The 55707-nt window shown below is 72.2% G+C and carries 57 protein-coding genes and 1 riboswitch (1 of these 58 only partly in view); of the genes, 19 read left to right on the top strand and 38 right to left on the bottom strand.

Translation table 11 applies throughout. The annotated features are described in order from the left end of the window. The 3 genes from IH80_RS0112345 to IH80_RS0112335 all read right to left on the bottom strand — a co-directional run. Positions 1-1230, bottom strand: partial view of a glycoside hydrolase family 3 protein gene (locus IH80_RS0112345; RefSeq protein ID WP_030960053.1) — the beginning only. It extends 1308 nt beyond the left edge of the window; the window shows 1230 of its 2538 coding nt (coding positions 1-1230); it begins with the start codon at positions 1228-1230; the stop codon falls past the left edge of the window. Between the two features lie 116 nt (positions 1231-1346). After that, a complete protein-coding gene (locus IH80_RS0112340; protein ID WP_030960052.1) occupies positions 1347-1547 on the bottom strand; it encodes a type II toxin-antitoxin system VapB family antitoxin in 201 nt (66 codons plus the stop codon). Between the two features lie 169 nt (positions 1548-1716). Continuing rightward, a complete protein-coding gene (locus IH80_RS0112335; protein WP_184791899.1) occupies positions 1717-2169 on the bottom strand; it encodes a DUF4442 domain-containing protein in 453 nt (150 codons plus the stop codon). 96 nt (positions 2170-2265) lie between these two features. On the opposite strand from IH80_RS0112335, the gene IH80_RS0112330 reads away from it, so the two are divergent. Next, the gene (locus IH80_RS0112330) at positions 2266-3303 is read left to right on the top strand and encodes a hypothetical protein (RefSeq protein ID WP_030960047.1); all 1038 of its coding nucleotides are present in this window, start codon (positions 2266-2268) and stop codon (positions 3301-3303) included. A 70-nt stretch (positions 3304-3373) separates the two neighbouring features. Next, entirely contained in the window at positions 3374-4714 is a 1341-nt protein-coding gene (locus IH80_RS0112325) for an MFS transporter (protein ID WP_030960046.1), read from the top strand. On the opposite strand, the gene IH80_RS0112320 is transcribed toward IH80_RS0112325, so the two are convergent. The 4 genes from IH80_RS0112320 to IH80_RS0112300 form a co-directional block, all read right to left on the bottom strand. Beyond that, positions 4701-5492, bottom strand: coding sequence for a spermidine synthase (locus IH80_RS0112320; protein ID WP_199819250.1), 792 nt, complete (start codon positions 5490-5492; stop codon positions 4701-4703). The genes IH80_RS0112325 and IH80_RS0112320 overlap by 14 nt on opposite strands. Positions 5493-5592: 100 nt before the next feature. Then, positions 5593-6447, bottom strand: a complete 855-nt coding sequence (locus IH80_RS0112315; protein WP_030960043.1) for a patatin-like phospholipase family protein — start codon at positions 6445-6447, stop codon at positions 5593-5595. A 99-nt stretch (positions 6448-6546) separates the two neighbouring features. Beyond that, entirely contained in the window at positions 6547-7728 is a 1182-nt protein-coding gene (tuf, locus tag IH80_RS0112310) for an elongation factor Tu (protein WP_030960041.1), read from the bottom strand. Between the two features lie 264 nt (positions 7729-7992). Then, the gene (locus IH80_RS0112300; protein ID WP_030960037.1) at positions 7993-8712 is read right to left on the bottom strand and encodes a DNA alkylation repair protein; all 720 of its coding nucleotides are present in this window, start codon (positions 8710-8712) and stop codon (positions 7993-7995) included. Positions 8713-8761: 49 nt separating this feature from the next. On the opposite strand from IH80_RS0112300, the gene IH80_RS0112295 reads away from it, so the two are divergent. The 5 genes from IH80_RS0112295 to lnt all read left to right on the top strand — a co-directional run bounded on the left by IH80_RS0112295 (position 8762) and on the right by lnt (position 12907). Next, positions 8762-9490: a TVP38/TMEM64 family protein gene (locus tag IH80_RS0112295; protein WP_030960035.1), complete on the top strand. Its 729-nt coding sequence runs from the start codon at positions 8762-8764 to the stop codon at positions 9488-9490. Between the two features lie 48 nt (positions 9491-9538). Then, positions 9539-10417, top strand: a complete 879-nt coding sequence (locus tag IH80_RS0112290; protein ID WP_030960034.1) for an undecaprenyl-diphosphate phosphatase — start codon at positions 9539-9541, stop codon at positions 10415-10417. Between the two features lie 112 nt (positions 10418-10529). Then, positions 10530-10706: a hypothetical protein gene (locus tag IH80_RS43680; RefSeq protein ID WP_106967693.1), complete on the top strand. Its 177-nt coding sequence runs from the start codon at positions 10530-10532 to the stop codon at positions 10704-10706. A gap of 69 nt (positions 10707-10775) precedes the next feature. Further along, positions 10776-11243: a nuclear transport factor 2 family protein gene (locus tag IH80_RS0112280; protein WP_030960033.1), complete on the top strand. Its 468-nt coding sequence runs from the start codon at positions 10776-10778 to the stop codon at positions 11241-11243. 80 nt (positions 11244-11323) lie between these two features. Beyond that, positions 11324-12907, top strand: coding sequence for an apolipoprotein N-acyltransferase (gene lnt, locus IH80_RS0112275; protein ID WP_030960032.1), 1584 nt, complete (start codon positions 11324-11326; stop codon positions 12905-12907). Here lnt and IH80_RS0112270 read toward each other — a convergent pair. Then, complete coding sequence (locus IH80_RS0112270) at positions 12843-13757, bottom strand: Gfo/Idh/MocA family protein (protein ID WP_030960030.1); 915 nt, start codon at positions 13755-13757, stop codon at positions 12843-12845. The genes lnt and IH80_RS0112270 overlap by 65 nt on opposite strands. A gap of 84 nt (positions 13758-13841) precedes the next feature. Between IH80_RS0112270 and IH80_RS0112265 the strand changes: the two genes are divergently transcribed. Beyond that, positions 13842-14366 carry a DinB family protein gene (locus tag IH80_RS0112265; RefSeq protein WP_030960028.1) on the top strand — a complete coding sequence of 175 codons (525 nt, stop codon included), beginning with the start codon at positions 13842-13844 and terminating at the stop codon, positions 14364-14366. A 198-nt stretch (positions 14367-14564) separates the two neighbouring features. Next, on the top strand, positions 14565-15026 hold the full coding sequence (locus IH80_RS0112260; protein WP_234432213.1) for a hypothetical protein: 462 nt from the start codon (positions 14565-14567) through the stop codon (positions 15024-15026). 33 nt (positions 15027-15059) lie between these two features. Here IH80_RS0112260 and IH80_RS0112255 read toward each other — a convergent pair whose 3' ends face one another. From IH80_RS0112255 to IH80_RS40775, 9 genes are all read right to left on the bottom strand, one after another. Then, positions 15060-15599 carry a hypothetical protein gene (locus tag IH80_RS0112255; protein WP_051809184.1) on the bottom strand — a complete coding sequence of 180 codons (540 nt, stop codon included), beginning with the start codon at positions 15597-15599 and terminating at the stop codon, positions 15060-15062. A 95-nt stretch (positions 15600-15694) separates the two neighbouring features. Beyond that, a complete protein-coding gene (locus IH80_RS0112250) occupies positions 15695-16363 on the bottom strand; it encodes a uracil-DNA glycosylase (RefSeq protein WP_030960024.1) in 669 nt (222 codons plus the stop codon). Between the two features lie 111 nt (positions 16364-16474). Further along, positions 16475-18058: an ABC transporter substrate-binding protein gene (locus tag IH80_RS0112245; RefSeq protein WP_030960023.1), complete on the bottom strand. Its 1584-nt coding sequence runs from the start codon at positions 18056-18058 to the stop codon at positions 16475-16477. A 152-nt stretch (positions 18059-18210) separates the two neighbouring features. Further along, positions 18211-18972: an SDR family oxidoreductase gene (locus IH80_RS0112240; RefSeq protein ID WP_030960021.1), complete on the bottom strand. Its 762-nt coding sequence runs from the start codon at positions 18970-18972 to the stop codon at positions 18211-18213. Positions 18973-19001: 29 nt separating this feature from the next. After that, entirely contained in the window at positions 19002-19763 is a 762-nt protein-coding gene (fabG, locus tag IH80_RS0112235; protein WP_030960018.1) for a 3-oxoacyl-ACP reductase FabG, read from the bottom strand. Positions 19764-19898: 135 nt separating this feature from the next. Beyond that, positions 19899-20282 carry a DUF3037 domain-containing protein gene (locus IH80_RS0112230; protein ID WP_030960016.1) on the bottom strand — a complete coding sequence of 128 codons (384 nt, stop codon included), beginning with the start codon at positions 20280-20282 and terminating at the stop codon, positions 19899-19901. Next, positions 20279-21127, bottom strand: coding sequence for a HipA family kinase (locus tag IH80_RS0112225; protein ID WP_030960014.1), 849 nt, complete (start codon positions 21125-21127; stop codon positions 20279-20281). Before IH80_RS0112225 ends, IH80_RS0112230 begins: the two co-directional genes overlap by 4 nt. 86 nt (positions 21128-21213) lie before the next feature. After that, entirely contained in the window at positions 21214-22848 is a 1635-nt protein-coding gene (locus IH80_RS0112220) for an MFS transporter (protein WP_030960013.1), read from the bottom strand. A gap of 52 nt (positions 22849-22900) precedes the next feature. After that, the gene (locus IH80_RS40775) at positions 22901-23896 is read right to left on the bottom strand and encodes a hypothetical protein (RefSeq protein WP_051809171.1); all 996 of its coding nucleotides are present in this window, start codon (positions 23894-23896) and stop codon (positions 22901-22903) included. Positions 23897-24277: 381 nt separating this feature from the next. On the opposite strand from IH80_RS40775, the gene IH80_RS0112210 reads away from it, so the two are divergent. Next, positions 24278-24616 carry a carboxymuconolactone decarboxylase family protein gene (locus IH80_RS0112210; protein WP_030842368.1) on the top strand — a complete coding sequence of 113 codons (339 nt, stop codon included), beginning with the start codon at positions 24278-24280 and terminating at the stop codon, positions 24614-24616. A gap of 165 nt (positions 24617-24781) precedes the next feature. Then, positions 24782-26212 carry a DUF2252 domain-containing protein gene (locus tag IH80_RS0112205; protein ID WP_030960011.1) on the top strand — a complete coding sequence of 477 codons (1431 nt, stop codon included), beginning with the start codon at positions 24782-24784 and terminating at the stop codon, positions 26210-26212. A gap of 64 nt (positions 26213-26276) precedes the next feature. Here IH80_RS0112205 and IH80_RS0112200 read toward each other — a convergent pair whose 3' ends face one another. Together IH80_RS0112200 and IH80_RS0112195 are read right to left on the bottom strand one after the other, a co-directional pair. Then, positions 26277-26705, bottom strand: coding sequence for a subtilase-type protease inhibitor (locus tag IH80_RS0112200; protein WP_030960010.1), 429 nt, complete (start codon positions 26703-26705; stop codon positions 26277-26279). A gap of 276 nt (positions 26706-26981) precedes the next feature. Then, positions 26982-27629 carry a cysteine hydrolase gene (locus tag IH80_RS0112195; RefSeq protein WP_030960009.1) on the bottom strand — a complete coding sequence of 216 codons (648 nt, stop codon included), beginning with the start codon at positions 27627-27629 and terminating at the stop codon, positions 26982-26984. 76 nt (positions 27630-27705) lie between these two features. Here IH80_RS0112195 and IH80_RS0112190 point away from each other — a divergent pair, with 76 nt between their 5' ends. Further along, complete coding sequence (locus IH80_RS0112190; RefSeq protein WP_030960007.1) at positions 27706-28164, top strand: pyridoxamine 5'-phosphate oxidase family protein; 459 nt, start codon at positions 27706-27708, stop codon at positions 28162-28164. A 6-nt stretch (positions 28165-28170) separates the two neighbouring features. Here IH80_RS0112190 and IH80_RS0112185 read toward each other — a convergent pair whose 3' ends face one another. Next, positions 28171-29079, bottom strand: coding sequence for a LysR family transcriptional regulator (locus IH80_RS0112185; RefSeq protein ID WP_030960006.1), 909 nt, complete (start codon positions 29077-29079; stop codon positions 28171-28173). A 74-nt stretch (positions 29080-29153) separates the two neighbouring features. On the opposite strand from IH80_RS0112185, the gene IH80_RS0112180 reads away from it, so the two are divergent. Then, on the top strand, positions 29154-30173 hold the full coding sequence (locus tag IH80_RS0112180) for a DMT family transporter (RefSeq protein ID WP_199819248.1): 1020 nt from the start codon (positions 29154-29156) through the stop codon (positions 30171-30173). Positions 30174-30256: 83 nt separating this feature from the next. Here IH80_RS0112180 and IH80_RS0112175 read toward each other — a convergent pair whose 3' ends face one another. Then, positions 30257-31591, bottom strand: a complete 1335-nt coding sequence (locus IH80_RS0112175; protein ID WP_030960003.1) for an aminotransferase class I/II-fold pyridoxal phosphate-dependent enzyme — start codon at positions 31589-31591, stop codon at positions 30257-30259. 37 nt (positions 31592-31628) lie between these two features. Between IH80_RS0112175 and IH80_RS0112170 the strand changes: the two genes are divergently transcribed. Next, positions 31629-32327, top strand: a complete 699-nt coding sequence (locus IH80_RS0112170) for a pyridoxamine 5'-phosphate oxidase family protein (protein WP_030960002.1) — start codon at positions 31629-31631, stop codon at positions 32325-32327. On the opposite strand, the gene IH80_RS0112165 is transcribed toward IH80_RS0112170, so the two are convergent. Next, positions 32309-33319 carry a DMT family transporter gene (locus IH80_RS0112165; protein ID WP_078906474.1) on the bottom strand — a complete coding sequence of 337 codons (1011 nt, stop codon included), beginning with the start codon at positions 33317-33319 and terminating at the stop codon, positions 32309-32311. The two genes, IH80_RS0112170 and IH80_RS0112165, sit on opposite strands and share 19 nt — an antisense overlap. Before the next feature lie 175 nt (positions 33320-33494). Next, positions 33495-34457, bottom strand: a complete 963-nt coding sequence (locus tag IH80_RS0112160; protein WP_037879699.1) for an EamA family transporter — start codon at positions 34455-34457, stop codon at positions 33495-33497. Positions 34458-34628: 171 nt separating this feature from the next. Here IH80_RS0112160 and IH80_RS0112155 point away from each other — a divergent pair, with 171 nt between their 5' ends. Continuing rightward, complete coding sequence (locus tag IH80_RS0112155; RefSeq protein WP_030959997.1) at positions 34629-35057, top strand: SRPBCC family protein; 429 nt, start codon at positions 34629-34631, stop codon at positions 35055-35057. Positions 35058-35173: 116 nt separating this feature from the next. Here the strand turns inward: IH80_RS0112155 and IH80_RS42180 are convergent, their stop codons facing one another. Then, the gene (locus IH80_RS42180) at positions 35174-35800 is read right to left on the bottom strand and encodes a PadR family transcriptional regulator (RefSeq protein ID WP_078906473.1); all 627 of its coding nucleotides are present in this window, start codon (positions 35798-35800) and stop codon (positions 35174-35176) included. A gap of 180 nt (positions 35801-35980) precedes the next feature. On the opposite strand from IH80_RS42180, the gene IH80_RS0112145 reads away from it, so the two are divergent. After that, positions 35981-36802 (top strand): PhzF family phenazine biosynthesis protein, encoded by an 822-nt coding sequence (locus IH80_RS0112145; RefSeq protein WP_030959994.1) that lies wholly within the window; start codon positions 35981-35983, stop codon positions 36800-36802. Between the two features lie 43 nt (positions 36803-36845). Here the strand turns inward: IH80_RS0112145 and IH80_RS0112140 are convergent, their stop codons facing one another. The 3 genes from IH80_RS0112140 to IH80_RS0112130 form a co-directional block, all read right to left on the bottom strand. Next, a complete protein-coding gene (locus tag IH80_RS0112140) occupies positions 36846-37562 on the bottom strand; it encodes a hypothetical protein (protein WP_158943415.1) in 717 nt (238 codons plus the stop codon). An 84-nt stretch (positions 37563-37646) separates the two neighbouring features. Next, the gene (locus IH80_RS0112135) at positions 37647-38447 is read right to left on the bottom strand and encodes a CPBP family intramembrane glutamic endopeptidase (protein WP_078906482.1); all 801 of its coding nucleotides are present in this window, start codon (positions 38445-38447) and stop codon (positions 37647-37649) included. A gap of 136 nt (positions 38448-38583) precedes the next feature. Next, positions 38584-40116, bottom strand: a complete 1533-nt coding sequence (locus IH80_RS0112130) for a glutamate-cysteine ligase family protein (RefSeq protein WP_030959990.1) — start codon at positions 40114-40116, stop codon at positions 38584-38586. A 496-nt stretch (positions 40117-40612) separates the two neighbouring features. Here IH80_RS0112130 and IH80_RS0112125 point away from each other — a divergent pair, with 496 nt between their 5' ends. Beyond that, the gene (locus IH80_RS0112125; RefSeq protein WP_030959989.1) at positions 40613-41233 is read left to right on the top strand and encodes a hypothetical protein; all 621 of its coding nucleotides are present in this window, start codon (positions 40613-40615) and stop codon (positions 41231-41233) included. A gap of 261 nt (positions 41234-41494) precedes the next feature. Next, positions 41495-41683, top strand: coding sequence for a DUF5999 family protein (locus IH80_RS0112120; protein WP_030009772.1), 189 nt, complete (start codon positions 41495-41497; stop codon positions 41681-41683). Positions 41684-41780: 97 nt separating this feature from the next. On the opposite strand, the gene gcvP is transcribed toward IH80_RS0112120, so the two are convergent. Next, the gene (gcvP, locus tag IH80_RS0112115) at positions 41781-44666 is read right to left on the bottom strand and encodes an aminomethyl-transferring glycine dehydrogenase (RefSeq protein ID WP_030959987.1); all 2886 of its coding nucleotides are present in this window, start codon (positions 44664-44666) and stop codon (positions 41781-41783) included. 193 nt (positions 44667-44859) lie between these two features. Continuing rightward, a riboswitch (glycine riboswitch) is annotated at positions 44860-44958 on the bottom strand. A gap of 112 nt (positions 44959-45070) precedes the next feature. Here gcvP and IH80_RS0112110 point away from each other — a divergent pair. Then, positions 45071-45436, top strand: coding sequence for a PRC-barrel domain-containing protein (locus tag IH80_RS0112110; protein WP_030959985.1), 366 nt, complete (start codon positions 45071-45073; stop codon positions 45434-45436). A gap of 18 nt (positions 45437-45454) precedes the next feature. Here IH80_RS0112110 and IH80_RS0112105 read toward each other — a convergent pair whose 3' ends face one another. The 10 genes from IH80_RS0112105 to IH80_RS0112060 all read right to left on the bottom strand — a co-directional run bounded on the left by IH80_RS0112105 (position 45455) and on the right by IH80_RS0112060 (position 55533). Further along, positions 45455-46906 (bottom strand): DNA polymerase IV, encoded by a 1452-nt coding sequence (locus IH80_RS0112105; RefSeq protein WP_078906471.1) that lies wholly within the window; start codon positions 46904-46906, stop codon positions 45455-45457. A 52-nt stretch (positions 46907-46958) separates the two neighbouring features. Then, positions 46959-47597: a MerR family transcriptional regulator gene (locus IH80_RS0112100; protein ID WP_030959981.1), complete on the bottom strand. Its 639-nt coding sequence runs from the start codon at positions 47595-47597 to the stop codon at positions 46959-46961. Positions 47598-47778: 181 nt separating this feature from the next. After that, positions 47779-48252: a bifunctional nuclease family protein gene (locus IH80_RS0112095; protein WP_007262890.1), complete on the bottom strand. Its 474-nt coding sequence runs from the start codon at positions 48250-48252 to the stop codon at positions 47779-47781. A gap of 63 nt (positions 48253-48315) precedes the next feature. Then, complete coding sequence (locus tag IH80_RS0112090) at positions 48316-49086, bottom strand: MerR family transcriptional regulator (protein WP_030959980.1); 771 nt, start codon at positions 49084-49086, stop codon at positions 48316-48318. A 43-nt stretch (positions 49087-49129) separates the two neighbouring features. Beyond that, positions 49130-50062, bottom strand: a complete 933-nt coding sequence (locus IH80_RS42175; protein ID WP_199819249.1) for an FHA domain-containing protein — start codon at positions 50060-50062, stop codon at positions 49130-49132. A gap of 82 nt (positions 50063-50144) precedes the next feature. Continuing rightward, entirely contained in the window at positions 50145-50999 is an 855-nt protein-coding gene (locus IH80_RS0112080) for a DUF881 domain-containing protein (protein ID WP_420708778.1), read from the bottom strand. Next, on the bottom strand, positions 50999-51331 hold the full coding sequence (locus IH80_RS0112075; protein WP_007262894.1) for a small basic family protein: 333 nt from the start codon (positions 51329-51331) through the stop codon (positions 50999-51001). The genes IH80_RS0112080 and IH80_RS0112075 overlap by 1 nt, the downstream gene beginning before the upstream one ends. Then, positions 51328-52236, bottom strand: a complete 909-nt coding sequence (locus tag IH80_RS0112070) for a DUF881 domain-containing protein (protein ID WP_078906469.1) — start codon at positions 52234-52236, stop codon at positions 51328-51330. The genes IH80_RS0112075 and IH80_RS0112070 overlap by 4 nt, the downstream gene beginning before the upstream one ends. 110 nt (positions 52237-52346) lie before the next feature. Next, positions 52347-54842 (bottom strand): mannose-1-phosphate guanyltransferase, encoded by a 2496-nt coding sequence (locus tag IH80_RS0112065; RefSeq protein WP_030959971.1) that lies wholly within the window; start codon positions 54840-54842, stop codon positions 52347-52349. 100 nt (positions 54843-54942) lie between these two features. After that, entirely contained in the window at positions 54943-55533 is a 591-nt protein-coding gene (locus IH80_RS0112060) for a CDP-alcohol phosphatidyltransferase family protein (RefSeq protein WP_030959969.1), read from the bottom strand. Between the last annotated feature and the right edge of the window lie 174 nt (positions 55534-55707).

The following is a 55707-nucleotide window of genomic DNA, read 5'->3' as shown; positions in this document are numbered from 1 at the left end:
GCCCCCGCCGCCGGTGAAGGGCACCTGGGCGGTGGGTCCGATCACCGCGATCGATCGGGCCGCCGCCCCGGTCAGCGGCAGGGTGCCGTGTTCGTTGCGCAGCAGCACCGCTCCGGCGGTGGCCACCTTGCGGGCGACCCGCGCGCCGGCCGCGGCGTCGCGCGGGGGCCGGGCGGGCTGCCGCGCGGCCAGCAGCCCGAAGCGGTCCATGGTGGTCAGGATCCTGTGCACGGCCTGGTCCACGGCGGCCTCCGGTACGGAGCCGCCGCGCACGGCCTCGCGCAGCGGCCCGCCGAAGTGGGTGCCGCCGGGCATCTCCATGTCGAGGCCGGCCCGGACGGCGGCGACGGTGCTGTGGGCGGCACCCCGGTCGGAGACCACCCAGCCGTCGAACCCCCAGCTCCCGCGCAGCAGTTCGTCGAGCAGCGGTCCGCTCTCGCAGGCGTGGACGCCGTTGACCTTGTGGGAGGCGCCCATCACGGCGCCCGCGCCGGCGGTCACGGCGGCCTCGAAGCCCCGTAGCTCGGTCTCGCGCAGGACCTGTTCGCCGACGGTCACGTCGACGGTGTCGCGGCCCTGTTCCTGGTTGTGGAGGGCGAAGTGCTTGACGGTGGCGATGAGTCCCTCGTCCTGGATCCCGCGGACCAGCTCGCCGACCAGGTCCGCGGTCAGGCGCGGGTCCTCGGCGAGGGTCTCGAAGTTCCGGCCGGCGTAGGGGGTGCGGATGAGGTTGGCCATGGGGGCCAGGACGACGTCCTGGCCCAGGGCGCGTCCCTCGCGGCCGATGACGCGTCCGTACTCGCGGGCCAGCGCCGGGTCGAAGGCGGAGGCGAGGAGCACCGGCGCGGGGAGTGCGGTGGCGGGCCGGTCCACCCGCACCCCGGCGGGCCCGTCGGCGAGGCGCAGGGCCGGGATGCCCAGTCGCGGTACGCCGGGCACGTAGCCGGCCTGGCCCAGGGAGGCGGGGTCGGGGGCTCCGTGCAGGAGGGCGGTCTTCTCTTCGAGGGTGAGCCGCTGCACGAGCGCGTCGATCCGGGCGGCTCCTCCCGTACCGGTGCCGGTCCCGCTCCCGGCGGCGGGTGCGCCCGGCGCACCGGTCGCGGGCCCGCGCGGGACGGCGCCGGGCGGCGGCACGGCGGGGACGCAGCCGGCGGCTCCGAGGGCCCCGGCCGCCGTGCCCGCCGCCGCGATCAGCCGCATCGCCGAACGTCTGGACACGTCCTGGCTCATGGGTGCTCCCTGCGACGCGGTCGGCGGGAGCGGCCCGCGCCGGACCGCTCCCCGGGACACTGTGCGCCGCGGGGTGCGCGGGCCCGGCCGGGACGCGCCACCGGGGGCGCCCAGGTTCAGCCCTCCGGCAGGGGCGGCGGGCTGTCGGTGGCGCGCCGCGGCTCGTCCTGGCTCTGGACGCGCGCCTCGGTGCGGTGTCCGCGCGCGATGTAGTCCCGTACGACGGCCTCCACCGCGTCCTGCGGGGAGCCGACCCCGGCGAGCACCATCACCTCCACCACGAGTTCGGCGTCGAGGCTGATGTTGATCTTGGCCACGGATCCCCCTCCATCGTCGTGCGAGGACTCTAGACCGGCGGGGCGGTCTCGCGCCGGTCGGACGGCGCGGCCCGTGCACCCGGACGCGGCAAGGGGCACGCCCCGCGCGCCCCGGAAGCAGGACGCGCCCGCCGCCCCGTGGGGCGGCGGGCACGTTCCGGGCCGGGTGTTACGCGTTGGGGCGCAGCGTCCAGATCACGGTCATTTCGCCCGTCACGGCTTCGTCCTCGCGCTGGATGGCGATGGTGACCGGGAACTCGGGGCGGCCGCCCGCGTCGAGTTCGGCCACGACCTCGGCGGCCGGACGGCCGAGGGTGGCGGTGGCGGTGACGACGCCCTTGGCGAGCTTCTTGTAGCCGATCTCGGCCTTCACGGCGAGGGGCACGGCCCGGGAGAGCTGGTCGCCGAAGGCGGCCAGGACGATGGCCCCGCTCGCGGACTCGGCAAGGGTGAACATGGCGCCGGCGTGCGGGCCGCCGACGTGGTTGTGGTAGTCGGGCTGGTCCGGGAGCCGGACGACCGCACGCTCCGGGGTGGTCTCCAGGAACTGGAGGTTCAGGGTCCGGGCCATGGGCACGGTAGCGGCGAGCAGTTCGCCCACGTTCATCTGATCTGCGCTCATGGACCGCGATGTTACCCACGAGTAGACAGGATTGGCCAGAGCTCATCAGGGGGCGGCCGTGGCTCCCCCGGACCGCTCCCACTATCGTTACCGGCCATGTGGCCAGGACAGCAGCAGCCGCCCGGGGGCGAGCAGAACCCCCAGGACGCGCATCAGAACCCGTACGCGCAGCCGCCGGGACAGCCGGCTCAGCCGAACCCGTACCAGCAGCAGCCGGGGTACGGATACCCGCAGCAGCCCGGCTACCCGCAGCAACCCGGCTACCAGCAGCCGGGCGCCCCGGGCCAGCCCTGGGTCCAGCCCCAGGCACCCCAGCAGCCCCAGCCCTCCGGTGGCAGCCCCTACTCGACCAGGACCGTGGCCATCGTCGCGGCCGCCGCGGTCGTCGTGGCGGCCGCCGCGACCGGCGCGTACGTCCTGACCCGGGACGACAAGAACACCGAGGCCAACGACAAGCCGCCGGCCGCGAGCTCCTCCGCCCCGGTCGAGGCGCCCGCCCCTGCGGGCAGCAGCGCGAACCCGCGGGCCGGCGGCGCCATGCAGCCCGTCATCCCGGGCTGGAAGGTCGTCGTCAACACGAAGTACAACGTGGCCTACGACGTGCCCCCGGAGTGGAACGTCAACGACCCCGGCGTCTCCCTCTTCTACGACGACGAGGTCAAGAACGACGGCAAGCCGGTCATCACGATGTCCGGCACCGCCACCCTCAAGCAGGAGTGGTGCACGGTCGACAAGAACGCCGACGGCAACCTCGAGAAGTTCTCGATCGCGGACACCGGCGTCAAGGGGGCCCAGGGCGCCAAGGACACCGCGCAGGCCGCGACCGACAACACCGGCACGTGGGTGTGGGCGGGCTTCGCGCAGAAGGAGCCCAAGGGAACGGTCAAGGTGACCGAGCCCAAGGAGTTCACGACCTCCTCCGGGATCAAGGGCCACATGGTGGTCGCGACCGCGCCGAACGTGAAGAAGGAGCACAAGTGCTCCACCGACGGCAAGGCGGTCGGCTTCGCCTTCAGAAACGCCGCCGGTGACTTCGCCAGCTTCGCCCTGGTCTCCGCGGCCGGTGTGAAGGAAGAGGTCTCGACGGAGATCTCCGACAAGATGCTCAGCTCGATCCGGCTCGCCACCGGATGATCTCCGGCTGGACCCGCCCCGGACCGGTATCCCGTTTGGATTCTGGGCCCGGGGCGGGGATAGTCCGGGGGTGAGTTCTCCCCCCGGCACACCGCCCCGCACGCCCGCGCCCCGCACCCGCCCCGCCCGGCCGGAGTGGGCCGGCCGCAACTACACCCTGCTCACGGGTGCGGCGGTGGTCACCAACCTCGGAAGTCACGGGGCGCTCATCGCCTCCGCCTTCGCCGTCATGGAAGCCGGCGGTTCGGGCGGCGACGTGGGCCTGGTCGCGGCCGCCCGCACCCTGCCGCTCGTCCTCTTCCTCCTCGTCGGCGGCGCCGTGGCCGACCGGCTGCCGCGCCACCGCGTGATGGTCGCGGCGAACGCCCTGAACTGCGTCTCGCAGGGCGTCTTCGCCCTGCTCGTCCTCACCGGCGACCCGCAGCTGTGGCAGATGATGCTGCTGACGGCCCTGTGCGGCACCGGTACGGCCTTCTTCAACCCGGCGGCCGAGGGCATGCTGCTCTCCACGGTCTCCGGCGAACACGCCAACCGCGCCTTCGCCCTCTTCCGCATGGCGATGAACGGCGCCGGCATCGGCGGAGCGGCCCTCGGCGGAGCGATGATCGCCGCGATGGGTCCGGGCTGGGTGCTGGCCGTGGACGCCGCGGCGTTCGCGATCGCCGGGGCGTTGCGCGCCTTCCTCGACGTCGGCTCGTCGCCCGACCGGGCTCGCGGCGGCGGCCTGCTGGCCGACCTGCGGGAGGGCTGGGTGGAATTCCACACCCGGCCCTGGCTGTGGAGCATCGTGCTGCAGTTCTCCGTCGTCGTCGCCGTCGTCGGCGCCGCGGAGGCGGTCTACGGCCCGCTGGTCGCCCGGGACCGGCTGGGCGGGCCGGCGCCCTGGGGCCTGGCGCTCGGCCTGTTCGGGGTCGGCACCATCGCCGGGGCCGTCCTGATGATGGTGTGGAAGCCCCGGCGGCTGCTGTTGGTCGGCACCCTGTGCGTGTTCCCGCTGGCGCTGCCGTCGGCCGGGCTGGCCGTGCCGCTGCCGGTGTGGGGGTTGTGCGCGGTGATGTTCGTCAGCGGCGCCGCGATCGAGGTCTTCGGCGTGAACTGGATGACGACGATGCACCAGGAGATCCCCGAGGAGAAGTTCTCCCGGGTCTCCGCCTACGACTGGTTCGGCTCGGTCTCGATGCTCCCGCTGGCCACCGCCCTGGCCGGGCCGGCCGAATCGGCCTTCGGCCGCACCGAGGCCCTGTGGGGCTGCGCGAGCCTGGTCGTCCTGGTCACCGCCCTGGTCCTGCTGGTCCCGGACGTGCGGCGCATGACGCGCAGGCCGTCCGTCCACACGACCGGAGGTCCCGTCGCCGAGGCGGACGCCGGCGCCCCCGCCCCCTCCGCCCCCACCAGCCTCACCCCAGGCTGAACGCACCCTCCGGCGGAGCCGGCGAGGGGGCCGCGTCCGCGTCGGTGACGGGCGCCGCGCCCCTGACCAAACGGGCCAGGCCGTCGCCGTACTCCACCCGGGCGGGAAAGGCGTCGGAGGCGCACCGCCGGGCCAGGGCGCCCACCTCCAGGGGTGCGTCGGAGGCGAGCAGCACGGCGTTCCCGAAGCGCCGCCCGCGCAGCACCGCCGGTTCGGCGAGGAGCGCGAGCTCCGCGAAGGCGGTGGCGAAGTTGGCCAGCTGCGTCCGCAGGAAGTCGAAGGGCGCCCCGTCCGCCAGGTTCGCCGCGTACAGCCCGCCGGGCCGCAGCACCCGTGCCGCCTCCTTCGCGTACTCCAGCGAGGTCAGCTGGGCGGGTACCCGCGAACCGCCGAACACGTCGGCCACCACCACGTCGGCGCTCCCCGCCGGCGCCGCCTCCAGCCAGGCCCGGGCGTCGGCGGTGTGCACGGTGATCCCGGACCCGTCCGGCAGCGGCAGGTGCTCGGTCACCAGCTCGACCAGGCCGGCGTCGAACTCCACAACCGACTGCCGGGATCCGGGCCGGGTGGCCGCGGCGTAGCGGGGCAGGGTGAGCGCGCCGCCGCCCAGGTGCAGGAGGTCCAGCGGGAGCCCCGGCTCCGCCGCGCAGTCCAGGACGTGCGCGAGACGGCGTACGTACTCGAACTCCAGGTGCTGCGGGTCGTCCAGGTCCACGTAGGACTGCGGTGCCCCGTCGACGGTCAGCAGCCAGGCCCGTTCCCCGTCGACGTCCGGCATCAGCTTGGCGGTGCCCTGGCCCACGTCCCGTGTCACCGGGATCCGTTCGTCGCTCACCGCTCCATTGTCCGGCAGACCCCGGGACACCGGAGCGGGGGCCTCAGGCCTTCCCGTCCGACCAGACGGCCGCCGCGTCGGCGACGTGCTCCGCGGCCTGTGCCAGTCCGGCCCGGGCCGCCGGGTCCCGCCGGGCCGGGTCCAGGACGTTGCGCCCGAAGGCCTTGCGGGCCGTGGCCGACGGGGTGATGAGCAGCACCTTCGCCCCCGCCTCGCGCAGCCGGGCCGCCTGTGCGGCCGGTGCGGGGACGAGCTCCGAGCCGAGTGCGATCGGGGCGATGATCACCACGCGCGCGTGCCCGGCGGCGAGGTCGGCGTTGGTGGCGGAGCGGACGCCCCCGTCGATGAAACGGCGTTCGCCGACCGTGACCGGGGGCCATACCCCGGGCACGGCGCAGCTCGCCGCCACCGCGTCGACCAGCCCGCTGCCGCTCTCCCGGTCGAATGCCTCGAGCTCACCGGTGAGGGCGTCCACCGCGGTGACCACGAGCCGCCGCTCGGGCCACTCGTGCGAGACGAGCCGGGCCGCCAGTACCTTGCGGCGCTCCGCCTCGCGGCCGGTGTCCGCGGCCAGGGCCATCGCCCCCACCCGCCGGCGGTAGGCGGCCGCGTCGCGGCGCGAGCGCGCCATCGCCAGCGCGTACCGGGCGATGACGCCCGCTCCCAGTTTCGCGACGGCCTCCCCGGCGGCGTCGCCGAGCTGGCGCTCGTACAACGCCTGGGGGCTGAGCCGGCCGGAGGTGAGCTGGGCGCCGACCACCGATCCGGCCGAGGTGCCGACGACCAGGTCCGCGGTGGTGAGGTCCACGCCCGCGCGGGCGAGCCCGTAGAGGATCCCGCACTCCCAGCCGATGCCGGTCAGTCCGCCGCCGCCGAGCACCAGTGCCGTGTCGCCCATCTCCGCCCGCCCCCTCCGTCGTGTCCGCGCGTGCTGGTGGTGACGGCAGTCTGGCGCAGCCTTCCTGCCGTCACCACAGCGGGGTCCCGGTCGGGCGGGTCAGCCCAGGACGGCCGTCACCGTCCCGGCGCCGACGGTCCGTCCGCCCTCACGGATGGCGAAGCCGAGCCCCGCCTCCAGCGGGACGTCCCGTCCGAGCTCGACGGTCATCGTGACCGTCTCGCCGGGCCGGGCGACGCCCGCGGCCCCCAGGTCCACGTCCCCGACCACGTCGGCGGTACGGATGTAGAACTGCGGCCGGTAGCCGCTGGCCACCGGGGTCGTACGGCCGCCCTCGCGTCCGGAGAGCACGTACACCTGCGCGGTGAAGCGCCGCTTGGGCGTCACGCTGCCGGGGGCGGCCACCACGTGCCCGCGGCGCACGCCGTCGCGGGGCACCCCGCGCAGCAGGAGCGCAACGTTGTCCCCGGCCTCGGCGGACTCCATCGGCTTCCCGAAGGTCTCCAGGCCGGTGACGACCGTCTCGAGCGGCTCGCCGTCACCGCCCAGGACGGTGACGCGGTCGCCGAGGCGCACGCCGCCGCGCTCGACGGCGCCGGTCACGACCGTCCCGCGGCCGGTGATCGTCAGCACGTTCTCGACGGGCAGCAGGAACGGCGCCTGCGTGTACCGCACGGGCGTCGGCACGTAGGTGTCCACGGCGTCCAGCAGCGCCTCGATCGCCCCGGTCCACCGCGGGTCGCCCTCGAGTGCCCCGAGCCCGGAGACCCGTACGACGGGTGCGGCGTCACCGCCGTAGCCGTGCGCGGTGAGCAGCTCGCGGACCTCCAGCTCGACCAGGTCGGTCAGCTCGGGGTCCCCGGCGTCGGCCTTGTTGAGCGCGACCACGATGTGGTCGACGCCGACCTGGCGGGCGAGGAGCACGTGCTCGGCGGTCTGGGGCATGACCCCGTCGAGCGCGGAGACGACGAGGATCGCGCCGTCGAGCTGCGCGGCCCCCGTGACCATGTTCTTGATGTAGTCCGCGTGACCGGGCATGTCGACGTGGGCGTAGTGGCGGGTGTCGGTCTCGTACTCGACGTGCGTGAGGTTGATGGTGATGCCGCGGCGGGCCTCCTCGGGGGCCCGGTCGATGCGGTCGAAGGGCACGAAGGAGGCGCCCCCGCGCTCGGCGAGGACCTTGGTGATGGCGGCGGTGAGGGTGGTCTTGCCGTGGTCGACGTGACCCATGGTGCCGATGTTGAGGTGCGGCTTGGTCCGCACGAAGGCCGTCTTGGCCATGATGTCTTCCCGTGTGCTCGAAGCGTGCCGGGACCCCTGAACCGAGCCGACCCTCCCCCTGCGGGGTCCGCCGGACGATCCGGGAAGGGTCAGCTTCGTGCGCCGTCGAATGCGGCGAAGACGGGTGCGTCCGCGAATTCGGCAGCCTTCGGCGCGTCCGCGACTGCGGACGGCGCTGCGGGGAAGGCGTACCGGGACATGCCACTGATCCTGCCGGACCGTCCCGTGCCCGTCGAACGATTTAACGGGCGAACCGGCGGGCGCTCAGAGGTTCTTGAGCGCTTCGCGCACGGACAGCGGGGACAGGGCGTCGCGTTCGGCGTCGACGAAGGCGCGCACCGCGTCGGGGTCCGTCCTGGCGTACTCGCGCAGGGCCCAGCCGATGGCTTTGCGGAGGAAGAAGTCCGGGTCGCCGGCCCGGCGGCGGCAGTGGGCGAAGAGCCGCCCGGTGTCGGTGGAGTCCTTGTGGCGGAGCTGGTGGAGGAGGGCGGTGCGGGCGAGCCACAGGTCCTCGCTCTCGATCCACTCGTCCATCACTGGGCCCAGGCGGTCCGGGTCGGCGGCCACCAGCGGGCCGACCGCGTGCACGGCGAGCAGGTCGACGGTGTCCCACCAGGGGACGGTGGTGATCAGGTGCCGCATGACCGGGAGGGAGCCGGAGGAGCAGCGGGCGACGTGGCGGCGCAGGTAGTCCACGGCGAAGTAGTGGTACTCCCGCTCCGGAAGCCGCCAGCAGCGCAGCGCGAGCGCCACGCAGTCCGTCTCCGACGGCCGGGGGGTGTTCTTGGTCACTGTCTTCGACAGGTCCCGGCGCAGTGGTGCGGGGATGCCGAGGAAGGGTGCGACGTGTTTCATGTACGCGCCCATGGCGTCGGCCCGCACGGGATCGGCCGCGGCCGGGTACGTCCCGGTGAGCCGCTCCAGCAGGGTGTCCGCGAGGTCGCTGCGGGGAACCCCGGGGGGCCGTCCGTCGTTCGACAGCATGAGGCCCAGATTACGGCGCGATGCCGCATACCTCGGCTAGTCTCCCGGGATGTCCCTCCTCCTCGCTCCGTGGACCCGGCTGGCGCTGCTCGTCGTGCTGCTCGCGGCGGCCGGTGCGTGCGTGCTGGTCTACGAACCCCAGCGGATCCTCTCGGAGGGCTGGCCCCCCGGTCTCCCGGTCGGCGCGGCCGTTCTGCTGTTCGCAGCCGTGTACGGCGTGTGCTCGGCCGCGTTCGTGCCGCGTCCCCTGCTCAACCTGGCCGCGGGAGCCGTCTTCGGCACGCAGTTCGGCCTCGTCGCGGCGGTCGGGGGCACCGTGCTGGGTGCGGGCATCGCCTTCGGGCTGGGCCGGGTCATGGGGCAGGAGGCTTTGCGTCCGTTCCTGCGCGGACGTCTGCTGGAGGCGGCCGACGGGCAGCTCAGCCGGCACGGATTCCGCTCGATGCTGGCGGTGCGGCTCTTCCCCGGGGTGCCCTTCGTCGTGGCCAACTACGGCGCCGCGGTGTCCCGCTGCGGCTGGGCGCCCTTCCTGCTCGCGACGGCGCTCGGAGTGGTCCCGAACACCACGGCGTACGTGATCGCGGGGGCCAGCGCGTCCTCCCCCGGGTCCCCCGCCTTCCTCGTCTCGTTCGGCTTCATCGTGCTCTCCGTGGTGGCCGCCGGAGTCGTCGGCTGGCGCAAAAGGCACCGTCTGGCAGCCCCTCGGAACGACGGTCCGGCGTACGAACTGACGCCCCAGCACCCCCCTGTGGTCAGCGGCGCTTCACACGGGCCCTAGCATCGGGGGCGAACTGCCCGACGATCACAAGGACGAGCGCACCCCGACATGAGCTGGTTCGAATCCCTAATCCTCGGTCTCGTCCAGGGGCTTACGGAGTTCCTCCCGATCTCCTCCAGCGCCCACCTGCGGCTGACCGCGGCATTCGCCGGCTGGCACGACCCAGGAGCGGCCTTCACGGCCATCACCCAGATCGGCACCGAGGCCGCCGTGCTGATCTACTTCCGCAAGGACATCGCACGGATCGTCTCCACCTGGTTCCGGTCCCTGTACACGAAGGCCCTGCGCTCCGAACAGGACGCCAAGATGGGCTGGCTGGTGATCGTCGGATCGCTCCCGATCGGCATCCTCGGCCTCGTCTTCAAGGACGCGATCGTCGGTCCGGCCCGCGACCTGCGGCTGACGGCCACGACCCTCATCGTGATGGGCATCGTGCTGGGTGTCGCCGACCGGCTGGCCGCGCGCGACGAGGAGGGCGGCCGGCACCGGGCGATCCGTGAGCGCAAGACGCTCCAGCAGCTGGGCGTCAAGGACGGCCTGATCTTCGGCTTCTGCCAGGCGATGGCGCTGATCCCGGGTGTCTCCCGGTCCGGCGCGACGATCTCCGGCGGTCTGCTGCTGGGCTTCACCCGCGAGGCGGCGGCCCGTTACTCCTTCCTCCTCGCCATCCCGGCCGTGCTGGCCTCGGGTGCCTTCGAGATCAAGGACGTGATGGAGGAACCGGGCCACATCTCCTGGGGTCCCACGATCTTCGCGACGGTCATCGCCTTCTTCGTGGGTTACGCCGTGATCGCGTGGTTCATGAAGTTCATCACCACCAAGAGCTTCATGCCGTTCGTGATCTACCGGATCCTGCTGGGCATCCTGCTGTTCGTGCTGATCGGCACGGACGTGCTGAGCCCGCACGCCGGCGAGTCCGGCTCGTAGCGGGCCCGCACCACCACTTCGCGTGAATCGGAGGCCGCCCGGGAACGTTCCCGGGCGGCCTCCGCGTCGTTGTTGACGAAGAGAGCGCAACGCAAGCAGCAGGGGGTGTCCCATGGGTCGCGTGGTACTGGAGCGTTTTCCGGCCGGAAGTCCGCGGGGAAGCTGGCCCGCCGAGGAGTACGCGGCGCAGCGGATGCGCGAGGGCGTGCCGGCCGAGGTGGTCATGGATCTCGCCAGCGACGCGTTCCTCGTGGTGGTCCGGCAGCGGGAGGCGCGTTCCGGTCACTGACCGGCCGCGGGGAGATCCCGTCGGCGCACACCCCTTGGCCTCGCGCCCGCGCAGCCCCACACTGACCCGATGACGCAGCGTGTGGATCTCGCGACGGTGATGGACCGGCTGGCGATCGACGACGTGGTCACCGGCTACGCGGTGGCCGTCGACGACGGCGACTGGGACGCCTACCGGGCCCTGTTCACCGCCGACGGGCGGGCCGACTACAGCTCGGCGGGCGGGATCGAGGGTCCGGTGGCGCAGGTCGCGGACTGGCTCGCGGAGACGATGAAGCTCTTCCCCGTACGTCAGCACCTGATCGTCAACCGGCTGATCCGGCTGGAGGACGTCGCGGGATCGCCCGGAGACCGTGCCGAGGTCCGGGCCGACTTCCTGAACCCGATGCGCCTGGCGGGACCGGAGGACGACGGCACCGTCACCTCGCCCGATTTCGTGGCCGCCGGGCGCTACACCTTCGCCCTGGCGCGCACCCGGGACGGCTGGCGGCTCACCCGTGTCACCGTGCACGAGAAGTGGCGGCACATGACCGCGTGAGCCGGCGGGAGCCGGGCCCGCCCGCGCGGCCCGGAGGGCGGTTCTGCCCTGCACTGCCACACTGGAAGCGGAGGCGCGCCATGATCGTCACGCACAACGGGTGGTCCGGCCGCTGGCGCGCGCCCGCCGCAGTGGCCGCCGGGGCGCTGCCCGCCCTCGCGTTCCCCGCTCCCGCGCTCTGGTGGTTCGCCTACGTGGCCCTGGTGCCCTGGATGCTGCTGCTGAGATCGGCCTCCGGCGGGCGGCGGGCGGCCCTGGAGGGCTGGCTCGGCGGCGCCGGGTTCATCCTGGCCGTGCACCACTGGCTGCTGCCGAGCCTGCATGTGTTCCTGGTCCCGGTGGCGGCTCTGCTGGGGGTGTTGTGGATCCCCTGGGCGCTGCTCGTGCGGGAGCTGCTCGGCGGCCGTCCCTCGGCGGGCCGGGCGGCCCGGGCGCTGGTCCTCGTACCGGCGGGGTGGCTGCTGTCGGAGCTGGTCCGGTCCTGGCAGGGGCTGGGCGGGCCGTGGGGGCTGCTGGGGGCCAGTCAGTGGCAGGTGCCGCCCGCGCTGCGGCTGGCGTCGGTGGGCGGGGTGTGGCTGATCAGCCTGCTGGTGGTGGCGGTGAACTGCGCCGTGGTGCTGCTGGTCGCCGTGCCGGGGGCGCGGGTCCCGGCCGTGGCCGGGCTCACGGGCTGTGCGCTGCTGACGGGTGCGGTGTGGGTGTGGGCGGTCCGGCCGGCGGATTCGGGCGGGCTGCGGGTGGCCGTCGTACAGCCGGGTCCGGTGCCCGACGGCCCGGACAGCGCGGAGCGGCGGTTCGCCGCCGGTGAGCGGCTGACCCGGCCGCTGGCCGGGCAGCGGGTGGACCTGGTGGTGTGGGGCGAGAGCAGCGTGGGTGAGGACCTGTCGGCCCGCCCGGACCTGACCCGTCGGCTCGCCGCGCTGTCGGCGGAGGTCGGGGCTCCGCTGCTGGTGAACGTGGATGCGCGGCGGGCGGACCGGCCCGGGATCTACAAGAGCGCCGTGCTGGTCGGCCCGGGCGGCCCGACGGGTGACCGGTACGACAAGATGCGGCTGGTCCCGTTCGGGGAGTACGTGCCGGCCCGGTCGCTGCTGGGCTGGGCGACCTCGGTCGGCAGGGCGGCCGGCGAGGACCGCATGCGCGGGGACGCTCCGGTCGTCATGGACCTGCCGGGACGGCGGGACGGGGGCACGGTGGTCCGTCTCGGCCCGCTGGTCTGCTTCGAGTCCGCGTTCCCCGACATGAGCCGGCGCCTGACCCGCGACGGGGCCTCCCTGCTGATAGCCCAGTCGGCCACCTCCACCTTCCAGGAGAGCTGGGCGCCGGCCCAGCACGCCTCGCTGGCGGCCCTGAGGGCGGCCGAGAACGGCCGTCCGGTGGTGCACGCCACCCTGACGGGGGTCAGCGTCGTGCACGGCCCCTCCGGCGAGCGGATCGGGGCCGCCCTGCCGACGTCGGCGCGGACCGCGGAAGTGTACGAGGTGCCGCTCGCCCTGGGCCCGACCCTCTACGTCCGCTTCGGGGACTGGCCGGTGACCGCGGCCCTCGCCGCCCTGGCCCTCTACTGCGGTGCGGCGGGCGCCCGTTGGGTCACGAGGGTCACGAGGCCTTCTGCGCCTGCGCCAGTGCCGAGTCCACCACCAGCTCGCACAGCTCGTGGGTGAGCAGCGCGTCGCGCGCACTGAGCGTCCGGCCCGCCGCGACCGCCTCCAGGAAGTGGTCCACCACCTGCTCGATGCCGCGCTGGCGGGCGACGGACACCCAGTCCCCGCGCCGCCGCACGGTCGGCTGGCCCTTGTGGTCGATGACCTCGGCGAGGTTGACGACCTGCCGCTTGGTGTCCCGGCCCGATACCTCCAGGACCTCCTCGTTGGATCCGGACAGGCGGTTCATGATGCCGAGCGCGCTGAAGCCGGCGCCGGAGAGGTGGAGCACCACCTGGTGCATCAGGCCGTCGCGCACCACGGCGCGGACGTCGGTGTGCTCGGCTTCGCCCGGCAGCAGGAAGCGCAGGGTGTCGACGACGTGGATGAAGTCGTCGAGCACGAGGGTGCGCGGGTCCTCGGGCAGCCCGATCCGGTTCTTCTGCAGGACGATCAGCTCGCGCGGGTGGTCGGCGCACTGCGCGTAGCCGGGCGCGTAGCGGCGGTTGAAGCCGACGGCGAGCGACACCCCGCGCTCCTCGGCCAGTTCGACCAGATGCCGTGACGCCGTCAGCTCGTAGGCGAGCGGCTTGTCCACGTACGTCGGTACGCCGGCCTCCAGCAGCCGGGTGACGATCTCGGGGTGGGAGGCGGTCGGCGCGTGCACGAAGGCCGCGTCCAGCCCCTCGGCGAGCAGGGCGTCGAGGTCGGTGTGCCGGTGCGCCGCCGGGACGCGGTGGATCCCGCCGACCCGTTCCAGGGTCTCGGGGGTGCGGGTCTGCAGGTGCAGTTCGATGTCCGCGCGGGTGGTGAGGACGGGCAGGTACGCCTTCTGCGCGATGTCGCCGAGTCCGATGCAGCCGACCTTCACCGGGGCCTCCAGGTTCGTTCCTTGTGGGATTCCGGCAGCTTAATCCCTGGTGGCCGGGGGCCCGGTTCGCTCAGGATGGGCCACATGACCACCAGTTCAGGATCACACCGCGCCGAACCGTCCACCACCGCCGACGAGCGGGAGATGCTCGACGGCTGGCTCGACTACCACCGCGCCACCCTCCTGTGGAAGTGCGAGGGACTGCAGGACGAGGAGCTGCGCAGGACCCCGCTCGCGCCTTCCGAGTTGAGTCTTCTCGGGCTCGTACGGCACATGGCGGAGGTGGAGCGGTACTGGTTCCGGGAGATCATGCTGGGCGAGGACCTGCCCGAGCTGTACGTCACGGACGAGGACCGGGACGGCGACTTCCACTTCACCGAGGCGGCCACCTGGGCCGAGACCGAGCAGGTGTGGCGGGCGGAGGTCGAACTCGCGCGCCGGGCCGCCGCGGGCCGCTCGCTCGACCTGCGCTCGGACGCCGCGAGCCACCGCCGGGGCGAGGTGTTCAGCCTGCGCTGGGTCTACACCCACATGATCGAGGAGTACGCGCGCCACAACGGGCACGCGGACCTGCTGCGCGAGCACATAGACGGCACCACCGGCGAGTGAGCCGCAGCGCGGCCCGGGGTGGCGGGTGTCCGCCGGTCACCCCGCCGCGCGTCACCCGTGCGGGGTGAATATGGGCTCCCGGTTTTCACAACGGGGTCCTCGCACAGCAGAGTTGCGCGGGTGCATCCAACGCGAACCACGACAAAGCTGCTCCTCGGAGTCGCCTGCGCCGTTTCGGCGGTGTCCGGCTGTGTTCAAGTGAGCCCCGGACCCGTGCAGCCCGCGGCGGCCCCCGCCGCTGGGGTACCGCCCCGGCACGCGCCGCGCAGCGGGCCGGGGGCCGACCCGGTCGCCGTCCGCGCCCCCGCCCTGGAGGCGCTGGAGGCGGTCGAGGCGGCCCCGGAGCAGCCCGCGCGGCCGGCGGCCGCGGCCCCCGCCGTACGGGCCGCCGGACAGCCCGCACGGGGCGCCTCCGGCGGGCCCGTACAGGACGCGCCGCCGGTCCCCGACATCCCGGAGCCACGGCGGGCCGCCGAACCCGCTCAGGGGCGCCCTGACGGCCCCCGGCGCCATGCCCGGCCCGACACCGAGGCGGAGCGTGAGCTCGTGCGGAAGCTTCCCGTGCGGCCCGCCGACGTCTGCGCGCTCGGCCGCCGCCACGGCCGCTGGCATCCCGACAGCCCGGAGGCCCGGATCTGCGCGGGCGTCCACGGGGGCTGACCGAAGGCGGTCGGCCTGATCGCCGACACGACCCTAGGACTGTTCGGGAAAGGGCCGGGGGCCGGGTCCCGGCCCCGTTTCCCCGGCGAGGCGGCGCTCCAGCCGTGCGATTCCCGCCCGTACGCCGTTGCCGTAGCCGTCGTCCGCCAGCGCCGCGGAGGCCGCGCGGGCCCGCGCCAGGTGGACCCGGGCGGCATCCGGCCGCTGCAGCTTCAGGTAGTCGGCGGCCAGGCTGAGGTGCAGGGACGGGTAGAAGACGCGCATCGCGGGGCGCGGTTCCCGCTGCACCGGGCGTCCGTCCCCGCAGCCGGTGCCGGGCCCGTCGCGCGAGGCGTCGGCGGCGGTCAGGGCCCGCAGGTCCCAGGCCAGCTCGTCGGCGGGATCGTCCTGGGCGTCGGCCATGTAGTGGGCGAGGGTGCACCGGTGCAGGCAGTCGCCCTCCTCGCCGATCTCCTGCCAGATCTCGCCGAGCCGGTTGCGGGCCTCCTCGCGGTCCCCTGCGTGCAGCAGGATGACCGCCTGGCCGATCCTCGTCATGACGGCGTCCTCCGACGCCTCCTGCTGCTCGGTCACCGCGGCCTCCGGCTCACTCTGCCAGACCTGCGCCGGTCTGATCATCAAGAAGCTAGCCGGAGGTACCGGCGATGGCGCCGAGGCGCGGTGGGGCGTCAGCCGAGGTCCGGGATCCGCCAGTCGATCGGCTCATGTCCCTGGGCGGCGATGGCCTCGTTGATCTGCGTGAAGGGCCGGGAGCCGAAGAACTTCTTGGCGGACAGCGGCGAGGGGTGGGCGCCCTTGACGATCACGTGCCGCTCCTCGTCGATGAGCGGGATCTTCTTCTGGGCGTAGGCGCCCCACAGGACGAACACGGCCGGGTCGGGGCGGTCGGAGACCGCGCGGATCACGGCGTCGGTGAACTTCTCCCAGCCCTTGCCCTTGTGCGAGTTCGGCTCGGCCTCGCGGACGGTCAGCACCGCGTTGAGCAGCAGGACTCCCTGCTGGGCCCACGGCATCAGGTACCCGTTGTCCGGGACCTCCAGGCCGAGCTCCTCCTTCATCTCCTTGTAGATGTTGCGCAGCGAGGGCGGGGTCTTGACCCCGGGCTGCACGGAGAAGCACAGGCCGTGGCCCTGGCCGGCGCCGTGGTAGGGGTCCTGGCCGAGGACGAGGACCTTCACCTGCTCGAAGGGCGTGGCGTCCAGGGCCGCGAACACCTGCTCGCGGGGCGGGTAGACCGGCCCGTTCGCCCGCTCCTTCTCGACGAACTCGATGAGCTCTTTGAAGTAGGGCTGGTCCAGCTCCCCGCCGAGGACGGGGAGCCAGGACTCGGGCAGCATCTGGGTCACGGCGACAACCTCCGGTACAAGTTCGTGCAACTGCTCCAGAACCTACCGGGGGCCACTGACAACGCGTCGGCCGCCCGGGAGATCACCCGGGCGGCACCGCGGCTACCAGCTGGTCTTGCGGTACAGCTCCCACATCTGCATGGCCGTCTGCGGGTCGAGGGCCCGCTCGGCGCCCGCGATGTCCTCGCGCGCGGCCACGTACAGCTTGCCCTGCCACAGGGGCAGCAGCCGGACGTCCTCGGCGAAGATCTGCTGGGCCTTCTCGAACTCCTGCACCCCGGTGGAGCGGTCTCCGTCGCGACGGGACTTGGGCAGCAGGTCGGTGATGATCTCGTTCTGCTCGTACGGGGTGCCGACCGCGTTCTCCTTGCCGACGAACGGCGCGATGAAGTTGTCCGGGTCCGGGAAGTCGGGGAACCAGCCTCGGCCGAAGACCGGGTACTCCTGGCCCTTGTAGCCCTCCTGGAAGGCCTTCCAGGGCTGGCTGCGCAGGGTGATCCGGAACAGGCCGCTCTCGTCCAGCTGCCTCTTGAGCTCGGTGAACTCCTCGGCAGTGGAGGAGCCGTACCGGTCGGTGGTGTACCAGAAGGTCAGGTCGACCGGCTGGTTGATCCCGGCCTCCTTGAGGATCTTCTTGGCCTTGCCGACGTCCGCGGCGCCGTACTTGTCGTAGAACGGCGTCTTGTGGCCGACGACGCCCTTGGGAACCATCGAGTACAGCGGCTCCGCGGTGCCCTGGTAGACCTTGGAGACGAGGGTGCCGCGGTCGACGATCTGGGCGATCGCCTGGCGGACGGCGAGCTTGTTGACCGCCGGGTCCTTGGGGTTGAAGACCAGGTAGCGGATCTCGGCGCCGACGTTCTCGACGACCTGGACGCCCAGCGCGTGCGCGGCGGGGCTCTGGAGGTCGGTGACCTGCGGGGCCGACAGGCCTCGGTAGGTGGCGTCCAGCTCCTTGGCCTTCAGGTCCGCGACCATCTTCTGGGAGTCCGCGTAGTAGCGGATGGTCACGGCCTTGTTCTGGCGGTTCGCGAAGCCGGCGTAGCCCTTGTTCTCGGACAGGACGGCCTCGCCGCCGTCCTTGTAGGAGTCCAGCAGGTAGGGGCCCGAGCCGGTGATCTTGCCGTCCTCCCGCACCTTGTCGGCGGGGTAGTCCTTGGGCGCGACCAGCGAGGCGGCGGGCGAGCCGAGGACGTACGGGAAGGTGGCGTCCGAGGTCTTCAGGTGGAAGACGACCGTCAGCGCGTCGGGGGTCTCGATCTTGTCGAGGCTGCCGAAGAGGTCCTTCGGGCCGACCTTGGAGCCGATCGTCCGGATCCGGTCGAGGGAGTGCTTGACGGCCTTGGAGTCGAGGGGCTCGCCGTTGGAGAACTTCAGGCCCTTGCGCAGGGTGCACCGGTAGGCCTGGCTCGCACCGTCGGTGAACTCGCAGTTCTGGGCGGCGTCCGGCTGGGGCTTGGTGGAGCCCGTGGGGAACGCCAGAAGGGTCTGGTAGACGTTCCGGTACAGCTCCCAGGAGCCGTCCCACGCCGCGGCGGGATCGAGGGTGCTCGGCGCGCTCGTGGTCCCTACGACGATCCGCTTCGCCTCGTCGCCGTCGTCATCCGACAGCAGGCCGCAACCGGCGAGCAGGGATATGGACGCAAGGGCCGCAGTGATCTGCAGGCATCTGGTCCGGTTGAACACGTGCACGCTCCTCGATCAGCCAGGGGTGCGGCAGACCCTACCGCAGTGCCCCACGAATCCAATGGGTTGGTTTCGTGAGGCACTTGACCGGTTCCGTGCATATTCGATACCTATTTACCTCCCTTTCGGAGGCAAATACGTCCGATTATCGGTCAGTGGACCCCGGCATTGAGGAACATCCCACCGTCGACGACCAGAGTTTGGCCCGTGATCCATTCCGCTTGTGCAGATGTAAGAAACGCCGCGGCCCCGCCGATGTCCTCGGGGAGACCGAGCCGGCCGAGCGGATAGGCCGTCGCGGCCTCCTGCTCCCGGCCCTCATAGAGCGCCTGGGCGAACTTGGTCTTGACCACCGCGGGGGCGATCGCGTTCACGCGGACCCCCGGCGCCATCTCGTGGGCGAGCTGGAGGGTGAGGTTGACCATGGCGGCCTTGCTCATCCCGTACGCGCCGATGAAGGGCGAGGCGGAGACGCCGGCGATCGACGCGATGTTCACGATCGCGCCGCCGTTCTCCTTCTGCCAGGCGTGCCAGGTCCGCTGGGCGAAGCCGAGCGCGGAGATCACATTGGTCTCGAAGACCTTCCGCGCGACCCCGAGGTCGAGGTCCGCGATCGGGCCGAAGACCGGATTGGTGCCGGCGTTGTTCACCAGGAAGTCGACCCGGCCGAAGGCCTCCATCGTGCGCTCGACGGCGTGGGCCTGGTGGGCCTCGTCGTGCGCCTTCCCGGCGACCCCGATCACCCGGTCCGCGCCGAGGCGCTCCACGGCCTCCTTGAGGGCCTCCTCGTTGCGTCCGGTGATGCAGAGCCGGTCGCCCCGGGCGACCAGCGCCTCGGCGATGCCGTAGCCGATGCCCCGGCTCGCCCCGGTGATCAGCGCGACCTTGCCGCTGTCGGTACCGCTGTACGTCATGACGTGCGCCCTGCCTCTCGTTCGGTGCGTCAGTTGAGGGGGCCGCCGGCCACGTACATGACCTGGCCGGAGACGAAGCCGGCGGCGTCACCGGTGAAGAAGGCGATGGCGTTGGCGATGTCGTCCGGGCGGCCGACGCGCTGGACCGGGATCTGGGTGGCCGCGGCCGCCTGGAAGTCCTCGAAGCCCATGCCGACGCGGGCGGCCGTCTGGGCGGTCATCTCGGTGACGATGAAGCCGGGGGCGACGGCGTTGGCGGTGACGCCGAACTTGCCGAGCTCGATGGCCAGGGTCTTGGTGAAACCCTGCAGACCGGCCTTGGCGGCCGAGTAGTTGACCTGGCCGCGGTTGCCGAGGGCCGAGCTGCTGGAGAGGTTCACGATGCGGCCGAACTTCGCCTCCACCATGTACTTCTGACAGGCCTTCGACATCAGGAAGGCACCGCGCAGGTGCACGTTCATGACGGTGTCCCAGTCGGTCTCGCTCATCTTGAACAGCAGGTTGTCGCGCAGCACGCCCGCGTTGTTGACCAGGATGGTGGGAGCGCCGAGTTCGGCGGCGACGCGCTCGACGGCCGCCTCCACCTGGGCGCCGTCCGAGACGTCGCAGCCGACCGCCAGCGCCCGGCCGCCGGCCGCCGTGATGGCCTCGACGGTGTCCTTGCAGGCCGCCTCGTCGAGGTCGAGTACGGCGACGGCGCGGCCCTCGGCGGCCAGGCGCAAGGCGGTGGCCGCGCCGATGCCCCGGGCCGCCCCGGTCACGATGGCGACGCGCTGCTCGGTGGTGGACATGCTGGTTCTCCTCGCCCTTGAGAGACGGCCGCCCAGGGGTGAGCAACCGCTTAGTAGCTTCAGCTGAGGAGACGCTAGGAGCCCTGGCACCCCGTGTCAACGGCCGCCGGTACGACACCGGCCGGGGACACGCCCTCAGCGGACGAGGAGGTCCAGGAGCCGCTCCACCTCCGCCGCGGGGTCGGCCGTCAGGCCGGTGTGCACCGGCCCGGGCTGCACCACCGTGCTGCGCGGGGCGATCAGCCAGCGGAACCGGCGCCCGGCGTCGTCACCCGCCGCCTGCCCCGCCGCCTCGCCGCCGCCGCACACGCCCTCGACCCCGCGCAGGGCGGCCCGTACGCCGGCCACGTCGGCCCCCGGGTCCAGCGCGAGGAGCTTCGCCTCGTCGAGGTGGGTGCGCGCGGCCACGTAGGAATGCGCCCGGCAGTAGACGATCACGCCGGCGTTGAAACATTCGCCGCGTTCCATCCGGGGCACCACGCGCACCAGCGCGTACTCGAACACGTCCCGCTTGGTCACTCGTCGCCGCTCTTCTTCTTGTGGGTCTTGTGGGGCCATTCCGGCAGGTGGTCGGTGAGCCAGCCGGGAGGTCCGGCCGACGCCTTCACCTCGGCCTCCAGCGAGATCCTCTCGTGGATCGTGGCCGCGCGCGGCACCAGCGCCTCCACGTAGGCGCGGCGCAGCGCGTCGGTGGAGTCGAAGCCCGGCTCGTCGACGAGCCACTCGTCCGGGACCTCGGCGGTGACCTCGGTGAGCAGTTCCTCGGTGACCAGCGGGGCGAGTACGGCGGCCGCCGCCTCGATGTCCGGGCCCACGGGGGCCAGTACGTGGTCGGAGGCGTTGTAGGGCTTGGCTGCGGCGGCCTGGGCCGTGGGCCAGTTGTGGTGCCAGATCATGGTGGCGCCGTGGTCGATGAGCCAGAGGTCCCCGTGCCAGACCAGCATGTTCGGGTTGCGCCAGGACCGGTCGACGTTGTTGATGAGGGCGTCGAACCAGACCACGCGCCCGGCCTCGGCGGGGTCCACGCGGTAGGCGAGCGGGTCGAAGCCGATGGAGCCCGGCAGGTAGTCCATGCCGAGGTTGAGGCCGCCGCTGGCCTTGAGCAGCTCCTGGACCTCCTGGTCGGGCTCGGCGAGCCCGATCACGGGGTCGAGCTGCATCTGCACCAGCGTGGGGACCCTGAGTCCCAGCCGCTGGGCCAGGCGGCCGCAGATGACCTCGGCGACCAGGGTCTTGCGGCCCTGGCCGGCTCCGGTGAACTTCATGACGTACGTTCCGCAGTCGTCGGCCTCGACGATCCCGGGGAGCGAGCCGCCCTCACGCAGGGGCGTCACATAGCGGGTCGCGATCACTTCTGTGAGCATTTTCCCAGGCTATCGGGCGGACAAGGTGCACGATCAAAGGATTTTCCTGCTCGGGGGCGAAACGGTGCGAACCAGCCCTCCCGAGCTCACGCCCCAGCGGCGTCCGCGGCCTTGCCGGAGGGCTGCGCCGTCGGGATGCGCTGGGTGAAGAACAGCGCGATGAGCGCGGCGAAGGCCAGGACGGAGAGCGCCGCGCGCAGGCCGTCGACCCTGGCCTCCTCGTTCGCCTCGATCGCGGCGTCGGTCACCTCGGGGCTGACGCCGGCCTCGGCGAGCGCGCTCTCCAGCTGGACGTCCGACAGGAAGGGCGCGCCGCTCGCGAGCTGGACGGTCGCCTGGCTCTTGACCGAGCTCGGGACGGCCGGGTTCTCCGTGACGCTGGTCAGGAAGGAGGACGTGAGCGTCGCGATCATGATGGATCCGGCGAGGGCCGTACCGATGGACGAGCCGAGGTTGGTGACGGCGTTCTGGACGCCTCCGACCTCCGCGGACTGCGTCTGCGGCACCGCGGACACGGTGACCGCACCCAGCTGGGACGCGAGGGCGCCCATGCCGAGCCCGATCAGCAGCAGGGGGACGGTGACCACCTCCGCTCCCGCGTCCACGTCGAGCGCGCCCAGGAGGACCACCGCTCCCGCGAGCAGGGCGAGGGTCCCGAGCCGGACCACGCGACGCGGTGAGACGTCCGGGAGGAAGCGCGGGATCAGGGTCGCGGCCGCCAGCAGCGTGATCGACAGCGGCAGGAGCCGGGCACCGGTCGCCAGGGCTGACAGGCCCAGCGCGACCGACAGGTAGAGCGGGACGACGAAGAAGACGCCCATCATCACCAGGTACTGGAAGAAGAACATGGTCAGCCCGCCGGTGAGCTGCTTGTTCTGCAGCATGGCGGGGTCGACGAGCGGCTCCTGCCGCCGCGCCACCAGCCGGCCCTCCCAGCGGAGGAAGAGCCAGACCAGGAACAGCCCCAGCAGCATCAGCCACACGGTCAGCGACACCCCGAACCACGCGGGCCCGCCCTCCTTCGGCCTGAACCAGCCCCACTCGTCCGACCGCAGCACTCCGTAGACGAACGTCCCGAGCCCGAGCGCCGACAGGACGACGCCGACGAGGTCGATGCGCGGACGTTCCTCGCTCACGGCGTCCGCGATGGGGCGGGCGAGCACGAGGATGCCGGCCACCACCAGCACCTCACCGGCGAAGACCCACCGCCAGGAGAAGTAGGTCGTGGCGATCCCGCCGATGAGGGGCCCCAGCGCGATGGCGATGGCGCCGGCCGCCGCGACCAGGCCGTAGGCGGCGGGACGGCGTTCGGCGGGGAAGTTCCCGGCGACGAGGGCCACGATCGCGGGCAGGATGAGCGCCGCCCCGACCCCTTCCAGGAAGGACCAGCCGATCAGCAGCACGGTGAGGTTCGGTGCGATCGAGGTGACGAGGGAGCCGCAGCCGTAGATCACGCAGCCGATCAGGAAGGCGCGTTTGCGGCCGATCAGCACCCCGACCTTGCCACCGGGGATCATGAGCATGGCCATCACCAGGGTGTAGGCGGTGATGGCGCCCTGGATGCCGGTCACGGTCGTACCGAGGTCTCCGGCGACGGTGGCGATGGAGACGTTCATGACGGAGCTGTCGAGCGCCATCAGGAACTGGCCCGCCGCGAGCGTCATCAGGACGAGTCGCGCCTTCGCGGGGTTGCCGGTCGCCGTCCCTGCCCTGGATGCCATGGCTGCATGCTTCCAGCCGCCCGCGGGAGCGGCCGGACGACCCGCCCGGGAGTCAGCCGGACGGACAGTCGGCGACCGGATCGTCGTGGACCAGGGCACACACCATCTGGGCGCCGCGCCGGTCCTCGGGGTAGACGGCGCGGAGCTCCTCCTCGAAGGCCTTCCACTGCCGGGTGATCTCGGCGGTGGCCCCGGCGGTGGCACGGCGGAAGTTGTCGCCCGTCTGCGCCCGGGCGGACGCGGGCGTGTCCTTGTTCAGGTCCCGGTTGTGGGAGACGCGGCCGTCGCAGTCGGCGGGCTTGACCCCGGTGGAGTCGAAGTCCGGGAAGCAGCCGCTCGCGAGGTCCTCGGGGACCATGGCCCGGACCTCCCGGTTCCAGTCGGCGTCCTTCATCCCGCTGTAGCGGCGGATGTCGAAGAACGGGACGACCCCGGTACGACCCAGCCCCGGCGGGTTGGCGACCCCCGTGGGGCCGGGCGCGGCCTCGTCGGCCCAGTTGGAGTGGGCGTAGAAGTCCTCGAGCTGGTGCCAGCCGCGGCCGAGCTGTTCCAGGACGGCGCACTTGGCCGGTGCGGGCCGCTCGTCCCACGTGCAGTGCGCGGACAGGTCGGTCTGGTCCGCGCGCACCCTGCCGTCGGCGTCGACGAGGCCGTCGGCCGCCCGTACGGCATTGCGCAAGCGCGCGACGGAGGTGCCGACGCAGGCGACGAGCTCGGTGGTGGCCTCGTCCCGGGTGCGGGGGTAGCCGGGGGCGTGGCGCGGTGAGAGGTGGTCGGCGTTGTCGCAGTGCAGTGGGCCCAGATCGAAGTAGGGGCGCCTGTCGTTGGCGTTGATCGCCCCGTTGCGGGCGTCGGCCATCTCGGCGAGCGTGGCGGGCTGCCACGGCAGGGCGCGCCGGGTGATGTCCTCGTGGTGGTCCCCGGTGAAGGCGTGGGCCGGACCGCTCGGCAGCACGACGAGGGCGGCGAGAGTGGTGAGCGCGGTGAGCGCGGCCGCCGGCAGGGCCGCGGCGGCGCGGGCCGGCGGTGCGGGGTTCGGTCTCTTCACGGCAGGCTCCCGGCTCGGTTGCGGCGAAGGTGCTTCCATGCTGCGCACCGCCAGCCGTCCCCCGCATCCGCGGCCCGTACGGCACCACCGGCCGTCCCCCGCATCCGCGGCCCGTACGGCACCACCGGCCGTCCCCCGCATCCGCGGCCCGTACGGCACCACCGGCCGTCCCTGCATCCGCGGCCCGTACGCGACCTGCCCGGCGGCACTGCGGCCGGCGCCCGTGTCCGTCCCGCGCGGTGACGGCCGGGCGCCCTCGCGCGCCCGGCGGGCGCCAGACCTACAGTTGAGGGCGAGGTGGCGTGCCGGGACTCGGGGCGGCCGCTCCCTTGGCCCAGTTTCCCCGCGCCAGGGCGCGACAACCCCAGGAGGGCATGCGACATGTCCACTGCATCTGAAACCCCGGTTCTGGACACCCTCGCCGCCATGACGGTCGATTCGCTCGAGCGGTGCGGGATGGACCCGTCCATGCTGCTCATGACGCGGATCGCGGCGCTCGCCGCCTCGGACGCCCCTCCGATCTCCTACCTCGCCCACATCGACCCCGCGCTCAAGGCCGGCCTGACGGCCGAGCAGTTGCAGGACGTGCTGGTCGCCATCGCGCCCATCGTCGGCACCGCCCGCGTCATGACGGCGGCGGGCAACATCACCAGGGCGCTCGGCGTGGCGATCGCGGTCGCCGAGGCGGAGGCCCAGGCCGAGATGGACGCCATGGGCTGACCCGGAACGACAGCCGGACCGGTCGGGTGGCCGACCGGTCCGGCCCGGTCGGTCGGCCCGTACGGCCGGTCCGTGGGTCGGGACCGCCGTCCGTGGGGCGGGGCGGTCATGTGGGCGGGCAGCAGACAGATCAGTCAGGCCAGGCAGGATTTCAGGAGGGCGTCCATGTCCCGGAGTGCGATCACCGCGATGCGGGCGGTGCCCGGTGCCACGCCCGAGGAGCGCGCGGCCATGGGCAAGGACGCCCGCCGCCGTTGCCCCCGGTCGGGGCACGCCGTGTACCAGCCGTCCCCCGACCGGCCGGATCCCCTGACGATCCTGGAGGCGCAGTCCGCGACACGGGTGCCCGAGCTGGTCCCGATCCGCTACGCCCGGATGACGGAGTCCCCGTTCCGCTTCTACCGGGGAGCCGCCGCGATCATGGCGTCCGACCTGGCCGGCACCCCGGCCTCGGGCATCGCGGCGCAGCTCTGCGGTGATGCGCACCTGCTGAACTTCCGCCTGCTGGCCTCGCCGGAGCGGCGGCTGATGTTCGACATCAACGACTTCGACGAGACGCTGCCCGGCCCCTGGGAGTGGGACGTCAAGCGGCTGTCCGCGAGTCTCGTCATCGCCGCCCGGGCGAACGGCTTCGACGAGGCCGAGCGCGCCCGCATCGTGAACTCCGCGGTGCGCTCGTACCGCGAGGCGATGACCGGCTTCGCAGGGATGGGCAATCTCGACGTCTGGTACGCGAAGACCGACGCGGAGGGTCTGGAGGCCCTCGTCACCGAACAGCTCGACAAGCGCGGCCGCAAGAAGCTGGCCACGGCGATGGCGAAGGCCCGGTCGCGGGACAGCCTGCAGGTCTTCGACAAGCTCACCGAGGTGGTCGACGGCCACCCCAGGATCGCGGCGGACCCCCCGCTGCTGGTGCCGCTCGCCGACCTGCTGCCGGAGGAGGAGCGCGGCGACCTCGTGGAACGGCTCGGCTCACTGGTGCGTCGCTACGGCCACACGCTGGAGAGCAACCGCCGGGCCCTGCTGGAGGACTACCGCCTGGTGGACGTCGCCCGCAAGGTGGTCGGCGTCGGCAGCGTCGGCACCCGCTGCTGGATCCTGCTCCTGCTCGGCAAGGACGGCCGCGACCCGTTGTTCCTCCAGGCCAAGGAGGCCGACACCTCCGTGCTCGCCGACCACGTCGGCGCCAGTGTGTACGCGAACCAGGGCGAACGCGTGGTGTCGGGACAGCGGTTGATGCAGGCGGCCAGCGACATCTTCCTCGGCTGGGAGCGGGTGGACGGCATCGACGGCAGGAAGCGGGACTTCTACATCCGCCAACTGCGCGACTGGAAGGGCATCGCGATGCCGGAGACGATGTCGCCCGCACAGCTGGAGACCTTCGGCAACGCCTGCGGGATGACCCTGGCCCGGGCGCACGCCCGCTCCGGCGACCGGGTGGCGATCGCCTCGTACCTCGGCCGGGGCGACGTCTTCGACCGGGCGCTCGCCGAGTTCGCCGAGGCGTACGCCGACCAGAACGAACGTGACCACCAGGCCCTGGTGGACGCCGTACGGGCCGGCCGCCTGCCCGCGCGGGAACTCCCGGCGGACTGACGGCGGACCCGCAGGGCCGGACGGCGCCATCCCCTCCTGCGGAGCCGGCCGGCGGGGCGCACGATCAGAACGCGAAGACCGCGTTGCCGTTCAGGGTCGCGGCCATGGTGCAGGAGTTGGCGAACGTGTGGTCCCAGGCGACGCGGCGGCCCTCCCACACGCCGACCGCGGACACGGTGACGGGAGCGTAGTGCATCGGGCACGCCCGGTCCGGGTCCGGCTCGGAGAGCAGCCGGTCGAACGTGCCGCCGGTGGCTTTCAGGGCCGCGCACGCGGCCTTGGGGTCGGGGTGCGTCCCCTGGGCACCCGGCGCGCAGCTGACGGTGGTGGCGCGGACGACGGTGGGTGCGGTCACGTCGTCCCCCTGGGCGACGCTGAAGACCATGGCCGACGGGGCGTACAGGCTCTCGGGCTGGGCCTGCGCGATGCCGGCGGCACCGGCCAGACAGAGGAGCGCGGCAGCGGAGACGGCGGCGGAGCGACGGTAACGCACGGGAATACTCGCTTTCGATTCTTTGGTTGAGCGCGATTATTTCTTTCGGTATCGCGCTCCTTCGCACCAAAGCCTCGCGGAGTCGAAGGTGCATTGCACATCGACGACCGATTTACGGACACCTGGTCCGCATAACGGTGATCGAATGACCGTTCGGGCTGCTCAGACGCGGTGCGACGGCGCCGTCACCCTGGGCGACCGCCCGGCGCTCCGGGCGGTGACGTGCGACGTTGCGGACGCCGCACCGCTCCGGGGCGCCCCGGGTTCACCGGACAGCTACCCAGCTTGTCCGGATGTGTGCGCTCCGGGGCGGCCCGCGGGGGCCCACCGGCCCAGCAGCTCCTCGGTCGTGGTGATGGCTGCCACCAGCGCGAGGGAGTTGCGGATGACCTCGGCGGTGCAGGAGGCGGGCACTCCGGCGATGGCGTCGGCGGGGACCACGACCCGGTAGCCCAGGTTCACGGCGTCGAAGACGGTGTTCGGAATGGCGATGTTGGAGGACACCCCGGTGACCACGAGGGTGCGGATCCCGAGGTTGCGCAGGAGCGCGTCCAGGTCGGTGCCGGCCATGGGCGAGAGGCCGTGCAGACGGCGCAGGACGAGGTCCCGCTCGGCGACGGTGACGGGCGCGGCGACCTCCACCGCGCGGCTCCCGGTCAGCTGTCGCACGGGCAGCCTGCCGGCGGCCCGGAACAGCCGCGCATTGGTGTTCGCACCGAGGCCGTCCGGCCGGCGCTCGGCGACCGCGTGCAGCACTTGTACGCCGGCCCCGCGCGCGGCCTCGACCAGTGCGGCGACCCGTCCCAGCATCCCGGAGTCCCGCGCCTCCTTGGCGAGTTCGGGCAGCGCGCTCTCCTCGCCCACGACGCCGTTCTGGCACTCGACGGTCAGCAGTGCGGTCGTGGCGGGATCGAGGTCCGGCATGACTCCCCCTGGCGCGGCGTCGGAAGAGCCCTCATGATTCCTGACACACAGTCAGATGTGAAGGGGCGCGGTACCCATGGACGAGACTCAGCGGCGGGGCCGCCGCATCATGATGAGCGCGGAGGAAGTGGACGTGTTCCTGCGGAAGCAGAGGACCTGCCGGGTCGCGACGGTCTCCCCCGACGGACGCCCGCACGTGGGCGCCCTGTGGTTCGCGTGGGACGGCAGCTCGCTGTGGCTGTACTCGATCACGCGCAGCCGCCGCTGGGCGGACCTGCGCAAGGACCCGCGGATCTCGGTGGTCGTGGACGCGGGCGAGTCGTACGACGAGCTGCGCGGCGTGGAACTGTCCGGCAGCGCGGTCTTCGTGGGCGAGGCCCCGCGCACGGGCGAGCCCTGCGCCGAACTGGCGGAGGCCGAACGGATCTTCCCGGTCAAGAACTTCGGGATCGAGGAGATGCCGCACGACGGACGGCACGCGTGGATCCGCCTGACCCCGGACACGGTCGTCTCCTGGGACTTCCGCAAGATCTGACACCCCCTACGCGTGCTGGAGTCCGGCGGCCGCGGTCCGGAGGGCGTCGACCGCGGCACGGATGGAGGGCCGACGGTCGGCGTCCGCGCGCCAGACGGCGTACACGTGACGCCGCACGGCGTCGCAGACGGGCAGCAGCCGGACCCCCGGCGGCACCGGGCCGCGGCCGAGCTTCGGCGCGACGCACACCCCGAGCCCGGCCTCGACGAAGGCCAGTTGGGTGTGGTGCTCCTCGGCGATGTGCGCGATGCGCGGCTCCATTCCGGTACCGCGCAGGGTGAAGACCAGCCATTCGTGGCAGAACTGGCCCTCGTTCCAGGAGATCCACTCGTCGTCCGCGAACTCGGCGAGGGAGATCGAGGGCCGGTCCGCCAGCCGGTGGCCGGCCGGGACGGCGATGTCGACGGAGTCGTCCAGCAGGTGCGTCCGGGTGAGCTCGGCCGGCACCGGCATCCGCTTGTTGTGCCAGTCGATGGCGAGGGCCATGTCGAGGTCGCCCCGCACGACGGCGGCCATGCTCTCCTCGGGCTCCTGCTCGCGCACCCGGACCCGCAGGTCCGGGTGGCCGGTGCGCAGCGCGGACACGGCCCGGGGCAGCAGTCCTCGCATGGCGGTGGGGAAGGCGCCGATGCGCAGCTCGCCGACGGCGCACCCGCGCTGCGCCTCGACGTCGGCCTGGGCCTGCTCCACCTGGGAGATGATCCGGGCCGCGTGGTCGGCGAGCAGCCGGCCGGCGTCGGTGAGGCGGACCCCGCGGCCGTTCTTCGCCAGCAGCGGCTGGCCGACCTCGCGCTCCAGCTTGGCCATCTGCTGGGACACGGCGGAGGTGGTGACGTGGAGTCCGTCGGCGGCGCCACTGACCGAGCCGTGGCGGGCGAGGGCATCGAGGGTGCGCAGGCGCTCCAGGTTCAACATGTAAGCGATGCTACGCCGTCACCATGAGAAGATCTCGCTTGTCCTACGAAGTTGATACGAGCACAGTAAGGGCCATGAGCGCACCCGCAGCCCCTCGGCCGACCCTGCCGACCCCTTCACAAAGCGCCGCCGACGCCGACGCGACCGCCGCCGCCACGACCGCGCCGACGCCGGCGGCGGTCACGACCGCGGCCACCCGTCGGCGCGGCCTGCTCGACTGGCGGGTGCGGTTCGCGATCCTCTCGGTGATCTGGGGCTTCAGCTTCCTGCTGATCAAGGTCGGCACCGAGGCGTACGCACCCTTCCAGGTGGCCCTGGGCCGGGTCCTGTTCGGCGCGCTCGCGCTCCTCGCCGTGCTCATGGTCCGCCGGGAGCCGCTCCCCCGCGGCCTGCGCACCTGGGGCCACCTCACCGTGGCGGCGCTGCTGCTCAACACCGCTCCGTTCTCGCTCTTCGCCTACGCCGAGCTGAGCATCCCCTCCAGCCTGGCCGGCATCTGCAACGCCACGTCCCCGCTCTGGGGCATGGCGCTGTCGCTGGTCGCCCTCTCCGAGGACCGCCCGACGCGCCGCCGCTTCGCCGGCCTGGGCCTGGGCTTCCTCGGCGTGCTGACCGTGCTCGGCGCCTGGCACGGCTTCTCCGGCGTCGATGCCAAGGGCACCGCCTTCGCCCTGCTGGCCTCCCTCTGCTACCCCGTCGGCTGGATCTACGTCCGCCGCACGCTGGCCGGCACCCCCGGTTCTCCGGTGGCCCTGACCGGCGGCCAGCTCATGGTCTCCACCCTCCAGCTCGCGCTGGTCAGCGCCCTGTTCACCTCGGCCCCCGCCTCGTTCCCGCTCTGGCCGACCCTGTCGGTGATCGCCCTGGGCGCCCTCGGCACCGGCATGGCCCTGCAGATGCAGTACGGCCTGGTGACGGAGGTCGGGCCGACCACCGCCCAGATGGTCACCTACTTCATCCCCGTCATCGCCACCACGGCCGGTGTCCTGGTCCTCGGCGAGCAGTTGCACTGGAACACCCCGGTCGGCGCCGCGATCGTCCTGGCGGGGGCCGCCCTCACCCAGACCCGGCCCGCGCCCGGCAAGCCGGCCTGACCGTGCCCGCCCCGGTGGTCCCGCCTGGGCCACCGGGGCGGGCACGTCCGGCTCACCGGGCGCGCCCGGCGACGGACCCGCGGTCAGTCGTTCCGGCCGCCCGCCGTTCCCGGCCGGACCGCCGCGGCCACGGCGTCGGCCAGGACCGGCACCTCCGCCACCTCCAGCCGGGACACCGTCAGCCGCACGCCCGGCCCCGACTCCACCCGGAACACGGCCCCGGCTGCGACCCCCCACCCCGCCGCGAGCAGCCTCGTGACCACCACCGTCTCGTCGGCCACCGGCACCCACACGTTCAGCCCGGTCCGCCCGTGCGCCGGCACGCCCCGCTCCCGCAGGGCCTCGACGAGCGCGTCCCGCCGCTCCCCGTAGGCCCGCGCGACGGCCGCCCGGTCCACCGCCCGCGAGGTCCACAGCTCCACCACTGCGTGCTGGAGCAGCCGGCTCACCCACCCCGGGCCCAGCCGCTGGCGTCCCCGCACCCGGTCCAGGGTCACCTCGTCGCCCGTCAGGACGGCGAGCCGCAGGTCCGGCCCGTACGCCTTGGCCGTGGAGCGGATCAGCACCCAGTGCCGGGTCACCCCGCCCAGCGGGTGCAGCGGCAGGTCGACGATCCCGTGCCCGTGATCGTCCTCGATCAGCAGCACTCCGGGGTACTGCGTGAGCAGTTCCCGCAGCTCCGCCGCTCGCTGCGCGCCCACCGCCGCGCCGGTCGGGTTCTGCGCCCGGGAGGTCACCACCAGTGCCCGCGCCCCGGCCGCGAGGGCCCTGGCCACCGCCTCGGGGCGGGGCCCGTCGTCGTCCACGGCGACGGGCAGCAGCCTCAGCCCGAGGGCGGGCACCAGGTCGAGCGCGCCGCCCCACCCGGGGTCCTCGACCGCCACGGCGTCACCGGGCCTCAGGTGTGCGACCAGGACCCGTTCGATCGCGTCCAGCGCACCCGAGGTCACCGCGACCGGCCCGGGAGGCACCGCGTCCGCGTCGAGTTCGGCGCGGGCGATCCGCGCCAGATCGGGCGCGACCGGGTCCGCCCCGTAGAGGGTCGGCGCCTGCGCGTGGCGGCGGGCGGCGGCCGCCAGGGCCCCGTCCAGCGCGGGCAGCAGCGACACGTCGGGGTTGCCCTCCGCGATGTCCCGTACGCCGGCCGGCACCACCATCCGCAGCGCGTCCCGCGGGGTGCTCGAAGGACGGGCGCGCACCCGGCTCCCGCGCCTCCCGTCCGTTTCGATGACGCCCCGCTCGCGCAGCGTCCGGTAGGCGGCCGCCACGGTGTTGGGGTTGACGCCGAGCACACCCGCCAGCTCCCGCATCGGCGGCAGCAGCGCTCCGGGCGGCAGCTCGCCCGACGCCACGCCCGCCTCGACGCTGGCCGCGATGTCAGATGTGCGACGACCTGTGATCCGATACTCTCCTAGCACAAACAATATTATGCACTAGTGCAATGGAGTCCGCATCATGACCGCCACGCCTGCCACCGAGACGACGGAGAGCACCGGGACGACCGGCGCGTACGAGCCCACCGACCGCACGGTCCCCACCCGCTCCCGCGACCGGGCGCGCTACGACCGCGAGACGGTGCACTCGATACTCGACGGGGCCTACATCTGCCACCTGGGCTTCGTCCGCGACGGCGCGCCGGTGGTCCTGCCGACGCTGTTCGCCCGGGTCGGAGAATCGCTCTACATGCACGGATCCACCGGATCCCGCCCGTTGCTCGCGGCGGGCCGCAGCGACCCGGGCCTGCCCGTCTGCGTCACCGTCACCCACGTCGACGGCCTGGTGCTGGCCCGATCGGCCTTCCACCACTCGCTCAACTACCGCTCGGTGGTCGTCCACGGCACCGCCCGCCAGGTGACCGACGAGGCGGAGTGCCGCACGGCCCTGGACGCCATGGTCGACGCCGTGGCCCCGGGCCGTTCCGGCGACGTCCGGCCGGCCAACGCCAAGGAGCTCGCCGCCACCGCGGTGATCCGGGTGGACCTGGAGGAGGTGTCCGCGAAGCTCCGTACCGGACCGGTGAACGACGACGCCGAGGACCTCGGCCTGCCGCACTGGGCGGGCCTGGTCCCGGTCGGTACGACGTACGGGACGCCCGTGCCCGCCGCGGACCTGGCCCCCGGCATCGCCGTACCGGACTACCTCACCGCGCTCTGACGGATCGGCCGCACGGCGGCGGGCACTGCGCGACCGGTGGCTCCGGCGGGCTCCGCGGACGGGCCCGCCGGACGGCGGGACTCCGCCACGATCAGCGCACCGACCGCCGCCAGCAGCAGTGCGGTGCCCAGCACCACGGCGCCGGTCAGCCGCTCACCCAGGACGAGGACGGCGATCGCCGCCGCGCTCACCGGCTCGATCAGCATGATCACCGAGACGGTCGCGGCGCGCACGGCGGCGGCTCCGGTGAAGTAGAGGGCGTACGCCAGCGCCGTCGGCACCGTGGCGACGTACAGCAGCAGCCAGAGCACCCGCCCCAGGTCGGCGGTGTGCGGCAGCAGCCCCTCGGCCGCGGCGAGCGGCAGCAGGCACACCGCGCCCACCGCGACGGACCAGGCGGTGGTCACCAGCGGGTCCCCGGACGCGCCCCGCCGGCCGAGCCGGCGGGCCCGCAGGGTCATCGCGGCGTACCCGGAGGCAGACAGCAGCGCCCAGCCGACGCCGAGCGGGCGCACCTCGGCCCCGCCGCTGCCCAGGACCAGGACGGCCAGCCCCGCGAGCGCCCCGGCCACGGCGACCGTGCCGCCGCGGCCGAGACGTTCGCCCATCCAGGAGCGCGCTCCGAGCGCGATGAGCACGGGCCCCGCACCGAGGGTGACCACGGTGCCCACGGCCAGCCCGGTCTCGCGCACGGCGGCGAAGTAGGCGGCCTGGAAGACGGTGAAGAGCAGCCCGGTCACGATCAGGGAGCCCACCGAGGGCGAGACCGCGGACGACCGCACCCGCCCCCGCCCGGGACGGGCCCGCCGGACGGCGAGCACCCCGAGCAACACGACGAGCCCGCCGGCGCACCGCCAGAACGACAGGGCGAGCGGGCCGAGGTCACTGGCCAGGAAGAGGAGGGAGGCGGCCGCCCCGGCGGTGCCCCAGGCGGCTCCGGCGACGACGAGGTACAGCAGACTGCGCCCGGCAGCGGGCGAGTGGTTCGACACGTGAGTTCTCCGCGCGTGAAGGATGAGTGGATCGAGGTCATCGCTTCGCGGGCAGCACCGGACCGCCCGGGGACTGCCCGGGCCGGATCGTCAGGGTGGGGCGCCGCCCGCTAGGGGGCCGGCGGCGAAAGCACGGTCGCATACATGTCGGTCACCTTACAGGGGGCTTTCCTGGTTACAGGGCGGCTTTCGTGGGCTCGCGGTCCGCCGGCAGCGGTTCGGCCGCGGCCTGCGGGGCCGGCCGGGAGGACTGCGCGATGAAGGCGCCGCCCAGCACCAGGGCACCGCCGACGGTCTGCCAGGTCGAGAGGTGCTCGCCGAGCAGGATCCAGGCCAGCACGGTGGCCACGACGGCCTCCAGGAAGGCCACCACACCCGCGACCTGGGGCGAGAGCCTGCGCACCGAGACCACACCGGTCACGTAGGCGAAGACGGTCGCGACGAGCACGACCCAGCCGAGCAGCGCCGGCGCGGGCACCAGGGTGCCGCCCACGGACGCGTCGCCGCCCAGCACCGCCCAGTCGATCTCCCACGGCCGGGCGATGACCGTCATCACCAGGGCGCCGATGAGCATCCCGTAGGCGATCACCCCGAGCGGGTCGGGGGCGTCCTCCCCTTCGGCCCCCTGGTCGGCGAAGACGAAGTAGAAGGCCTGGCAGCAGGCCGCGGCGAGACCGAAGAGCACGCCGAGCAGGTCCAGGCTCAGGCCGGCCCAGATCTCGACGACGCAGGCCAGGCCGACGACGGCCACGGCCGCGCCGGCGGCGGCCCCGCGCGTCACCGGCTTGCGCTGCACGAACCGGATGTAGCCGAGCAGCAGCGCCGGGCCCAGGTACTCCAGCAGGAGGGCCACACCGACCGGGATCCGGGACAGCGAGGCGAAGTAGAAGGCCTGCACGCCCGCGACGGCGACGAGACCGAAGCCGGCGAGCAGGGCGGGCCTGCGCACCAGGAGGTCGCGGTGGCGCCAGGCGAGCGGGGACAGCACGAGCGCTGCGCCGGCCACCCTGAGCCAGACCATGTGGAGGGGGTCCAGACCCGCCTCGATCAGCGGCTTCGCAGCCACTCCGGAACCACCGAACGCGAACGCCGAGACGAGGGCGAGGCCCAGTCCGGCGTTTTTCCCTGACGCTTGCATCCGGCCATCATGACAGGGCGAGTCAGGAGCGTCACTGCTGTGACACCTGTTGAGACAGACCTGAGATCACGCCCGCCGGTCCCCATCGGATCTGACAGGTCGTCAGTATTGAATGTTCCGGTCGCCGGGGCTACCTTCCGCCGCACGTACCCGACGAGAAGGGGTGGTCGCATGGCCGAAGTCACCGCGGAATCACGCATCGAGGCGTCCGCCGCGAAGCTCTGGTCCCAGCTGACGGACTGGGACGCGTACGGGCAGTGGAGCATGACCCACACGAACTTCCCGCAGGGCGGTCCGCAGGCCCTGGCCGTCGGATCGACCTTCGCCGAGAACATGAAGATGATGGGGTTCCCGGCCGAGGTCCTGTGGACCGTCTCCGAGCTGGAGGACGAACGCCTCTTCGCCATCACCGGCAAGGGCCCGATGGGCGTGGCCGTCCTCACCCGGTACACCCTGACACCGGACGGCGGCGCCACCACCGTCCGCATCGACGGCGAGTTCACCGGGGCAGCCGTCTCGCTGATGGCGGGCAAGCTGAAGGACTCGGCCACCGCCGCCCTGAACGAGTCGCTGCGCAAGCTCGCCGGCCTGGTCGCCTGACCCCGGCCGCACCCACCGCGTACGAAGGCGGCGCGCCCCGCGACGAGAGGCCGCGGCGCGCGCCGCCGCCCGCGGGGGCAAGTCCGGGCCACCCGGGCCGCCCGGGCCGTCGCGGCTCAGTGCTCGTCGGCCAGGATCAGGTAGAGCTTCTTGCGGGCGTCACCCAGGACCGCGAGCGCCTTCTCCCGCTGCTCCGGCGAGCCGGTCCTGACGACCTGCCCGAACGCCTCCATCAGGGCGGCTCCGGCCTGCCGGGCCTCGTGCACCGCCTCGAAGTCGAAGCCCCGCCCGGCGTCCGCCCAGGGGGCGTCCGGCCCCGCCTCGGCCTCGGCGCGGCCGGCTTCGGTGAGCGTGAAGAGCTTCTTGCCGCCTTCGCTCTCGCTGCTGATGAGGCCTTCGTCCTCCAGCAGGTTCAGGGTCGGGTAGACCGAGCCCGGGCTGGGCTTCCAGGCCCCGCCGCTGCGCTCGCCGATCTCCTGGATCATCTCGTAGCCGTGCATCGGCCGGTCGGCGAGCAGCGCCAGGATGGAGGCGCGTACGTCGCCGCGCCGGGCCCGGCCGCGCGGCCCCCCGCGGCCGCCGCGCCCGCCGAACGGCCCCGCACCGAACGGCGGTCCGAACGGGCCGAAGGCCGCGCGGAATCCCTGGAATCCCTCCCGACGGTCCGGCCCGCAGTGGCCGTGGCCCCGTCCGTGCTCGTGGCCGTGCTGTCCGTGCTGTCCGTGCTGACCACGTGAACGCATGACTGCGCTCCTTTCGTCACGTCGTGTCCGTGTCATCGGTTCCGATGCAACCACTATCGATGAGCGCTCGCGATACGTCAACGATATATCGGAAGCGAGGGGATCGAACAGCCTCGGAGGAGGCCAGTCACCCCCGATTGGCCTTTGTCGACGATCAAGGAACCGCCCTAACGTCGGTCCATGCGCATCCGAATCGTCGACGCCTTCACCGACCGCCCCTTCCACGGCAACCCCGCCGGGGTCCTGCTCCTCGAGGGCGGCTTCCCCCCGGACGCCTGGCTCCAGCAGGTGGCGGCCGAGGTGAACCTCTCCGAGACCGCCTTCGCCCACCCCCTCCCGCCCGGCGGGGACGCCGACTGGGCGCTGCGCTGGTTCACCCCGGCCGCCGAGGTCGACATGTGCGGCCACGCCACGCTCGCCACGGCCCATGTGCTGGCCGCCGGCGGACTCGCCGAGGGGCTGATCCGCTTCTCCGCCCGCTGCGGTCTCCTCACCGCGGAGACCGCCGAGGACGGCACGATCACGATGGACTTCCCGACGTCCTCCCTGACCCCGGTCCCGGCGCCGCCCTCCGTGGACCACGCGCTCGGCGGCGCGCCGATCCTCTCCGTCCACGACACCGCCGCGCACATCGGCGACCTCGTCGTCGAGCTCGCCGACGAGAAGACGGTCCGCGAGCTGGAGCCGGACCACGGCGCCCTGCGCGCCTTCGCCAGGCGGGGCGTGATCGTCACCGCCGCCGCCGAGGACCCCTCCCGCGGGTACGACTTCGTCTCCCGGGGCTTCTTCCCCGCCTTCGGGATCGACGAGGACCCGGTCACCGGCAGCGCCCACACCGCGCTCGCGCCTTTCTGGGCACAGCGCCTGGGGCGTACCGAACTGACCGGCCTCCAGGGCGGGGCGCGGCAGGGACTGGTACGGGTGACCCTGGCGGGCGACCGCACCCTGCTGACCGGACACGCCGTGACCGTCCTCGACGGGGAGCTGCTCACCGCCCCCTGACCGGACGGATGGGGACGGCCCGGCACCGGCGGGGCGGGGCGGGTCAGCCCGTCGGCCCGCCCCGCCGCCCGCGGGCCGCCTTCGACCGTTCCTTCGCCTCCGCCTTCGCGCGCGCCGCGACCCGCCGCGCCCGCTCGTTGTCCACCCAGGCCTCCGAGTCGATGCGCTTGCGGTAGACCTGCCCCGGTTCGGCAGCGCCCAGGTGCACCGTCCACCACCACAGGACGGCCGACACCACGAAGAGGCAGAACGCCGTCAGCAGGTACGAGGCGACCTCCTCGGACTCCGGTACGCCCTCGTTGTGCATGAAGCCGGGTACGCCGGAAACGAGCGCGTTCACCCACCACGCGAGCGCCAGGTTGAACAGGACCAGGGAGATCCAGTAGGCGACCCGCACGCTCCTCGCCGCGCCCTTCACCTCGCCCAGCAGCAGCAGGCGCCGCAACGAGACGGGCCCCGTCCGGTGACGGCCGCCGGTGTCCGCCTTGGCGCGGCGCACCGACGCGTAGAGGTCGTCGAGCCACCGGCCCGGCTCCGGATCGGGGGCCGGGGCGTCGGTCGGGGCCAGCTGTTTGGCCTGGATCCAGCCGGAGATGAACTGGATCTCCAGCTGGGCCTTCTCCAGCCGCCGGCGGTAGTGGTGGTCCGCGCTGCGCGCCTCGCGGTGGTCCCGGATGAGGAGGCTGGCCCCGCCCACCAGGCCGCTGACCACGGGCACCAGGAACGGGGCGAACGACACCAGGGAGTCCATGACAGCCACCGCGCGGTCCTCCTCACTCCCCCCAGCGTCGCACCGGCGCGGCCCGCGGCCACGCCATGCGGGGCCGATCGGGTGCGCCGCGCGTCACGGCGTCGGCAGCCAGCCCACCTCGCCCGCGAGCAGGGCGTACCCGCCGAAGGCCACGATGTCGAGCAGCGCGTGCGCGGCGACGAGTGGCCCGACCCGTCCCCAGCGGCGGTAGGCCAGCACGAAGACGACGCCCATGACCACGTTGCCGATGAAGCCGCCGATGCCCTGGTAGAGGTGGTAGGAGCCGCGCAGCAGCGAACTGGCCGCCAGCGCCGCCATCGGCGACCAGCCGAGCCGGCCGAGCCGGCGCAGCAGGTAGGCCAGCACGATGACCTCCTCCACGACCGCGTTCTGGATCGCGGAGAGGATCAGCACGGGGAACTTCCACCACACGTCGGGCAGGGCCTCCGGCACCACCGTGAGGTTGAAGCCGGCGGCGCGCGCCCCCAGGTAGAAGGCCAGCCCCGCGCTTCCGATCCCCGCCGCGACGAGGGCGCCACGGCCCAGGTCCCACAGCGGCCGGGTCCGGTCGAAGCCGAGCACCCGCAGCCCGGGGGCGCCCTCACGGGTCAGCAGGTGCGCCACCAGCAGCACGGGGACGAGCGCGCCGGCGATCCCGAACAGCTGCCAGGCCAGGTCGAGCCAGGGCCGGCCGGGGGCGTAGGAGCCGTTGAGCGTGGCGGCCTGGTCCTTCAGGCCGCCCGGCTTGGTGAGCGAGCCCAGGAAGCTGATCAGCGCCGAGACCCCGCTCGCGCCCAGCGACAGCGCCAGGACGAGCAGGGTCTCGGTGCGCAGGAGGTTCCGCCGCCCCTCCTCGCCCAGCTCCACGAACACCGGCTCCGGCTCAGCCCGCACGACCGACTCCCGTCCTGCCATCCCGTTGCGACCACCCCATACTGCCTCGTCGGCCGGGCGGGTGGATCACCGAGGGTGGATTCGCGGGAAGCCGGCAGGGGGCCGCCGGGCGCGGCCACGGTGGCGGCGCGGGGGCTCAGCGCCGGGCGGGCACCGCCGCCCTCACCTCCTCCGTGAGCCCCACGGGCCAGGTGTGCACGGGGTCGCCCCTGTGCATGAGTTCGCTGTAGCGCCGGGTGGTGGCGGCCAGCGCCTCGTCCCGGTCCAGGCCCGCCGCGAGCGCCCGGTGGTAGGTGTCCACCTGCCACGTCGCACCGTTCACCCGCCGCCGGCAGCGCTCCTCGATGATCCCGAGGTAGTGATCGCGGTCCGCGGGTTCGATGCCCCAGGCGTCCAGGCCCGCCGCGGCCATCGGCAGCAGTTCGTCCAGGACCAGACGTACCGCCGGCACGCTGACCAGGCCGCCGGCCCGGCCGCGGCGGGGCCACCGCAGCCGTGCGTCGATCCCGTACCGGCAGGCCGCGTCGAAGTTCGCCTCCGCCTCGGCGAAGGGCAGCCGGGTCCACACCGGGCGCGGCTCGTCCGCGAGGGTGCGGACGAGCCCGTAGTAGAAGGCGGCGTTCGCGACGACGTCGGTGACCGTCGGTCCGGCCGGCAGCACCCTGTTCTCCACGCGCAGGTGCGGCACCCCGTCCGCCACGCCGTAGACGGGCCGGTTCCAGCGGTAGACGGTGCCGTTGTGCAGGACCAGTTCCTGCAGGCGCGGCACCCCGCCTTCGGCCAGGACCCGCAGCGGCTCCTCCTCGTCGCAGATGGGCAGCAGGGAGGGGAAGTAGCGGACGTTCTCGGCGAAGAGCTCGTACGCCGAGTCCACCCACCGCTCGCCGAACCAGGTGCGCGGCCGCACGCCCTGGGCCTGCAGCTCCGGCGGCCGGGTGTCGGTGGCCTGCGTGAACAGCGGCGGCCGCGACTCCCGCCACAGCTCGCGCCCGAACAGGAAGGGCGAGTTGGCGCCGACGGCTATCTGCGCGGCGGTCACCGCCTGCGCCGCGTTCCACACGGCTGCGAAGCGGGCCGGCGTCACCTGGAGGTGCAGCTGTACGGAGGTGCAGGCGGCCTCGGGCACGATCGACCCGGAGGTCCAGATCAGCCGCTCGACACCGTCGATGTCGAGCGTGAAGTCCTCGCCGCGCATCATCAGGATCTGCTCGTTCAGCAGGGAGTAACGGTCCACCGCGGAGAGGTTCGCGGTGACCAGGTCCGCGCGGGAGATCGTCGGCAGGATGCCGATCATCACCACCCCGGCGTCGATCTCCGCGGCCTGCCGGTGGGCGTAGCCGAGCCCCGCGCGGAGTTCTTCGGCGAGCCGGTCGAATACCCGCCCGCCGAGCCGGTGCGGAAGAACGTTCACCTCCAGGTTGAACATTCCCAGTTCGGTCTGGAAATCGGGGCTGGCAATCCGCTCCAGCACCTCGGCATTCACCATGCGCGGCAACCCGTCGGTTCCCGCGAGATTCAGCTCGATCTCCAGCCCCATCATGTTCTTCGGGCGATCGAACCTCTTCTCCGCCAGAAGTCGCTCCAGTCCCTCCAGACACTCGTGGAGTTTCCTTCGATACCGCTGCCGATCGGACAGGTCGAATCCTCCCGCCACGACCTTCTCCCCCATCGAAGCGTCCCTCCTCGAGTGGGCCTGGCCCCGGGGCACCCAGGCGCGCGTTACGGTCGATGATGCCCCGGCATCGTGATCCATAACGCGGAGGGGGCGTGCGTGGCGAGGAGCGCGCGCCGGGTTGGCCGAAGGGCGCTTCGGCACATTCGCCTGGCAAGTCGCCTCACGCAAATTCATCTTGGCATTTGCCCGCCCTTGAAAACAGGTTCTTTCCAGCCGAGCCCCCTTCCGGTAACCTCCGAGGTCAGCGCGGCACGTTCGCGCTCATCCGGCATGAATGCCATGTCAGCGGGACCGGTAAGCGCCTTGTCGGCAATAGGCGGGACAGCTAGCCGAAACACTGCGTGAACACATGTCGTATAAACTCCGCAAACGAGGCAGAGAGTTGGCGCGCGGCCATTGCCCCTCGGCCCCCCTCTGGCCCCAGAATGCGACAGCGCCGTCCCGCACCTGCCCCCGTTCCACAGGTCTCCCAAGTGAGAGGCGACCCACCATGCCGCTGCATGTCCCCCCGGCTCCCGCACCCGCCCTGCGCAGCGTCCTCGCGGCACTCGGTTCCCCCACCGCCGTCCATGAGGCGCATACCCCGGCCCTGCGCGCGATCCAGGGGCCGCTGACCGCCGAACTCCCCCTCCCGGTCCACGTCCTCGACCGGCTGAACCTCTCGGACCTCGCGTCCGCCGGCCGGCCGCCCCGAACACGGCTCGTGGGCTGGCGGTTCCTGATCCGCAGCGGGGAGCGCCACGTCGCGGCGGCGGACACCCGGCTGACGCCCGACGGCTGGACCTTCTCCCACTTCTTCGAGGGCCCCTACGTGGCCGCCACCGAGCGCGCCCTGCGCCAGGCCGAACTGCTCGCCACCGGCTACCAGCCCCGGCTGCTCTCCGTACCGGAGCTCTACATGCTGACCCTGTGGCTGCACGGAGCGGTGGGCGCGGACGCCGCCGCCGGGCTGCCCGCCGGCGAGGACCTGCTGGTGCCGCTGGCACCGGCCCCGCCCGGCATCGCCGCGTACCGGCCGCATCCGGTCTCCGAACTGCTGCCCGTGCTGACCCACCGGCTCACGCCGGCGACCGCGCCGGTCCCGCCGTCGCTGGCCGCGCCCGCCGCCTGACCCGATTCACCCATCCGGCCTAGTCCCCCCGGGCCACCTGTGAACCATCCGAAATGACAGGGGAGTTGGCCTGAACCGCCCGCACGAGTGATGCGTCATCAATCCATGAGGACAGCTGCAGGGAAATCCCTGCGAAGCGGCTGTCGTGGGGGAACACTGATGACAAGCGCCCCGCGGCTGCGGGGACGACCCAGGGGGACGGCCATGAACCAGGTATCGAGCCGTAGCACACAGACCACACCGCAGCGAAAGAACGCATCCATGTGCCAGCACCAGCCAGCCTGCCCGTCTGCCGAATCCGCCGACCGGGAGGCCGCGCGCCCCGTGGCCAACCACCCGGAACAGGGCTGGAGCCTGCTGTGCAACGGCGTCCTGCTCTTCGAGGACACCGGTGAGCTGCTCCCGGACGGGCAGATCATCGCCCCGCACCGCCCGCTCGCTGCGGCGTAGACGACGACTAGGACGACGAAGGGGCCGGCCCGGAGGATTCTTCCGGACCGGCCCCTTCGTCATGTCGTACGACGGCCGTCAGAGACGGGCCGGCGCCTCAGTTGTCGTACTCGTCCAGCGGCGGGCAGGAGCACACCAGGTTCCGGTCACCGAACGCACCGTCGATGCGGCGCACCGGCGGCCAGTACTTCTCGGCGGCCGTGACCCCGCCGGGGAAGACCGCCTCGTCCCGGGTGTACGGGTGGTTCCACTCGCCGCCCAGCGCGGCGGCCGTGTGCGGGGCGTTGGCCAGCGGGTTGTCGTCCGCCGGCCACTCGCCGCCCGCGACCCGCTCGATCTCGCCGCGGATGGCGATCATCGCGTCGCAGAACCGGTCGATCTCGGTGAGGTCCTCGGACTCCGTCGGCTCGATCATCAGCGTGCCGGCGACCGGGAAGGACATCGTCGGCGCGTGGAAGCCGTAGTCGATCAGACGCTTGGCGATGTCGTCCACGCTGACGCCGGTGGCCTTCGACAGCGGGCGCAGGTCGATGATGCACTCGTGCGCGACCAGGTTGCCCGGGCCGGTGTAGAGCACCGGGTAGTGCGGCTCCAGGCGCTTGGCGATGTAGTTGGCGCCGAGCACCGCCACCTGGGTGGCGCGCTTGAGGCCCTCGCCGCCCATGAGGCGCACGTACGACCAGGAGATCGGCAGGATGCCGGCCGAGCCCCACGGAGCGGCCGAGATCGGGCCGACGCCCGTCTCCGGGCCGGCGGTCGGCTGGAGCGGGTGGTTCGGCAGGTACGGGGCCAGGTGCGCCCGGACGCCGACCGGGCCGACGCCGGGGCCGCCGCCGCCGTGCGGGATGCAGAAGGTCTTGTGCAGGTTCAGGTGCGAGACGTCGCCGCCGAAGTGACCCGGCTTGGCCAGACCCACCAGGGCGTTCAGGTTGGCGCCGTCGACGTAGACCTGGCCGCCGGCGTCGTGCACCTGGGCGCAGATGTCCGCGACGTGCTCCTCGAACACACCGTGGGTGGACGGGTAGGTGATCATCAGCACGGCGAGCTCGTCGCGGTACTGCTCGATCTTGGCGCGCAGGTCGTCCGCGTCCACCTCGCCGTCGTCGGCGGTCTTGACGACGACGACCTTCATGCCGGCCATTACGGCACTGGCGGCGTTGGTGCCGTGCGCGGAGGACGGGATGAGGCAGATGGTGCGCTGCTCGTCGCCGTTGGCGCGGTGGTAGGCGCGCACGGCCAGCAGGCCGGCGAGCTCACCCTGGGAGCCGGCGTTCGGCTGGATGGAGACCTTGTCGTAGCCGGTGACCTCGCAGAGACGTTCCTCCAGCTCGTGGATGAGCGTGAGGTAGCCCTCGGCCTGCTCCACCGGGGCGAAGGGGTGCAGCTGGCCGAACTCGGGCCAGGTCACCGGCTCCATCTCGGTGGTCGCGTTGAGCTTCATGGTGCAGGAGCCCAGCGGGATCATGCCGCGGTCCAGCGCGTAGTCCTTGTCCGAGAGCTTGCGCAGGTAGCGCAGCATCGCGGTCTCGGAGCGGTGCTGGTGGAAGACCGGGTGCGTCAGGTAGGCGTCCGAGCGCAGCAGGCCCTCGGGCAGCGTGTCGTCCGCGGACCCGTCGAGGGCCTCGATGTCGGCGGTGACGCCGAAGGCGGCCCAGACGGCCTCGATGTCGGCGCGCAGGGTGGTCTCGTCGCAGCTGATCGAGACGAGGTCCGCGTCGACCCGGTGCAGGTTGACCCCGCCCTCGCGGGCGGCGGCGACGACCTCGGCCGCACGGCCGGGAACCCGGGCGGTGACCGTGTCGAAGTAGGAGCCGTGCACGATCTCCACCCCGCCGGCCTGCAGGCCTGCGGCGAGCAGCGTGGCGTAGCGGTGGGTCCGGCGGGCGATCGTCCGCAGGCCGTCCGGGCCGTGGTAGACGGCGTACATGCCGGCCATGACGGCGAGCAGCACCTGCGCGGTGCAGATGTTGCTGGTGGCCTTCTCGCGGCGGATGTGCTGCTCACGGGTCTGCAGGGCCAGGCGGTACGCCTTGTTGCCGTCCGCGTCCACCGAGACGCCGACGAGGCGGCCGGGCAGCGAGCGGGCGTGCTTGTCCTGGACGGCCATGTAGCCGGCGTGCGGTCCGCCGAAGCCCATCGGGACGCCGAAGCGCTGGGTGGTGCCGACCGCGATGTCCGCGCCGAGGGCGCCCGGGGACTTCAGCAGGGTCAGGGCGAGCAGGTCGGCCGAGACGGTGACGATGGCACCGAGCTCGTGCGCCTGGTCGATGACCGGCTTGATGTCCCGGACGGCGCCGGAGGCACCGGGGTACTGGAGCAGGACGCCGTAGACGCCGCGCTCGGCGATCTCGGCGGGGATGCCGTCGGAGAGGTCGGCGACCACGACCTCGATGCCGATCGGCTCGGCGCGGGTCTCGATGACGGCGACGGTCTGCGGCAGGGCGTCGGCGTCGACGAGGAAGACGTTGCCCTTGACCTTGCCCACGCGGCGGGCCAGGGTCATGGCCTCGGCGGCAGCGGTGCCCTCGTCGAGCAGCGAGGCGCCGGAGGTCGGCAGGCCGGTGAGGTCGGCGACGACGGTCTGGAAGTTCAGGAGGGCCTCGAGGCGGCCCTGCGAGATCTCCGGCTGGTAGGGCGTGTACGCCGTGTACCAGGCCGGGTTCTCCATGACGTTGCGGAGGATCACCGGCGGGGTGAAGGTCCCGTAGTAGCCGAGACCGATCATGGAGGAGAGGACCTGGTTGCGGTCGGCGAGGGAGCGGAGCTCCGCGAGCACCTCGGCCTCGGTCCGCGCCTCGGGCAGGGCGAGGGCATCGGCGGTCTTGATCACATCCGGTACCGCGGCGGCGGTCAGTTCGTCCAGGGAGCCGTAGCCCACATGGGCGAGCATCTTCGCCTGCGCCTCGGCATCCGGGCCGATGTGGCGCTGTTCGAAGGGGATGCCTCGCTCCAGCTGGGAGAGCGGAATGCGGTTGGCGGTCATGTACGGAGGCCTCCTGGTCATATGACCTGCGAGGGGCACCACGGCGCGGGCACCCGGACGGCCTCCCCCTCTGTCATCTGCACCTGAGAGTTTCACCGGAGTCACGGGGGTCTCCCGCGGGATCCGGCTTTCACCGTCGGTGAGGAGGGGGACCGGCACTGCGCCCGGTACCCGCCCTGCTTTCCAGAGTGGCCTCGTCCGTGCGGTACGTATGCCTGAGAGATTCCGGGGAGGATTTGCTCCTTCGGCGCCTCCGTCTTGCTCACTCGGAGGACTCTCCCGCACAGGGTCGACAGCCGTCACCCAGACTACCAGCGGGGTTCAAGGGGCTCCCCGAGTGGCCTCCGCTGCCGAAATGCACTTCTGTAGTCATTGGGGAGAAGTTGCGACCATATGGAGGGACCGTGCAGACCGACATCGATCCGCGCAGCCTGATCGGCCGCAAGGCGTTCGACCGCAACGGTGCCAAGATCGGCACCATCGACGAGGTCTACCTCGACGATGCCACCGGTGTCCCGGAATGGGCCGCCGTCCGTACCGGCCTGTTCAGCCGGGACGCCTTCGTCCCGCTGGAGCCGAGCGAGGTGGTCGGCGAGACCCTGCGGGTGCCCTTCGAACGCTCCCTCATCAAGGACGCACCCGACTTCGGCGTCGGCCGCCACCTCTCTCCCGAGCAGGAACTCCAGCTCTACCACCACTACGGCCTGGACACGACCCTCCCGTCCGACTTCCACCGCGACTTCGGCCGCCTGGCGGGCGACGAGGGCTGAGCCGCGGCCCGGCGCCCCTCATCCGGTCGTGTCCCCGACCAGCGGCAGCGGGTCGGACGGCTCCAGGTCGGGGTCGTCCACCCGGAAGGTCCGCACCCGGCCGGGCTCCGATCCGGGCTGCTCGAACCGCACGGTCACCCGTCCGACCCCACTGCCCTGCACCCATCCCGGCCCGTACAGGACGTGCCGTACGTCGCTCCCGGCCGCCCAGCGGCGCTCCGGAGCCTCCTGGGGCTCCCCGGGAGGCTCCGGCGCCTCAGGAGCCGCGGAGGCCCCGTCCGCCGCCTCCAGCCCGGTTCTCCCCGCCGCAGCTCCCGTACGGTCCTCACCGCCGGCACCTCCCGCACCGCCGGCACCTCCCGCACCGCTCGCCGCGTCCGCCGCCTCCGGCCCGGCGGCGAGGGACTGGGCGAAGAGGTCCTCCTGCGTGTAGTCCGCGAGCCCCGTCACCCCCACTCCCAGCAGTCGCACCCCGCCCGTGGTGTCCACCGCCTCCAGCAGCCGCGCGGCCGCCTCCCGCACCACTGCCGGATCGTCCGTGGGCCCGCGCAGCGTCTCGGACCGCGTCAGCGTGGAGAAGTCGTACCGGCGCACCTTGAGCACGATCGTCCGCCCCGAGTGCCCGGAGTCCCGCAGCCGCGTCACGCACCGGTCGGCGAGCCGCTGCACCTCGCCCCGGATCCGCACCCGGTCGTGCAGGTCCACGTCGAAGGTGTCCTCGACCGACACCGACTTCGCGTCCCGCTCCGCGACCACCGCCCGGTCGTCCAGCCCCAGCGCCATCCGGTACAGCCCCGCGCCGTGGGCGCGCCCGATCATCCGGACCAGCTCGTCCTCCCCGGCCTCCACCAGCTCCCCCACCGTGGTGATCCCGGCGCGGCGCAGGTGCTCCCCCGTGGCAGGCCCCACCCCGGGCAGGGTCCGTACGGACATCGGCGCGAGCAGCGCGCGCTCCGTGCCCGGCTCGATCAGCAGCAGCCCGGCGGGCTTGGCCTCCTCGGAGGCCACCTTGGCCAGCATCTTCGACCCGGCCAGCCCCACGGACCCGCTGAGCCCCGTGGCGGCCCTGATGTCGGCCCGCAGTCGCTCGCCCGTCGCCCGCGCGGAGTCCGAGTCGAAGGCGACCCCGCCCGCCTCCAGGTCCACGAAGGCCTCGTCCAGGCTGAGCGGCTCCACCAGCGGTGACAGCTCCCGCAGCATGGCCATCACCACGTCGCTGACCTGCCGGTAGAGGGTGAAACGCGGGATCAGATAGGCCCCGTTCGGGCAGAGCCGCCTGGCCTGCGCCGTCGGCATCGCCGAGTGCACCCCGAACCGCCTGGCCTCGTACGAGGCCGTGGCGACGACCCCGCGCGGCCCGAGTCCGCCGACGATGACGGCCTTGCCGCGCAGGCTCGGCTTGGACGCCTGCTCCACGGAGGCGTAGAAGGCGTCCATGTCCAGATGCAGGATGGTCGGAGCGGCTCTCACAGCACCGATGCTGCCCTACGCCACTGACAATCCCGTGGCCCGGTCCGCCCGCTCAGCCTGCGCGGTTGCGACGGGCGGCCAGCTCGTCCGTCGGGTTGTGCCCGACCAGGGTCTCGCCGGTGTCCACCCGCTCGCCGTGCAGCTGCGACAGCGCGCTCTGCACGTCGCGCCGGACCACCCCCACGGCGATCCCGAAGACGCCCTGCCCGCCCTGGAGCAGGCTGACGACCTGATCGGTCGAGGTGCACTCGTACACCGTGGCGCCGTCGCTCATCAGCGTCATCCGCTCGAGGTCCGAGAGCTCGCGGTCGTGCAGGTGCTGCACGGCCGTGCGGATGTTCTGCAGGGCCACACCGGTGTCCAGGAACCGCTTGACGATCTTGAGGACGACGACGTCGCGGAAGCTGTAGAGGCGCTGGGTCCCCGACCCGTGCGCGGCCCGCACGCTGGGCTCCACCAGCCCGGTGCGCGCCCAGTAGTCGAGCTGTCGGTAGGTGATGCCGGCCGCGGCGCAGGCCGTCGGTCCGCGGTAGCCGATCTGCTCGGGCGCCGGGCCGTCACCCACCGGCCCGACCGGCGTCGACTCCGGCTGACGGCGCGCGGATCCGACCGCAGCACCGTGCAGCGGGTACGGCCCAGCGTCACTCCGTACGGGGGTGCCCCCGGTCGTACCGTCGCCCGTGATCCTCACGCCGACCCTCCGTCCTTGACCTGCCCACCTCGAAGGTAGGCAGTCACCCGGGGTGCGTCAACGATCGCCACACTCGGCACGCCGAGTGATAATCACCCTGAGAGTGGTTTCCCGTGTCCCTTCGCGGGGAACGGCTACTCGAATGGGCCGGAGCGCCCCCGTGGACGACGGGGTCGGCGCCTCACTGCGGGCCGGTGCCGAAGTCCTCGGGTGAGATCTGGTCGAGGAACTCGCGGAACTTCTCCACCTCGTCCTCCTGCTCGTCCGGGATGGCGATTCCGGCGTCGTCCAGGACCCCGTCACTGCCGTAGATCGGCGTCCCCGTCCGCAGGGCGAGGGCTATGGCGTCGGAAGGCCGCGCACTCACCTCGACCCCGCTGGCGAAGACGAGCTCCGCGTAGAAGACGCCCTCCCGCAGATCCGTGATCCGGACCTCGGTGAGCTCCTCACCGACCGCCTCCAGCACGTCCTTGAACAGGTCGTGCGTCAGCGGCCGGGCAGGGGCCATCCCCTGCTGGGCGAAGGCAATGGCCGTCGCCTCCCCCGGACCGATCCAGATGGGGAGGTACCGGTCGCCTCCCACTTCACGCAGGAGCACGATCGGTTGGTTGGAGGGCATTTCCACCCGGACACCCACAACGTCGAGCTCGTTCACACAGCAACCCTAGGACCTGCCCGGCAGGTTTGGGTAGTCGGGGCTCCACCTCGCCCGGCGCGGTCAGCGCAACCGGACGCCGAGAGCCGTCTGCACCAAGGCCTCGTGCAGCCGGACGGAGAGTCCGGCGAGTTCCTTCATGGTGGCTTCGGCGTGTGCCCTGGTCTGCGGGTTGCGGTGCCTGCGCAGCGGTGCCACGACCTGCTCCACCAGGCCCGCCTCCCGGTCGGCGGCGGCCTTCATGGCGCGCAGGTGCCGCGGCTCCAGACCGAACCGCCCCAGGTCCGCCACGAGCCGGGCCACCGTGACCGCGTCGGCGTCGAAGCCGCCGCCCGGCGCCTCGGCGAGGAGCCCGTACGACTCCCACTCGACCAGCTGTTCCTCGTCCACGCCGACGGCCGCGAGGAGCTCGGCGCGCCCCACCCGGGCCGTGGGGGGCCGTTCCGGCGCCGTATCGCCGTAGACGGCGGCGGGGCCGGCCGGATCGGACGGATCTGCCGAATCGCCGCGCGCCGTGGGCGCCGGGATGCGGATCTGCTCCCCGCGTGCGATCGCGTCGAGCTGCTCGCGGATGACCTTCAGCGGCAGGTAGTGATCACGCTGCAGGCGCAGGATGCGGGCGAGGCGCTCCACGTCCTCCGTGCTGAACTTGCGGTATCCGGAAGGTGTGCGCCGGGGCTCGACCAGCCCCTCCGCCTCCAGGAAACGGATCTTCGAGATCGTGACTTCGGGGAACTCGTCACGCAGCGTGGTGAGCACCGTGCCGATGCTCACCAGCCGCCCGGCCGAGCCGGCGGTGCCGTTTCCGGCGCCGCCCGTCGGATTGCGCAGCATGGGACCTTCCCTCGGGTACCCCCGGACCGGGTCCGGGGGAGGGTCAGACGCCCCGCAGGCTCGCGTAGAAGACCATCCGGTACTTGCCGATCTGCACCTCGTCGCCGTTGTGCAGGGGGACGGAGTCGATCGGTTCACGGTTGACGTACGTGCCGTTGAGGCTGCCGACATCGGCAACGGTGAAGCCGCCGTCCTGGCTCCTGCGGAACTCGACATGGCGCCGGGAGACGGTGACGTCGTCCAGGAAGATGTCGCTCTGCGGGTGCCGGCCGGCCGTGGTCAGTTCGCCGTCCAGCAGGAAGCGGCTGCCGGAGTTGGGTCCGCGCCGCACGATGAGCAGGGCGGAACCGGGCGGCAGTGCCTCCACCGCGGCCTGGGCCTCGGGGGACAGCGAGGACGACACGTGCGTCTGGCCCGTCACCTCGGCCTCGTAGGCCTCCAGGCCCGAGATCGAGATGGTGGACGTGGTCTCCGAGGCACGCTCCGGCGTCAGACCCGCCCGCAGCGGCGCTCCGCAGTTGGAGCAGAACCGGCTGGCCGCATCGCTACGGTGTCCGCACCTGCTGCAAACCTGCTCGGCCGACATGGACGGCTCCTCGCGCCGCGGCTGCCCCGCGGAGGCATTGGTGGCATACGGGTCGGGGGCAAACCCTCCACCCGCACTTGAGGTTGATGGTTCACCGAAACCTATGCGGCCGGTACCGGCAGGGTCAACAGACGCGCCGTGCGCACCCGGCTCACCCGCGCCGGGGACCTCGTCACGGAACAGCGGGCGGTCACCCTGCCCTTCCGCGCCGCCGGCACGGTGCCGCGCCGCACCGCTCTCCTCGCGGTTCTTCTTGCCGAACAACTTCTCAAACAACTTCACGGGCGATTCCCCTTGACTGAAACAGACCCGCCCGTGGGGCAGGACGAACTCCGAATGCAGACACCTGCCGACCCGGACATTCTCACAACGTCCGTAACCACCAGACAGTTTCCACCACGCACCGCAACTTCGGTGCGGCGACCCCCCGCAGGCATCAGCCCGCGTGCGCCGCTCCACCCTCCACTCCGCTTCATCCCGATGACGACCGAGCGTAGTCAGGCTGCTTCGCAACCCGCAAGGCATCCACAATGATCTTCGCCGACCGTGTGACGGCCACCGTGGCCTGCTCCTTCTCCAGCGTCTGGACGACACCGCCCGGGATGTTCAGCGCGGGCTCCAGATCCTGCGGCTTGCCGATCACCTTGAACTCGTAGGGTTGTGTGATCTTCTTGCCGTCGATCCCGACCCCACCGTTCTCGTCCGAGAAGTACGAGCCTGCCACGATGCGCACCCCGTTGATCTGGATCGCCTCGGCCCCGGCGGCCCGCAGCTCCTGGAGGGTGTCCAGCAGCTGATCGGACTGCACCTGGCCGGTGGGATCAGTGATCTTGAGCGTGATGCCCGGTCCCTGTGCTGCCACCGTACCGGCCAGGATGCCCAGTTGACGTTCCTTCTCCACGGTCTGCTTGCGGGCCTCCTCGGCCTGGTTGGAGCTGCTCTCCAGCTCCCGGCGCTGGTCCTCCAGCCGCTGCTTCTCGTCCTCCAGCCGTTTGGTCCGCCCGTCGAGCTCGTCGAGGATCCGTACGAGGTCCTCCTGCCGTGCCCCGCGCAGGGCGCTGGAGTCGCTGTTCGAGCGCACCTGGATCGCCAGGCCCAGGCCCAGGACGAACAGCAGCAGCGCCACGATCAGTTGGGCCCGGCTGGCCCTCGGCGGCCACAGACCGGCGGCGAGCCGCTGCCGGCCGGTCTCCTCGGTGACCGGCTCCGCCTGCGCGTTCCCCTCCGTCTTTCCCGCTGTCTTTCCCGCTGTCTTTCCCTCTTCAAGAGGCCGTTCCGGGACGTTCGGTTCCTCCGCCGGGGTGTCGTTCGCGCCGCTCATCGCCATCACGCCCGGAAAACGTGCCGGCGGATGGCCGCGGCGTTGGAGAAGATGCGGATGCCGAGGACGACCACCACGCCGGTGGACAGCTGCGAGCCGACGCCCAGCTTGTCGCCGAGGAAGACGATCAGCGCGGCCACGACGACGTTCGACAGGAACGACACCACGAAGACCTTGTCGACGAAGATGCCGTCCAGCATGGCGCGCAGACCGCCGAACACCGCGTCCAGCGCCGCCACCACGGCGATGGGCAGATAAGGCTCCACCACGGCCGGTACCTCGGGCCGGACCAGAAGTCCGACCACCACTCCGGCCAAGAGGCCCAGTACCGCGATCACGATGCACCCTTCTGCTGCTCTGCTGCTGTGGCTGTACGTACGATCAGGCTGGAGGCGGCCGGCAGCCGGAGTTCGTCGGCCGCGGACAGGGTGGAGCGGATCCCGTAGCTCTCCTGCAGCACGTGCAGGTACTGGCCGTCCGCCGAGTTCTGGAAGGCCGGGCCGAGCCGCTTCTTGTCCCCCACCGCCAGCACCTCGTACGGCGGCACCAGCGGCCGGTTGTCGACCAGTATCGCGTCACCCGCGGCCCTGATCGCCGAGAGTTCCGTCAGCCGCTGTCCGTTGATCGAGATCGCCTCGGCGCCGGACTGCCACAATCCGTTGACGATCTTCTGCATGTCGCGGTCGCGGAGCCGGCCCGTGTCCGAGAACCCGCTGCTCTCGCGCGGCTTACCGCCGTCGCCGGTGGAGGAGCCCTTCGCGTCGTCCACCACCAGCTTGATCCCCGGGCCGCGGACCTCGGTGGCGCCGGCCAGCTGGGAGACGAGCTCGCCCTGGCTGTTGCCGGGCTGCTTGAGCGCCGCGCGCTGACGTGCGGCGACATCGGTCCTCAGCCGGTCGATGTTCTGCTCCAGGGCGTCCGCGCGCTCATCGGCGCGCTGCACCCGGTCGATCAGTTCCTGGCGCTCCTTGGCCAGCACCGGCGCGTCCACGCGTGCCTCGGCGGCGCCGAGCGTGACGACCATCGCGGCGACCACGAGTCCGGCGGCGAGCCCCAGTTTCGCCTTGAGCGTGCGGGGCATGCCGGCCGTACCGTCCGCCTCGCGCCGGGCGGTCGCCTCCGCGTAGCCCTCGTCGAGGCTGTGGTCCATCACGTGCGTCAGCAGCGACATGGAGGCGTCGGGGCGCGCTGGCACGGAAGACGCCGGAGTCCGGTTGTGGGGCGGCTGCGACATGCCGCACATCGTCGCATGTCGGCGCCGCCCACACCCAATGCGTCCATCCGGTGGGCCGGGGCCGCACACCCCGCCCCGGCCCACCGGACTTCCGCCCTACGTCATCGACCGCCCGGCACTCAGTGCCCGGCGCCGTCCACCACGCCCGCCCACTCCTCGAGCAGTGCCTGAGCGGAGGCGTCGTCGGGGCCTTCGGCCCACAGGTGCGTCACGGCCTCCGCCGGGTCCGGGAGGACCAGCGCCCACCGTCCGTCGGCCTCCACCACCCGCACCCCGTCCGTGGTGTCCACCTGGCGGTCTCCGGCCGCCTCCACGACCCGCCGCATGACGAGCCCCTTCACCGCCCACGGCGTCGGTACGTCGCGCTTGAGCACGTGCGCCCGCGGGATCCGCGCGTCGATCTGGCTCAGGGTGAGCTGGGTACGCGCCACCAGGCCCAGCAGCTGCACGAACGCCGCCGACCCGTCGAAGACGCTGCTGAACTCCGGAACGATGAAGCCGCCCCGGCCGTCTCCGCCGAAGATCGTGTTCTCGGCCCGCCCGACCCGGGTCAGGTCGTCGGGCGAGGTCGTCGTCCACTCCACCTGGGTGCCGTGGTAGGCCGCCACCTGCTCGGCGACGCGCGTCGTGGTGACCGGCAGCGCCACCTTGCCGCTGCGCTTCTCCGCGGCCACCAGGTCGAGCATGACGAGCAGCGCCCGGTCGTCCTCGATGATCCGCCCGCGCTCGTCCACCAGCGAGATGCGCTCGCCCACCGGGTCGAACCGGACGCCGAAGGCCGCCCGCGCCGAGGCCACGATCTCGCCCAGCCGGACCAGGCCGGCCCGCCGGGACTCGGCGGTCTCCGTCGGCCTGGACTCGTCGAGCCCCGGGTTGATCGTCAGGGCGTCCACGCCGAGCCGGCCCAGGAGGCTCGGCATGACCAGTCCGGCGCTGCCGTTGGTGGCGTCGACGACCACCTTGAGCCCCGCGTCGGCGATCCCCGTGGTGTCCACGCGCCGCAGCAGCGAGCCGGTGTAGGCGTCGAAGACGCTGCCGGGGAACTGCAGGTCGCCGATCTCGCCGGGGAAGGCCCGCCGGTACTCCTGGCGCGCGTACACGCGGTCCAGCTTGCGCTGCTGCTGCAGCGAGAGGTCCGCGCCCCGTTCGTCGAGGAACATGATGTCGACGGAGTCCGGCACTCCGGGCGAGGTCCGCAGGACGATCCCGCCGGCGCTGCCTCTCGCGGTCTGCTGCCGCGCCACGGGCAGCGGTACGTTCTCCAGGTCCCGTACGTTGATCGCGCTGGCCTGCAGTGCGGAGATCACGGCCCGCTTGAGCGCTCGGGCGCCACGGGAGTGGTCACGGGCCGTGGTGACGATCGCGCCCTTCTTCAGGGTCGTGGCGTACGCGCCGGCGAGCCGGACCACCAGTTCCGGGGTGATCTCGACGTTCAGGATCCCGGAGACTCCGCGCGCACCGAAGAGGTGGGCCTGTCCGCGGGACTCCCAGATGACGGAGGTGTTGACGAAGGCACCGGCCTCGATCGTCTTGAAGGGGTAAACGCGTACGTTGCCCTGAACGATCGATTCCTCACCGACGAGGCACTCGTCGCCGATGACGGCCCCGTCCTCGATGCGGGCGGCGCGCATGATGTCGGTGTTCTTGCCGATGACGCAGCCGCGGAGGTTGCTGTGGGGGCCGATGTACACGTTGTCGTGAACGACGGCCCGGTGCAGGAAGGCGCCGCTCTTGACGACGACGTTCGACCCGATGACGGTGTGCTCGCGGATCTCCACGCCGGCTTCGATCTTGGCGTAGTCACCGATGTAGAGCGGCCCGCGCAGCACGGCGTCCGGGCTGACCTCGGCGCCTTCGGCGACCCAGACCCCCGGGGAGATCTCGAAGCCGTCCATCTCGACCTCGACCTTGCCCTCGAGCACGTCGGCCTGCGCCTTGACGTAGCTCTCGTGGGTGCCCACGTCCTCCCAGTAGCCCTCGGCCACGTAGCCGTAGATCGGCCGGCCTTCCTTCATCAACTGGGGGAAGACGTCGCTGGACCAGTCGACCGAGACGTCGGCGTCGACGTAGTCGAAGACCTCGGGCTCCATGACGTAGATGCCGGTGTTCACGGTGTCCGAGAAAACCTGGCCCCAGGTGGGCTTCTCGAGGAAGCGCTCCACCTTGCCTTCCTCGTCCACGATGGTGATGCCGAATTCCAGTGGGTTCGGCACCCGGGTCAGGCACACCGTGACGAGTGCGCCCTTCTCCTTGTGGAAGCGGATCAGGTCGGTGAGGTCGAAGTCGGTCAGCGCATCACCGGAAATGACAACGAAGGCGTCATCCTTCAAGGCCTCCTCGGCATTCTTCACGCTGCCGGCGGTCCCGAGTGGCTTTTCCTCGTTGGCATAGGTGAGCTCCATCCCGAGCTCTTCGCCGTCCCCGAAGTAGTTCTTGACGAGCGAGGCCAGGAACTGGACGGTTACCACGGTCTCGTTGAGACCGTGCCGCTTGAGCAGCCTGAGCACGTGCTCCATGATCGGGCGGTTCGCCACCGGCAGGAGCGGCTTGGGCATACTCGAGGTCATGGGGCGAAGGCGTGTGCCTTCGCCGCCGGCCATCACGACGGCCTTCATGTCGGAAGAGTCCTCCTTGAGAGATGACAGTCGTACCGACTCTCACCCGCCTCGTTCGGTGACTTCGCGACTCCTCCGCGTCATCCGGCGTCGGGCGGGCTCAATCGGCCGTGGCTTCAGCCTTCACCAGGCGGCGGACTTGAACCACGTAAAGGATTCCTGCCCACCAATAGAGGGTTGTACCCCATCCCGCGAACGCCCATCCGAAAACTGACGCCAACCAGGCCAACCAGCCGCTTCCGTCACTGAGCAGGAGCAACGGGAAGGCGTACATCAGGTTGAAGGTCGCGGCCTTGCCGAGGAAGTTGACCTGCGGCGGCGGATATCCGTGGCGGCGCAGGATCCACACCATGACCAGCAGCATCAGCTCTCGTGCCAGGAGAGCTCCGGTGAGCCACAACGGAAGGATCTCGCGATAGGTCAGACCGAACAGTGTCGACAGGATGTAGAGACGGTCCGCGGCGGGATCCAGCAGCCGACCGAGCTTGCTGATCTGATTCCAGCGCCGGGCGAGCTTCCCGTCGAGGTAGTCGCTGACCCCGCTGAGCATGAGGACGGCCAGGGCCCACCCGTCGTACTCCGCGAGGATCAGCCACAGGAACAGGGGCACGCCGGCGAGGCGAGCCATGCTCAGGATGTTCGGAATGGTGAAAATTCGGTCAGTCTGAACCCGAGTCTCCTGGACCTCCACCCGGGGCCTCCACTGTGACGGTAGAAATGGTCGTTCGATGCCCCCTGACCCTACAGGAGACCACACAGGGGTCCGGAACGCAGGAAAGCCCCGCACCAGAAGGTGCGGGGCTTTCCCACAATGATTGTTCGGCGGCGTCCTACTCTCCCACAGGGTCCCCCCTGCAGTACCATC

Origin of the sequence: Streptomyces sp. NRRL S-378 (assembly GCF_000720645.1) — a bacterium.
Classification (GTDB): domain Bacteria; phylum Actinomycetota; class Actinomycetes; order Streptomycetales; family Streptomycetaceae; genus Streptomyces.
Note: the sequence above shows the minus strand (reverse complement) of the source record. Positions and strands in the feature narration are given on the sequence as shown.

Excerpts from the sequence above, each read along its gene's own strand:
- IH80_RS0112250 (WP_030960024.1), bottom strand. The coding sequence starts at position 16,363 with ATGCTGCCCGAGTCCTGGCTCCCCGTCCTCGGCGGGGAGCTGGACCAG.
- IH80_RS0112070 (WP_078906469.1), bottom strand. The coding sequence starts at position 52,236 with ATGTGCGGCATGTCGCAGCCGCCCCACAACCGGACTCCGGCGTCTTCC.
- IH80_RS0112090 (WP_030959980.1), bottom strand. The coding sequence starts at position 49,086 with ATGCTGCGCAATCCGACGGGCGGCGCCGGAAACGGCACCGCCGGCTCG.
- IH80_RS0112155 (WP_030959997.1), top strand. The coding sequence starts at position 34,629 with ATGGCCGAAGTCACCGCGGAATCACGCATCGAGGCGTCCGCCGCGAAG.
- IH80_RS0112160 (WP_037879699.1), bottom strand. The coding sequence starts at position 34,457 with ATGCAAGCGTCAGGGAAAAACGCCGGACTGGGCCTCGCCCTCGTCTCG.
- tuf (WP_030960041.1), bottom strand. The coding sequence starts at position 7,728 with ATGGCCAAGACGGCCTTCGTGCGGACCAAGCCGCACCTCAACATCGGC.
- IH80_RS0112065 (WP_030959971.1), bottom strand. The coding sequence starts at position 54,842 with ATGAAGGCCGTCGTGATGGCCGGCGGCGAAGGCACACGCCTTCGCCCC.
- IH80_RS0112145 (WP_030959994.1), top strand. The coding sequence starts at position 35,981 with ATGCGCATCCGAATCGTCGACGCCTTCACCGACCGCCCCTTCCACGGC.
- gcvP (WP_030959987.1), bottom strand. The coding sequence starts at position 44,666 with ATGACCGCCAACCGCATTCCGCTCTCCCAGCTGGAGCGAGGCATCCCC.
- IH80_RS0112220 (WP_030960013.1), bottom strand. The coding sequence starts at position 22,848 with ATGGCATCCAGGGCAGGGACGGCGACCGGCAACCCCGCGAAGGCGCGA.
- lnt (WP_030960032.1), top strand. The coding sequence starts at position 11,324 with ATGATCGTCACGCACAACGGGTGGTCCGGCCGCTGGCGCGCGCCCGCC.
- IH80_RS0112280 (WP_030960033.1), top strand. The coding sequence starts at position 10,776 with ATGACGCAGCGTGTGGATCTCGCGACGGTGATGGACCGGCTGGCGATC.
- IH80_RS0112190 (WP_030960007.1), top strand. The coding sequence starts at position 27,706 with ATGGACGAGACTCAGCGGCGGGGCCGCCGCATCATGATGAGCGCGGAG.
- IH80_RS0112290 (WP_030960034.1), top strand. The coding sequence starts at position 9,539 with ATGAGCTGGTTCGAATCCCTAATCCTCGGTCTCGTCCAGGGGCTTACG.
- IH80_RS0112240 (WP_030960021.1), bottom strand. The coding sequence starts at position 18,972 with ATGACGTACAGCGGTACCGACAGCGGCAAGGTCGCGCTGATCACCGGG.
- IH80_RS0112330 (WP_030960047.1), top strand. The coding sequence starts at position 2,266 with ATGTGGCCAGGACAGCAGCAGCCGCCCGGGGGCGAGCAGAACCCCCAG.
- IH80_RS0112300 (WP_030960037.1), bottom strand. The coding sequence starts at position 8,712 with ATGCTGTCGAACGACGGACGGCCCCCCGGGGTTCCCCGCAGCGACCTC.
- IH80_RS0112125 (WP_030959989.1), top strand. The coding sequence starts at position 40,613 with ATGCCGCTGCATGTCCCCCCGGCTCCCGCACCCGCCCTGCGCAGCGTC.
- IH80_RS0112335 (WP_184791899.1), bottom strand. The coding sequence starts at position 2,169 with ATGAGCGCAGATCAGATGAACGTGGGCGAACTGCTCGCCGCTACCGTG.
- IH80_RS0112130 (WP_030959990.1), bottom strand. The coding sequence starts at position 40,116 with ATGGGGGAGAAGGTCGTGGCGGGAGGATTCGACCTGTCCGATCGGCAG.
- IH80_RS0112265 (WP_030960028.1), top strand. The coding sequence starts at position 13,842 with ATGACCACCAGTTCAGGATCACACCGCGCCGAACCGTCCACCACCGCC.
- IH80_RS0112185 (WP_030960006.1), bottom strand. The coding sequence starts at position 29,079 with ATGTTGAACCTGGAGCGCCTGCGCACCCTCGATGCCCTCGCCCGCCAC.
- IH80_RS0112120 (WP_030009772.1), top strand. The coding sequence starts at position 41,495 with ATGTGCCAGCACCAGCCAGCCTGCCCGTCTGCCGAATCCGCCGACCGG.
- fabG (WP_030960018.1), bottom strand. The coding sequence starts at position 19,763 with ATGTCCACCACCGAGCAGCGCGTCGCCATCGTGACCGGGGCGGCCCGG.
- IH80_RS0112315 (WP_030960043.1), bottom strand. The coding sequence starts at position 6,447 with ATGGGCGACACGGCACTGGTGCTCGGCGGCGGCGGACTGACCGGCATC.
- IH80_RS43680 (WP_106967693.1), top strand. The coding sequence starts at position 10,530 with ATGGGTCGCGTGGTACTGGAGCGTTTTCCGGCCGGAAGTCCGCGGGGA.
- IH80_RS0112205 (WP_030960011.1), top strand. The coding sequence starts at position 24,782 with ATGTCCCGGAGTGCGATCACCGCGATGCGGGCGGTGCCCGGTGCCACG.
- IH80_RS0112180 (WP_199819248.1), top strand. The coding sequence starts at position 29,154 with ATGAGCGCACCCGCAGCCCCTCGGCCGACCCTGCCGACCCCTTCACAA.
- IH80_RS0112210 (WP_030842368.1), top strand. The coding sequence starts at position 24,278 with ATGTCCACTGCATCTGAAACCCCGGTTCTGGACACCCTCGCCGCCATG.
- IH80_RS0112195 (WP_030960009.1), bottom strand. The coding sequence starts at position 27,629 with ATGCCGGACCTCGATCCCGCCACGACCGCACTGCTGACCGTCGAGTGC.
- IH80_RS0112320 (WP_199819250.1), bottom strand. The coding sequence starts at position 5,492 with ATGCCGGACGTCGACGGGGAACGGGCCTGGCTGCTGACCGTCGACGGG.
- IH80_RS0112225 (WP_030960014.1), bottom strand. The coding sequence starts at position 21,127 with ATGCTCACAGAAGTGATCGCGACCCGCTATGTGACGCCCCTGCGTGAG.
- IH80_RS0112295 (WP_030960035.1), top strand. The coding sequence starts at position 8,762 with ATGTCCCTCCTCCTCGCTCCGTGGACCCGGCTGGCGCTGCTCGTCGTG.
- IH80_RS0112080 (WP_420708778.1), bottom strand. The coding sequence starts at position 50,999 with ATGGCGATGAGCGGCGCGAACGACACCCCGGCGGAGGAACCGAACGTC.
- IH80_RS0112170 (WP_030960002.1), top strand. The coding sequence starts at position 31,629 with ATGACCGCCACGCCTGCCACCGAGACGACGGAGAGCACCGGGACGACC.
- IH80_RS42180 (WP_078906473.1), bottom strand. The coding sequence starts at position 35,800 with ATGCGTTCACGTGGTCAGCACGGACAGCACGGACAGCACGGCCACGAG.